The organism is Saccharothrix obliqua (assembly GCF_019375475.1).
Taxonomy (GTDB): Bacteria; Actinomycetota; Actinomycetes; order Mycobacteriales; family Pseudonocardiaceae; genus Actinosynnema; species Actinosynnema obliqua.
In genome coordinates this window covers 622,644-677,451 of the sequence record NZ_JAHXGQ010000001.1, presented here as the reverse complement: position 1 = coordinate 677,451, position 54,808 = coordinate 622,644, and the positions used below count along the sequence as shown (strand labels likewise).

Genomic DNA, 54,808 nt, shown 5'->3' with positions numbered 1-54,808 from the left:
GCAGCACGGGGTCGATCACCCGGTAGGTCCGCTCGGCCGCCTTCGCCGCCGCCTCACCCGCCGTCCGCACGATCAGCGCGGCGAGCTGCGCGGGCCGCAACCGGTAGGCGTCGTCGGCGAGTTCGAGGTCGGTCAACCCGCCCTGCGCGCCGACCTCGACGGTGACCGCGCCGTCCGGGCTGGTGGCGTGCGCGCGGACGCGCGCCAGCTCCCGCTGCACGGCCGCCAACTGCTCGCGGCTGCGGCGGTAGTCGGCCAGCAGCTCCTCGACCTGGGCGCGGTGATCGGTCGTCACGGCCACCTCCGGGCTACACCGCCGCCGGACGTGGTCGGCGGTGCGCGTTGGACGTCGCGACCGCCCGCCCGGTTCCGCGTGATCCGGTGGGATTCGCCGACCCGCGGGCTCAGCCGCGCAACGCCCGCACGACCCGCGACGGGCTGGGCCGACCGAGCCGACCCGCCAGCCACGCGCTGGTGTCGCACAGCTTGTCCAGGTCGACGCCGTGCGCCACGCCGAGGCCGTCCAGCATCCACACCAGGTCCTCGGTGGCGAGGTTGCCGGTGGCCGATTCGGCGTACGGGCAACCGCCGAGGCCGCCCGCCGACGAGTCGACCGTGCGGACACCCGCCAGCAGCGCCGCGTACGTGTTGGCCAACGCCTGCCCGTACGTGTCGTGGAAGTGCACGGCGAGCTGGTCCACCCGGTCGAACCCGTTGATCAACGCCGTCACCTGGCCCGGTGTCGCGACGCCGATCGTGTCGCCGAGGGAGAGCTGGTCGCAGCCCATGTCCAGCAGCTTCTTGCCCACGCCGAGAACCTGCTCACGCGCGACGGCACCCTCCCACGGGTCGCCGAAGCACATCGAAACGTAGCCGCGCACCTTCAGGCCCTCCGCCTTGGCACGCGTCACGACCGGGTCGAACATGGTGAACTGCTCGTCCAACGACGAGTTGAGGTTCTTGCGCGCGAACGTCTCCGTCGCGCTGGCGAAGATCGCGATGTGCCCGACGCCCGCCCGCAACGCGCGGTCCAGGCCCTTCTCGTTGGGCACCAGCACCGGGTAGTCCACACCGGACCGCCGGTCCAGCCGGGCCAGCAGCTCCTCCGCGTCGGCGAGCTGCGGAACCCACTTCGGGTGCACGAAGCTCGTCGCCTCCAGCACCACCCCACCCGCGTCGGCGAGCCGGTCCAGGAACTCCAGCTTCACGTCCACGGGGACGACCACGTCCTCGTTCTGGAGGCCGTCGCGGGGACCGACCTCCCAGATCGTCACGCTCTCCGGCAGCCCCGGACCGGTCACCCGGTCCGGCAGCCCGACTTCACGCGCGCCCATCGCTGACCCTGTCCTCCGGTCGGAAATCGTCGTCCGGGTTGTCGTTGATCTCGCGGTAGAGCAGGGAGTGGACCCGCTCCACGCCGGGGATGTCGTCGAACTCCAGGGGTTCGTCCGACGCCGACTCCACGACCAGCGTGCCGCAGCCCAGGACGCGGTCGAGCAGGCTGTGCTCGAAGCGCACGCTGTTGATGCGGGTCAGCGGGATGTCCAGGCCGGTGCGCTTGAGCACGCCCTCCCGGTACATCACCCGATCACTCGTGACGATGAAGTGGGTGGTGCGCCACCGGAGCACCGGCGTCAACGTCAGCCACCACACCAGGACCAGCGCCGCGGCGGCGATGGCGATCCGGGCGGCGGACGCCCAGGACAGGTCCGACACCACCGCGGCCAGCCAGGACCCGGCGCCGACCACGACGAGGAACGCGAGCACCGGCAGCAGCAACGCCTTCCAGTGCGGGTGCTTGTGGAGCACGACGTGCTCGCCGGGGCTGAGCAGGTCGTCCGGGTAGGCCACGACGGTCCTTTCGCCAGGCACTGGTGCCGGCTCTCACCGTACCCGCAGGTGCACCACGTCCCCGGCGGAAATCACGTGGTCCGCGCCGGACTCGTCGCGCACCTCCAGCGTGCCGTCCGCCGCCACCGCGCGGGCCGTGCCGGACAGCTCGCCACCGGCCAGCCTCACCAGCACCGGGCGGCCGAGCGTGCCGCAGTGCCGGCGGTACTCGTCCAGCACGCCGGCGCGCTCCGGGTCGCCGCCCGCCTCCCGCCACCGGCGCTCCAGCCCGGCCAGCTCCGCCAGCAGGGTCAACGCCACGTCGGCGCGGTCGACCGGCCGGTCCGCGTGGTCCGCCAGGCTGGTCGGCGCCAAGCCGCCCGCGCCCGGTTCGACGTCCGGCGGCAGCGGCGCGACGTTCACGCCGATGCCCACCACCACCGCGTGGTCGCCGGTGATCTCCGCCAGCACGCCGGCCGCCTTCGCGCCGCCCACCAGCAGGTCGTTGGGCCACTTCAGCTCCGCGGTCACGCCGAACGACGCGGCCGTGCGCACCAGCGCCACCCCGGCCAGCAGGGTCAGCCACGGCAGCCGCCACGCGGGCACGTCGGCCGGTTTGAACAACACGCTCACGTAGAGGCCACCGCCGGGCGAGACCCACCCCCGGCCGCGCCTGCCCTGACCGGCGGTCTGCTCCTCGGCGATCAGCACCGAGCGGTCGACCGTCTCGGTGCGCAGGTCGGCGTTCGTCGACCCGGTCGAGGCGACCACGTCGAGCTTGGCGTAGGGACCGACGAGCCGGGCGCGCAGCGCTCCGGCGTCCAGTGGCGTGCTCACGGGACCGAGCCTAGGAGCGGCCCGCCCCACGCGCTGTCGGAGCGGTGTGGATCGTGGGGCGGGCCACCCCGCACAGCCTGCGACCTCGACCCCGGTGGAGGTCAAGCCCCGTGCGCACGCGGACCCCCGGTCCGTCCCCGAAGTGACGCCGGCGGTCAACTAGGGTGCCTGGTCATGAGCAGTGCGACCGCCCCCTCCGGCGAGGAGCCGGACGTCCACACCACGGCCGGGAAGCTGGCCGACCTGCGCCGCCGCAACGACGAGGCCGTGCACGCCGGTTCGGCGCGGATGGTGGAGAAGCAGCACGCCAAGGGCAAGAAGACCGCCCGCGAGCGGATCGAGCTGCTGCTCGACCCGGGTTCGTTCGTCGAGCTGGACGAGCTGGCCCGGCACCGGTCCACGAACTTCGGGCAGGAGCGCAACCGGCCCTACGGCGACGGCGTCGTGACCGGCTACGGCACCGTCGACGGCCGTCCGGTGTGCGTGTTCAGCCAGGACGTCACGGTGTTCGGCGGCTCGCTCGGCGAGGTGTACGGCGAGAAGATCGTCAAGGTGATGGACCTGGCGGTCAAGACCGGTCGGCCGATCGTCGGCATCAACGAGGGCGGTGGCGCGCGCATCCAGGAGGGTGTCGTGTCGCTGGGCCTGTACGGCGAGATCTTCCGCCGGAACGTGGCCGCGTCGGGTGTCGTGCCGCAGATCTCGCTGATCATGGGCGCGAACGCGGGCGGGCACGTGTACTCGCCGGCGTTGACCGATTTCGTGGTCATGGTCGACCAGACGTCGCACATGTTCATCACCGGCCCGGACGTCATCAAGACCGTCACCGGCGAGGACGTCGGCTTCGAGGACCTGGGTGGCGGTCGCACGCACAACACCAAGTCGGGCAACGCGCACTACCTCGCGGGTGACGAGGAGGACGCGATCTCCTACGTGAAGGACCTGCTCTCCTACCTGCCCGCGAACAACATGTCCGAGCCACCGGTGTTCGACGCCCCGGACGACGTGGTCACCGGTTCGGTCGAGGAATCCGTCACGGACGAGGACCGCGAGCTGGACGTGCTGATCCCGGACTCGGCGAACCAGCCGTACGACATGCACGAGGTGATCACCCGCGTGCTGGACGACGGCGAGTTCCTGGAGGTGCAGCCGCTGTTCGCGCCGAACATCCTGGTTGGGTTCGGCCGGGTGGACGGGCGTTCGGTGGGTGTCGTGGCCAACCAGCCGACGCAGTTCGCGGGCTGCCTGGACATCGACGCGTCGGAGAAGGCCGCGCGGTTCGTGCGGACGTGCGACGCGTTCAACATCCCGGTGCTGACGTTCGTGGACGTGCCGGGATTCCTGCCGGGGACGGACCAGGAGTGGAACGGCATCATCCGCCGCGGCGCGAAGCTGATCTACGCGTATGCCGAAGCGACGGTGCCGTTGGTGACCGTGATCACGCGCAAGGCGTACGGCGGCGCGTACGACGTGATGGGGTCCAAGCACCTGGGTGCGGACATCAACCTGGCGTGGCCGACGGCGCAGATCGCGGTCATGGGCGCGCAGGGTGCGGCGAACATCGTGCACCGCAAGACGCTGGCGAACGCCTCGGCCGAGGGGCAGGACGTCGACGCGCTGCGTGCCGAGTTGCAGCAGCAGTACGAGGACGCCCTCTGCAACCCTTACGTGGCGGCGGAACGCGGCTATGTTGATGCTGTGATCCCACCCTCGTACACGCGGGCGCACGTCGCGCGGGCGCTCTCGATGCTCCGCGACAAGCGCGAGGTGCTGCCGCCCAAGAAGCACGGGAACATCCCACTATGAGCGAACACCCGTACCTGCGCGTCGTCCGCGGCAACCCCGACGACGTCGAACTGGCCGCACTCACCGCGGTCGTGGCGGGCTTGTCGGGCCCGGCCGCGGCGAACGGCGCGGGCACCCGACCACGCCCGTCGGCGTGGTCGGACCGGTCCCGCCTCGTCCGCCACCCGCTGCCGCACGGACCCGGCGCGTGGCGCGCCTCCGGCCTGCCGCGCTAGGGGCTGTCTGCGGCAGCCGGAGCGCGGCCCGGACCACCCCGCCGGCGCGAGGAGGACGGCGGCGGGGCAGGGCGCTAACTATCAGGCAGGCTCCCTGAAAGTTTCACGGGCCGACAGCTTGCAGGACCACCCCGCCGACGCGGGGAGGGCGGCGGGCGGGCAGGGCCGCCCTAATTATCAGGCAGGCTCCCTGAAAGTTTCGCGGCGGCGACAGCTCGGTTCGAACGGTCCCGCCTCGCCACCCGCTGCCCCCGGACCAGGCGCACAGCGCCTCCGGCCTGCCGCGCTAGCAGTCCACCCGGCGGCTGCTCACCTGGACGCCGTCGCCGAGCACCATCACCTCGCGGCACCGGGCGCCGTCGGGCAGGTCCAGCCGCAGCCGCAACCAGACGTCGCCGCCGGGCGGGTGCAGGCGGGTGTCCAGCACCTCCACCCCGTCCGCGGCGACGGCGCCCGGCACGCGGGCGGGATCGCCCTGCGACCGCGCGGCGGCCGTGACGGCGTCCATCACCCGGTGCTCGGCGAGATCGGCCACGTTGGCGAACGGCCAGAACGGCACGCCGTAACCGACCGGGTCGGTGGACACCACCAGCGCCGCGACCGCCGCCAGGAGGACGACGGGCACGGCGAACCACCACCGGAGCCGGCCACGTGCCCGTTCGGCCCGGCGGACCACCAGAGCCCAGCGCTGCACGCGTTCGAGGTTGCCGAACCCCGCGTCGGCGCGCATCGGTAGTTCTACGCACCGCCACGGTTAGGGTGCCGACGTGCGATTCGTTCTTGCTTCCGCCTCACCCGCCCGCCTCACCGTGCTGCGCAACGCCGGCGTCGAGCCGGTGGTCCGCGTGTCCGGCGTCGACGAGGACGCCGTGGCCGCCGCCCTCACCGACCCGAAGCCCACCGAACTGGTCACGGCCCTCGCCGTGGCGAAGGCGGAGGCGATCGCGGCCGACGAGCGGGACGCCGTGGTCGTCGGCTGCGACTCGATGCTGCTCACCCCGGACGGCGCGGTGGAGGGCAAGCCCGGCACGGCGGACGTGGCGCGTGAGCGGTGGCGGCGGATGGCCGGGCGGGCGGGCACGCTGCTGACCGGGCACGCCGTGCTGCGCGTGGTGGACGGCCGGGTCGTGGACCGCGCCGCCGACCACGAGGCCACGGTGGTGCGGTTCGGCACGCCGACGGACGCCGAGCTGGAGGCGTACCTGGCGTCCGGCGAGCCGCTGGGCGTGGCGGGCGCGTTCACGCTCGACGGGCGTGGCGGGTGGTTCGTGGAGGGCATCGAGGGCGACCCGTCCAGCGTCATCGGCATCAGCCTGCCGCTGACCCGCCGGCTGCTGGCCGGCATCGGGGTCGGGGTGTCCGACATCTGGTAGCCGTTGTCACATTTCCGCAGATCCGGGAAGCTCCCCTGAGCAGGAGGCGTTGGGGGAGCCGATGAACGAATTGCTGACGCGCCGCCGTCACATCGACTTCGGGCGCCGGACGAGCACGGGTTGTCGCGGCTGACGCCGCCCCCCGTCGTCCCCGCGCACCCACCCGGAGCCCGCTATGTCGTTCATCCGCACCTACACGAAGCCGAAGGTCTTCGGCGTGACCGTGCTCGCCGCGCTCGTCCTGGGCGCGCTCGCGGGCTGGCTGGCGAAGACCGCCGAGCTGTCCTGGCTGGCCACGACGTTGAGCAAGATCGGCGACGTGTTCACCAGCCTGCTCCAGTTCACAGTGATACCCCTGGTGTTCACGGCCATCGTCGTGGGCATCACCAGCCTGCGCCGGCTCGGCGGCGCGCGGGCGGCCCGCCTCGGCGGCAAGACGGTCGGCTGGTTCGCCCTCACGTCGTTGATCGCCGTGCTGATCGGGCTGGTCATCGCGATCGTCTTCAAGCCGGGCTCCGGCGTCCAGGTGACGCCGTCGGAGGCGGCGGTGAAGAAGCTGGCGAGCCGCGAGGGCGGTTCGTGGGACGCGCTGCTCGACAACCTCGTGCCGTCGAACCTGTTCAGCGCGTTCACCGACGGCCAGGTGCTCCAGGTGGTGTTCATCGCGATCCTGGTGGGCTTCGCCGCGTACGCGCTGGGTGACAAGGCCGCGCCGTTCGTGACGTTCACGCGCTCGGCGTTCGACCTCGTGCAGAAGATCGTCGGCTGGATCGTGCTGTTCGCGCCGATCGGCGTGTTCGGCCTCCTCGGCACGGCGTTCGCGACCTACGGCAACTCGTTCGTGCAGCCGCTGTTCAGCCTGATCGCGTCGGTGTACGGCGGGACGCTGCTGGTGCTGTTCGTGGTGTACCCGGTGCTGCTGCGGTTCGTCGGCAGGGTCAGCCCGGTGACGTTCTTCTCGAAGGCGTGGACGGCGATCCAGTTCGCGTTCGTGTCCCGGTCGTCGGGCGCGACGCTGCCGCTGAGCAGGCAGACCGCCGCGAACCTGGGCGTGGACGCCGACTACGCGTCGTTCGCGGTCCCGCTGGGCACGACCACCAAGATGGACGGTTGCGCCGCGGTGTACCCGGCGATCGCCACGGTGTTCATCGCGAACCTCTTCGGCATCCAGCTCGGGCTGTGGCAGTACGTCGCCATCGTCGCGGTCGCCGTGTTCGGCGCGCTGGCCACGGCCGGCACCACCGGCTGGTTCACCATGCTGACGCTGACCCTGGGCGCGGTGAACCTGCCGCCGGAGGTCATCGCGACCGGTGTGGCCGTGGTGTACGCCATCGACCCGATCCTGGACATGGTCCGCACCGCGACCAACGTCGCGGGCCAGATCACGGTGCCCGTCCTGGTCGCCCGCTCCGAGGGCCTGCTGGACGACGAGGTGCTGAACGCGCCGAGCGAGCCGCCGCTGCTCTCCGGCCCCGGCGCTACGCCCGTACCCGCCTGATCGACCGCGAAGGCCCGGCACACCGCCGCCGGGCCTTCGCCGCGTCACGTCCCGCAGGGTCGGAGCTGAGCACGGGCAGGCGCGACGTCCGGCCAGCCGGGCAACTGCTCGGCGGCCGGCACGACGGCGGTGCAGCCCACCGCGGGCTGGGCCGCCACCAGCGAGAACACCTGCGCGAACCGCCGCGCGCAGGACGCCTCCGGCCCGCACGCCCGCTGCACCGCGACCACGTCGGCGACACCGTCCGCGTCCACGTCGTGCAGCCCGAGGTACGCGCCGTCCGCCACGTACGGCAACTGCGCCCGCGTCCACGCGGTGCCCCGGCGGACCAGCAGCTCGCCCCACACCTCTTCGCCGACCGGGCCGCGCACCAGGCACACGGCGACCTCCGCCGCCACGCACTCCAGCGACCGGTCGGTGACCGCCGCGCCCGACTCGGCGATGGTCACCTCGAACACGTTGCGCCCGGACGCGCCGCTGGTGCGGATGCGGCCGACGCCCTCACCCACCAGCACCTCCACCACGTCCTGGCCCACCTCCGCGCGGTCCACGACCCGGCACGCGACCGAGCCGCAGCGCAGCTCGTCGGAGGACGCGGCGGTGACGGGCGCGACCGGCGCGGGAGGGCGCAGTGACCAGGCGAAGACCATGCCCGCGATAGTGATGGACACGGCCGCGAGGGCGGTGAACAGCGCGGCGGCGGGCGGACGTGTCACGATGCCGATTGTCCCACCCGCACGTGAGCTGTCTCTCCGCCGCGCGCTACTGGTGGGTCACTAAACTCCCCGTCCATCGCCACTCCACACCAGCGTTGCAGGAGGTAGGACGTCGTGTCGCTGCGCAAGGTCCTCGTCGCCAACCGCGGTGAGATCGCCGTCCGGGTCATCCGCGCCTGCCGGGACGCCGGCCTCGCCAGTGTCGCCGTCTACGCCGACCCGGACCGCGACGCACCCTTCGTCCGCCTCGCCGACGAGGCGTTCGCCCTCGGCGGCAGCACGCCCGGCGACAGCTACCTCTCCGTCGACAAGCTGCTGGACGTCGCCAAGCGCGCCGGCGCGGACTCGGTGCACCCCGGCTACGGCTTCCTGTCCGAGAACGCCGATTTCGCCCAGGCCGTCGCCGACGCGGGACTGACCTGGATCGGGCCGACCCCGCAGGCCATCCGCGCGCTGGGCGACAAGGTCACCGCCCGCCACATCGCGATGCGCGCGGGCGCGCCGCTGGTGCCCGGTACGAAGGACCCGGTGTCCGGTCCGGACGAGGTGGTCGCGTTCGCGCGGGAGCACGGCCTGCCGGTCGCGATCAAGGCGGCGTTCGGCGGCGGCGGGCGCGGCCTGAAGGTCGCCCGCACGTTGGAGGAGATCCCCGAACTGTTCGACAGCGCGGTGCGCGAGGCCGTCGCGGCGTTCGGCCGCGGCGAGTGCTTCGTGGAGCGCTACCTGGACAAGCCGCGCCACGTGGAGGCGCAGGTGCTGGCCGACCAGCACGGCAACGTGGTCGTCGTCGGCACGCGTGACTGCTCGCTCCAGCGCCGCCACCAGAAGCTGGTGGAGGAGGCGCCCGCGCCGTTCCTGACCGACGCGCAGCGCGCGGAGATCCACCGGTCCGCGCGCGCCATCTGCCGGGAGGCCGGCTACCACGGCGCGGGCACGGTGGAGTACCTGGTCGCGTTGGACGGCACGATCTCGTTCCTGGAGGTCAACACCCGGCTCCAGGTCGAGCACCCGGTGAGCGAGGAGACCGCGGGCATCGACCTGGTGCGCGAGCAGTTCCGCATCGCGGCGGGCGAGCGGCTCCGGTTCACCGAGGACCCCGCGCCGCGCGGCCACTCCATCGAGTTCCGCATCAACGGCGAGGACGCGGGCCGCAACTTCCTGCCCGCGCCCGGCGTGGTCGCCGAGTTCGTCGCACCGAGCGGGCCCGGCGTCCGCGTGGACGCGGGCGTGGAGAGCGGCACCGTGATCGGCGGCCAGTTCGACTCGCTGCTGGCCAAGCTGGTCGTGACCGGCGAGGACCGGGCGCAGGCCCTGGAGCGGGCGCGGCGGGCGCTGGACGAGATGGTCGTGACGGGCATGGCGACGGTCCTGCCGTTCCACCGCCTGGTGGTGCGCGACCCGGCCTTCGTCGGCTCCGAGGACGGCTTCACCGTGCACACCCGGTGGATCGAGACCGAGTTCGACAACACGGTGCCGCCGTTCACCGGCGACGCGGAGACCACCGACGACGAACCGCGGCAGACCGTGGTGGTCGAGGTCGGCGGTCGGCGGCTGGAGGTGTCGCTGCCCGGCGACCTCGCGGCCGGTGTCGCGCCGAAGTCCGCCGCGAAGGCCAAGCCGCGCAAGCGCGGTGGCGGCAAGGGCGGCGCGGCGGTGTCCGGCGACGCGGTGGCCGCGCCCATGCAGGGCACCATCGTGAAGGTGGCCGTGGCGGACGGGCAGCGGGTCGAGGCGGGTGAGCTGGTCGTCGTGCTGGAGGCCATGAAGATGGAGAACCCGGTGACCGCGCACAAGGCGGGCGTGGTCACCGGCCTGGCCGCCGAGCCCGGCGCGGCCGTCGCCCAGGGCGCGGTCATCTGCGAGATCACGGACGACACCGACATCGCGGGCGGCACCGCATAAGCTCGGACACGTGGGTGACCAGGACATCCGGATCGGCGACGCGGAGCGCGAGGACGCGCTCCGCCTGCTCGGCGAGCACCTCGCCGAGGGCAGGCTGGCGGTCGACGAGTACGGCGACCGGTCGGCGCGCGTGACCACCGCCCGCACGCGGGGTGAGCTGCTCGCCCTGTTCGCCGACCTGCCCGCGCCGCGGCCGGTGTTCGGGGCGGTGCCACCGCTGCGGCAACCCGCCGTGCGACCCGGCCGCTTCCAGCTCGAACCACGCGTGGCCGCAGCGATCGTCCCGGTGGTGGGGCTGCTCTGCGTGATCGCGTTCTTCGCCTTCCGCACGCCCCTGGTGTTCCTGCTGGTGCCCGCCGCGGCGCTGCTGATCGGCCGGTGGGGCAACCGCCGATGACCCTGGTGCTGCTCGACCTCGACGGTGTGCTGCGCGCGTTCGGGCCGGACGACCCGATCGAGGACGCGCACGGGCTGCCGCGCGGCGTGCTCGCCCGCACCGCGTTCGCGCTCGCCGGACCGGCGATCCTGGGCGAGGTGGCGGACGCGCGGTGGCGGCGGGAGGTGGTCGACGCGCTGGCCGTCGACTTCGGTGAGGCGAAGGCGCGTTCGGCGGTCGCCGCGTGGTCCCGCGTCGGCGAGGTCGTCCCCGAAGCGCTGGCACTGGTCCGGCGGGTGCGTGCGCGGCACCGGGTGGCGTTGTTCAGCAACGCGACCGACCGGCTGGCCGCCGACCTGCGCGTGCTCGGCCTGGACCGCGAGCTGGACGACGTGGTCACGTCGGCGGAGCTGGGCGCGGCGAAGCCCGGACCCGAGGCGTTCCGGAAGGCGTTGGCCCGGCTGGGCGTCCCGGCGGCGGAGACCGTGTTCTGCGACGACCGCGCGGACAACGCGGCCGGCGCGGTCGCGGTCGGGATCGACGGCGTGCACACGCCGGACGCCGTCGCGCTGCACGCCGCCCTGCACGCGCGCGGGCTGCTCGATGGGTGAGTTCCTGCTGCTCGTCCTGCACGACCGGGACGCGGCCGAGCACGTCGCGCACCGGTTGCGCACGGCGGGCTGGGCGCCGGGCGCGGTGCACCGGGACCTGCTGGCCGGCGAGGACGACGCCGAGGACGCGGACTGGGTGGTGGAGCTGGCCACCGCGCCCGGCGGCGGGCCCGCGCACGGGCGTCGCGCCGAACTCGAAGCGCTGGCCGAGGACCACGACGGCTTCGTGACGGACTGACCTCGCCGCGTGGGCGGTGTGCGACCGGTTGGCGAACCCCGCGTCCGGCGAGGCCCGCTGCCGGGTGACGCCCGGTGCACCGCGTGACCGCACGGCGCGGCGGCCGAACGGGTCGCGGCCGGGTGCGGCTTCCGGTCCGGGGGTCCACAAGCCGTGTGGACACGGCTACGGTAGGTGCTCATGAGGGCCGCACGTTCGATCGTCGCGCTCACCGCGTCGGCGCTCGTCGCGTGCACCCCCACGCCTGAGGAGAAGGCCGACGGGCATGTCGAGGAAGCACTCTCCGTGACGACCACGACGACGTTATCCCTCCCGCCACGCCCCAAAGCGGTGCCCTTGGACGGCCTGGACCCGTGCGACGTGCTGTCCACCGAGCAGCGGCTGCGGCTCAGCCTGGACAACCCGCCCAGCTCGTACGTCGAGTCGAGCTTCGGCAACGCGAAGGCGTGCACCATGCGCAGCAACATCAGCGGCAACGTGGTGCGGCTCGCGCTGGTCACGGTGGAGGGCGTCGGCGTGTGGCTGAGCGAGAACGCGCAGGTCGACGCGAGGGTGACGGCGGTGGCGGGTTTCCCGGCGCTGACCGTGCGGACACCGGGGATGGACGACGTGTGCAACGTCGAGGTGGACGTGGCCGACGGGCAGTTCCTGGACGTGATGTTCCGCGACGGCGGCAACAGGACCAGGGTGAAGCAGGACGTCCTGTGCCAGGGCGCGCAACGGGCGGCAGAGGCGGCGGTGGCCGGTTTGCTGCAACGCGGCTGACCCGCGTGGGGGAAGTGGGTCGCACCCACTCCCCGCTGTCGGACCGGGTGGCTAGAGTGACCGTGCTGACGGAACCCGCCGGCCCGACCGGCGGTCGAACCCGGTGCAGACGACAGAGGAAGACGGGGAGGTCGTCCATGCCGTCGGAAGACCGCGGTCGTGGTGCGGACACGGGCGGCACGCCGCCGTCGGTGTCGCACACCCTGAACGTGGAACCCAGCGCCATACCCAGTCTCCGCAGCGCGTTCGCGGGCGCGTTGTCGAAGCTGGACCAGCAGATCGAACTGGCCCTCACCGAGGTCCGCGTGCGCCCCTGGGCGGGCGACCCGGTGAGCCAGGACGCCGCGCAGCGGTTCAACCAGCGCTCGCTGGAGTCGGGCGACTCGGCGCTGACCGCCCTGCGCGACTACCAGCAGCAGCTCAAGGGCGCGATGGACGCGCTCGCGCTGGTCGAGCAGCAGTACCGGTCCATCGAGGACGACAACACCGGGTTGATGGGGCAGCAGGGCGGCCGCTGAGCGCCCGTCGCAGGCAAGGGGAATCTTCAATGCCCGATGGACACCGCTGGAACGGCTACAGCCACCAGGAGCTGTACGAGAAGATCCACGCCGGGCCCGGTCCGCAGGCGTCGCACGCCTCGGTGGAGCGCTGGGCGGGTGTCTCGGCCGCGCTGTCCGAGATCAACGCCGAGCTGCTGACCGGCGTGCTGAAGTCGGGCGCGTCCTGGGAGGGCGCGGCGGCCGACCAGGCGCGGCAGGGCATCAACCCGCTGGCCGCGTGGGCGGACGACGCCCGCGGCGGCGCGGAGGTGATGCGCCTGTCCGCCGAACTCCAGGCCGACTACATCGCGAAGGCCCGCGCGGACATGCCGCCGCCGGTCAAGGTCACGGCGGAGGACCCGGGCCTGCTGCTGACCGGGCTGACGCACCTCGTGGGCGGGCAGACGGACTACGAGAAGCAGGAGCGGGCGCAGAACGCGGCCGAGCAGCGGGCACGCGAGGTGATGACCACCTACGCGTCGTCCACGACGTCGAACGTCAGCACGCTGGGCCAGTTCCACCAGCCGCCGCAGCTCTTGATCTCCGCACCGGACCTGGTCCGCAACGGCGACGTCGGCGTGGGCGGCCACCACGGCTACCTCGGCGGGCGCGGCGGCCACGGCTGGAACCGAGGCGGGTGGCAGCGCGGCGGCGGGCGCGGTGAGCGCGGCCGGTACCCGGGGCAGTCGCGGCCCGTGGCCCAGCCGGGCGGCACGACCGGCACGTCCGGCACCTCCGGTTCGACCGCCGGCACCACGCCGGGCAGCACGCCCGGTGCGACGACGCGCACCGCGAACGGCGGCCCGGCCACGTCCTCCGCGCACCCCGTGCTCGGCGTGGGCGGTGTGCTCGGCGGTGCGGCGCACGGCCGCGACGACCGCCGGAAGTCCTCCTCCGACACCACGACCGAGCAGCACCAGTTGGCGAACCCCGCCGACCAGCCGCTGGGCAGGCCGAGCGGCACCACCGCGGCCAGCTCGGCGGATTTCGGCGCGATCGCGGCGGCCAACGCGCAGCACGCGGCGGCCGGTTCGAGCGCGGCGCCGGGCAGCGTGCTCGGCGCGGGCCAGCAGAACAGCGGCGACACCGTCCACAAGCGCACCGTCGGCGTGCCCGCCGCGCCGCAGCAGCAGGCGTTCGACCCGTTCGGCGGGCTGGGTCGCGGACGGGCGGACGAGGAGGAGGACGGCACGCACAACGGCGCCGACTACCTCCGCGAGACCGATGACATCTACGGCGTCGGCGGGATCATCTCGCCGCCGGTGATCGGGGAGAGCACCACCAGTTGATGACGACGTTCGGTGTGGACCTCGGCGTGCACGACGTCCGCGAGCCCGTGACCATCTCCGCGCTGGAGTTCGACGTGCTCTGGGAGCACCTGCGGCTGGAGACCATGCCGCTGGTGCTGAAGGTGCCGTCGCCGGGTCGGACGCACGAGGAGCGGGCGGAGCTGGAGCGGCGGGTCTGGGCGGGCCTGGACCGCCGCGGCCTCGGCCGCCCCGTGTCGCTGGACCCGTTGCTGGAGGACCTGCTGCACCTGCTGGACCGGCCGCAGCAGGAGGTCGACGGCAGGCTGTGGCTGGGTCGCAGCGTGCGGGTGCTGGCGGCGGCGAAGGGGCAGTCGGCGGTGCTGGCCGTGCTGGACGGCGACCGGCTCACGCTGCGCCCGGCGTCCAGCGAGGGCCTGCCCCGGGAGGCGTTGAGCGTGCTGCCGCCCGCGCCGGCCGGTCCGGGCCACTCGGTGACGCTGCCGAGCGCGGACCTGGACGCGGCGGCTGCCGCGGCGGGCACGCCGGACAAGCTGGAGGCGGCGCTGCGGGCACGCGGCACGCGGGCGGAGGACGCGCGGACGCTCGCCGAGATGTTCCAGGACGCGGGTCACCGCGGCCAGTTCGGCGCGGCCGTCCGCGACAAGTGGGGCAAGCGGGTGCGCCCGGAGCACGTCGTGGCGTTCTTCGACAACCCGCACGGCCGGTACGTGCAACTGCGCCGCGCCGCGCCCGGGCAGGAGCCGTGGAGCACGGTGTCACCCGCCGACCCGCGTCGGCTGGCCCAACACCTCACCGACCTGCTGCCGCCAACCCGGTAGGCCGGGTCCGGGTTCGCCCGACCTCCCCCCGCCGGCAGGGCGGTCCGGCGTCGAGGACCGGCCCTGGTGCCGACCCCCGGTGGGATCACCCCCCGGTCCGGGTGGGACCGGCTCGCGGCCCCACCCGGCGTGGATCACGGTCCGATGCCCCGGCACGGCCGGGTGCGCAGGTCGGCCACGTAGTCGTCGGGCGCGCCCGCCGCCTCCGCGGCGTCGGCCACCACCCCGATGTACCGGGCCGACGGCAGGCCGCCCTCGTAGGCGTCCAGCACGTACAGCCAGGCCGTGACCGAGCCCTCCAGGGTCTGCACCCGGAGGCGGATCTTCTTGTAGAGGCCGAGCGCGCCCTCCCACCGGTCGAGGCGGGACTCGTCCCTCGGGCTGACGTCGTAGAGGACGCAGAACACCTGCGCGTCCGGGTCCTCCACGATCGTGGCGAGCGCGCCCTCCCAGCCGAGGTCCTCGCCACCGAACGACAGACGCCAGCCGACGAGCCAACCGGTCCCCGCCATGGGGGAGTACGGGGCTCGCTCCATCATCTGGTTCGGGTCCATGTTGGACCCGTACGCGGCATAGAGCGGCACGCCCACAGCCTAGCGACCCCGCGATCACCGCGAGGCACCAGAAGACCGGACGACACGCGTCGGAACCCGACCGCGTACGGTTGTCCCGGCCGCAGCTGAACTGAGGAGGACGTGTCGTGACCCGCATCGTCATCATGGGCGGCGGTCCCGCTGGTTACGAGGCGGCGCTGGTCGCGGCCCAGCACGGCGCCGACGTGACCGTCGTCGAGAACCAGGGCGTCGGGGGCGCGTGCGTGCTCTACGACTGCGTGCCGTCCAAGACGTTCATCGCCTCGGCGGGTGGCCGCAGCGCCTTCCGCAACGCCGGTGAGCTGGGCATCCGCACCTCCGACACGGAGGCCGCGGTCGACCTCCCGGTGGTCCACGGCCGGGTCAAGGGCCTCGCGCTGGCGCAGTCCGCCGACATCCGGGCCCGCCTCCAGCGCGAGGGCGTCCGGATCGTCAACGGCCGGGCCCGGTTCTGCGACGACGAACGCGGCCTCGCCCAGCACCGCGTGGTGGTGAGCGGCGACGACGGCGACGAGGTGCTGCCCGCCGACGTGGTGCTGATCGCGACCGGCGCGACGCCACGCGTGCTGCCCGGCGCGGAGCCGGACGGCGAGCGGGTGCTGACCTGGCGGCAGATCTACGACCTGCCGGAACTGCCGGAGCACCTGGCCGTGATCGGCTCGGGCGTCACGGGCGTCGAGTTCGCCTCCGCCTACACCGAGCTGGGCGTGAAGGTGACCATGGTGTCCAGCCGGGACCGCGTGCTGCCGCACGAGGACGCCGACGCGGCGGCCGTGCTGGAGGACGTGTTCGCCGAACGCGGCACGGCCGTGGTGAAACACGCCCGCGCGAGCCGCGTGGAGAACGTCGGCGACGGCGTCCTGATTCACCTGGAAGACGGTCGCACGATCGAGGCCAGCCACGCCCTGATGACGGTCGGCTCGGTGCCCAACACCGCGGACATCGGCCTGGAGCGGATCGGTATCGAGCCGGGGCGCGGCGGCTACATCACCGTGGACCGCGTGTCCCGGACGACGGTGCCCGGCGTGTACGCGGCGGGCGACTGCACGGGCGTCCTGCTGCTCGCCAGCGTCGCCGCCATGCAGGGCCGCATCGCCATGTGGCACGCGCTGGGCGAGGGCGTCAGCCCGATCAAGCTCAAGACGGTCGCCGCGAACGTGTTCACCAACCCGGAGATCGCGACGGTCGGCATCAGTCAGCACGCGATCGACTCCGGCGAGGTGCCCGCGCGCACCGTGGTGCTGCCGCTGGCCACGAACCCGCGCGCCAAGATGGAGGGCCTGCGGCGTGGCTTCGTGAAGCTGTTCTGCCGCCCGGCGACGGGCGTGGTGATCGGCGGCGTCGTGGTCGCGCCGAACGCGAGCGAGCTGATCCTGCCGATCGCGCTGGCCGTGCAGAACCAGCTCACGGTGGAGGACCTGGCCACCACGTTCTCCGTGTACCCGTCGCTGACCGGCTCGATCACCGAGGCGGGCCGCCAGCTCATGCGGCACGACGACCTGGACTGAGCCGGTCGGGGCGTCGCCCGCGGGCGACGCCCCGACCGGTGTCACTCCACCCAGTCGAAGGTCCTGGTCACGGCCTTCTTCCAGTAGTGGTACCGCTGTTCGCGGGACTCCGCGTCGAGCTGCGGCTCCCACTGCTTGTCCCGCGCCCAGTTCTGCCGGACGTCGTCCTCGGACGCCCAGAACCCGACGGCCAGGCCCGCCGCGTACGCCGCGCCCAGCGCGGTCGTCTCGTTCACCACCGGCCGGATCACCGGCACGCCCAGGATGTCCGCCTGGAACTGCATCAGCAGCTCGTTGACCACCATGCCGCCGTCGACCTTCAACGACGTCAGCGCCACGCCCGAGTCGGCGTTCATCGCGTCGATCACCTCGCGGCTCTGGAAGGCCGTCGCCTCCAGCACCGCCCGGCACAGGTGGCCCTTGTTGACGTACCGGGTGAGGCCGACGATCGCGCCACGCGCGTCGGACCGCCAGTGCGGTGCGAACAGGCCGGAGAACGCGGGCACGAAGTACGCGCCGCCGTTGTCCTCCACCGCGCGCGCGTGCTGCTCGACCTCGGCGGCGGTGCCGATGATGCCCAGGTTGTCGCGCAGCCACTGGACCAGCGAGCCGGTGACGGCGATGGACCCCTCCAGCGCGTACACCGGCGCGGCGTCGCCGAGCTGGTAGCACACCGTCGTGAGCAGGCCGTTCTCGCTCATCACCTTCTCCGTGCCGGTGTTGAGCAGCACGAAGTTGCCGGTGCCGTAGGTGTTCTTCGCCTCGCCCGGCGACAAGCACGCCTGCCCGAAGGTCGCGGCCTGCTGGTCGCCGAGGATGCCGGCGATGGGGATGCCCGCGAGGGCGCTGCGCACCCGCACGTGCCCGTACACCTCGGACGACGACTTGATCTCCGGCAGCATGGACAGCGGGATGCCCATGTCGGCCGCGATCCCGGCGTCCCACTGGAGCGTGTCCAGGTCCATCAGCAGGGTGCGGGACGCGTTCGTCGGGTCGGTGACGTGCACGCCGCCCTCCACGCCGCCGCTGAGGTTCCACAGCACCCAGGTGTCCATGTTGCCGAACAGCAGGTCGCCCGCCTCGGCGCGCTCCCGCGCGCCCTCGACGTTGTCCAGCACCCACTTGACCTTCGGCCCGGAGAAGTACGTCGCCAGCGGCAGGCCGGTCTTCGCCCGGTACCGCTCCTGGCCGCCGCCGAGCGCGCCCAGCTCACGGCAGATCCGGTCGGTGCGGGTGTCCTGCCACACGATCGCGTTGTAGACCGGCTCGCCGGTGGTGCGGTCCCACACCACGGCCGTCTCGCGCTGGTTGGTGATGCCGACCGCGGCGATCTCCGCGATGGTCAGGTCGCCGCGGGCGAGCGCGCCGGCCGCGACCTGCCGGGTGTTCGTCCACACCTCGACCGGGTCGTGCTCCACCCACCCGGCCCGCGGGAAGATCTGCTTGTGCTCGACCTGGTCCACCGAGACCACCCGGCCGGAGTGGTCGAAGACCATGCACCGGGTCGAGGTCGTGCCCTGGTCGATCGCGGCCACGTACTTGGTCATGCGTCGTCCTTTCGTGTGGTCAGACCGGGAGGGCCAGGTAGAGCAGGGCCGCGAGCAGGCCGCCGACCAGCGGGCCGACCACCGGGACCCATGCGTACCCCCACTCCGCGCCGCCCTTGCCGCGGATGGGCAGCACGGCGTACGCGATGCGCGGCGCGAGGTCGCGCGCCGGGTTGATGGCGTACCCCGTGGGTCCGCCGAGCGAGTTGCCGATGCCGATCACGACGAACGCGACGCCCGCGTAACCCAGCGCGGAGTTGCCGAACTGCGGTACGCCGTCCTGCGCGGCCTTCGCGCCGGGGCTCAGCAGCACCCAGATGACCAGGACGAACGTGCCGATCACCTCGGTCAGCACGTTCCACGCCGGCGCGGGCACGGTGGGCGCGGTGCAGAAGATGCCACGGGTGCCGCGCGGGTCGTCGTGCGTGTCGAACTGCTTCTTGTAGGCCAGCCACGCGAGCACGGCGCCGATGAACGCGCCGAGCATCTGCCCGGCGACGTAGTACGGCACGGTGCCCCAGCCGACCTTGTCGGCCACGGCCAGGCCGAGGGTGACGGCGGGGTTGAGGTGCGCGCCGCTCGGCGCGGCCACGCTCGCGCCCGCGAACACCGCGAAACCCCAGCCGAAGTTGATCAGCAGGTAGCCGCCGCTGTTGCCGGCGGTGTTCTTCAGGACGACGTTCGCGACGACGCCCGCGCCCATCAGGATCAGGATCGCCGTGCCGACCGTCTCGTAGGCGAAGACCTCGCCGTTGCCCATTCGCCGACCTCCTCGCGTTGGCAAGGGGCGGCGCACCGTGCCCGGAGCCGGCCGCGCTGCCCGCCCAACGATGTGCTCTGACGCTAGTTCCGGTGGTGATCGGTTGTCCACGGTGGCGTACCCGTGGGTAACGTGGTCAAGTCAGTCCTGGTCGGACCAGTCGTCAGTATCAGGGAGGCGTTGCCCAGTGGCCACGCGCAAGCCGCCGGCGGAAGCCGCCACCACAGCCCGCCTCGGACCCGGCGAGCGCGAGGACTCCTGGCAGCGCCTGGGATCGGGGACCTTCGACCTGGTGATCGTCGGCGGGGGCGTGGTCGGCGTCGGCGCGGCCCTCGACGCCGCGACGCGTGGCCTGCGGGTGGCGTTGGTGGAGGCGCGCGACCTGGCGTCCGGCACGTCCAGCCGCTCCTCGAAGCTGTTCCACGGCGGCCTGCGGTACCTGGAGCAGCTGGAGTTCGGCCTCGTCCGCGAGGCGCTGCGGGAGCGGGAGCTGATGCTCACCCGGATCGCGCCGCACCTGGTGAAACCGGTGAGCTTCCTGTACCCGCTGACGCACCGGATCTGGGAGCGCCCGTACACGGCGGCCGGGCTGCTCATGTACGACACGATGGGCGGCGCGCGCTCCGTGCCCGGCCAGAAGCACCTCACCCGGGCGGGCGCGCTGCGGCTGGTGCCGGCCCTGCGGCGGGACGCGTTGATCGGCGGCATCCGGTACTACGACGCGCAGGCCGACGACGCGCGGCACACCATGATGGTCGGCCGCACGGCCGCCCACTACGGCGCGGTCGTGCGAACGTCCACACAGGTCATCGCGTTCCTGCGGGAGGCGGACCGGGTGTCCGGCGTGCGCGTGCGGGACGTGGAGGACGGTCGCGAGGTCGACGTGCACGCGCACGCCGTGATCAACGCGACCGGCGTGTGGACCGACGAGTTGCAGCGCCTGTCGGGCAGCCGCGGCCGGTTCCGGGTGCGGGCCAGCAAGGGCGTGCACATCGTGGTGCCGCGCGACCGGATCGTGTCGGAGTCCGGGTTGATCCTGCGCACCGAGAAGTCCGTGTTGTTCGTGATCCCGTGGCGGAATCACTGGATCGTGGGAACCACGGACACCGACTGGAACCTGGACCTGGCGCACCCGGCGGCCACCAAGCACGACATCGACTACCTGCTGGAGCACGTGAACTCGGTCCTCGCGACACCGCTGACGCACGACGACATCGAGGGCGTCTACGCCGGGCTCCGGCCGCTGCTCGCGGGCGAGAGCGAGTCGACGTCCAAGCTGTCCCGCGAGCACGCCGTGGCCCGCGTCGCGCCGGGACTGGTGGCGATCGCGGGCGGCAAGTACACGACGTACCGGGTGATGGGCGCGGACGCCGTGGACGCGGCGTCGGTCGACCTGCCGGGCCGCACCCAACCGTCCATCACGGACCGCGTGCCGCTGGTCGGCGCGGACGGCTACCACGCGCTGGTGAACCAGGTGGACCAGCTCGCCACCCGCTACGGCCTGCACCCGTACCGGGTGCGCCACCTGCTCGACCGCTACGGGTCGCTGGTGCACGAGGTGCTGGGTTCCGCCGACCCGGAACTGCTCAAGCCGCTGCCCCACGCGCCGGACTACCTCCAGGTGGAGGTGGTGTACGCGGCGTCGCACGAGGGCGCGCTGCACCTGGAGGACGTCCTCACCCGGCGCACCCGGATCTCCATCGAGTACCCGCACCGGGGCGTGGACTGCGCCCGGCAGGTGGCGGAGCTGGTGGCGCGGGTGCACGGCTGGGACGAGGCACGCGTGACGCACGAGGTCGAGGTGTACACGGCCCGCGTGGAGGCCGAGCGGGCGTCGCAGACCGAACCCGACGACCAGGCGGCGGACGCGGTGCGGTCGGCCGCGCCCGAGGCGCGCCCGGAGCTGGTGGAGCCGGTGGGCTGACCGGTCGCGCCGGAGCACCGGGCGGTGCTCCGGCGTGGTCGGTCAGGCCAGCGACGCCAGCGCCGCGTGCACCAGCACGCGGATGCCCACCAGGAGGGCGCGCTCGTCCAGGTCGAAACCGGGCTGGTGCAGGTCGCGCTGCTTGCCCACGCCGTCCCACACGCCCAGGCGCGCGAACGAGCCCGGCACGTGCTCCAGGTACCAGCCGAAGTCCTCGCCGCCCGAGGACTGCTCGGTGCCCGCCAGGGCGTCCTCACCCAGCGCCGCCTCGATGCCCGCCCGCAGCAGCACCGTGCTCTCGCGGTCGTTCACCACGGGCGGCACGCCGCGGCGGTGGTGCAGGTCGAAGCCGACGCCGGTGGGCGCGAGCAGCGCGCCGACCAGCTCCTTGATCAACGGCTCCAGCTCGGCCCAGATGTCGCGGTCGCCGGTGCGCAGGGTGCCGCGCAGCACGCCGTCCTGCGGCACGGCGTTCGCCGCCTCGCCCGCGTGCACCGCGCCCCACACCAGGACGGTGCCCGACCTGGGGTCGACCCGGCGGGACAGCAACGTCGGCAGGCCGGTGATGACGGTGCCCAGCGCGTGCACCAGGTCGGCCGTGAGGTGCGGGCGCGAGGTGTGGCCGCCGGGCGAGGTCAGGCGCAGCTCCAGCAGGTCGCTGGCCGACGTGATGGGTCCGATGCGCGTGCCGATCCGGCCGACCGGCAGGCGCGGGTCGCAGTGCAGGCCGAAGATCCGCTCCACGCCGTCCAGGCCGCCCGCCGCGAGCACGTCCAGCGCGCCGCCCGGCATGACCTCCTCGGCGGGCTGGAACACCAGCCGCACGCGGCCGGGCAGCTCGGTCGCCGAGGCCAGCGCGAGCGCCGCGCCCAGCAGGACGGTGGTGTGCGCGTCGTGGCCGCACGCGTGCGCGACCCCGTCCACAGTGGACGAGTAGGGCGCGCCGGTGTTCTCGGTGAGCGGCAGCGCGTCGATGTCCGCGCGCAGCGCCACGCACCTCGGTCCACTGCCGACGTCGCACACCAGACCCGTGCCGCCGGGCAGCACCCGCGGCTTGAGGCCGGCGGAGCGCAGCAGGCGCGCGATCAGCTCCGTGGTCGCGTGCTCGTTGCGGGACAGTTCGGGATGCGCGTGGATGTGCCGCCGCCAGGCCACCACTTCGGCGGCGTTGGCGGCCAGCCACTCGTCCAGCCAGGAGGGTCCTCGGCCCTCGCCGGGATCAGCCACAGGGGCAATGCTGACCCCGCGTTCGGTCAACAGCACCTCGGGATCCTCCTCCCCCGGCAGCTCGGGGCGCGAGTCGAGGACCGTCATGCCGCACCGCCCACGAGCCGGTCCCGCTGCGCGTCGTCACAGGCGGCGGCGATGGTTGTCCAGGCAAGGGCGAGTGCTCCGTCGAGCACAGCTCGGTCGGCGGACGCCGACGCACAGGCGGTCGCGAACTCGATTTGGTGGTTCACCGCGTCTCCGCAGTCGATGGCGATGGTCGGGTGGATTGCGGGCAGTGCACGGGTGACGTTCCCCATGTCGGTGCTGCCTATTCGCCTGCCCCGCTCCTCGGCGGGGTCAAGCGGGGTGCGCCCCAGTTCCGTGATCGCACGCCGGTAGGCGTCGGCGAGCCACGGGTCCGGGGTCAGCTCGGCGTAGACGGGCGAGACCTTGACGACCTCGTGCGTGCAGCCGGTGGCGAGCGCGCCCGCGGCGAAGCAGCGGTTGATCCGCTCCTCCAGCCGCCGGAGCGACTCCAGGTCTTCGGCACGCAGGTCGAACATCGCCGACGTGCGGGCGGGCACCACGTTGGGCACCGCGCCGCCGCGCGTGACGATGCCGCTGACCATCTGGCCGGGCTCCAGGTGCTGCCGCGCCAGGCCGATGGCGACCTGGGCGACGGTGATCGCGTCCGCCGCGTTCACGCCGAGGTGCGGCGCGGCGGCGGCGTGCGAGGGCTTGCCGGTGTAGTGCACCTCGACGTCGGTGATCGCGAGCGAGCGGGCGCCGATCGCCTCGTACGGCGCGGGGTGCACCATCATGGACAACGACACGTCGTCGAAGACGCCGCGCTCCAGCATGAGGACCTTGCCGCCGCCGACCTCCTCGGCGGGCGTGCCGACGAGGCGGACCGTCAACCCCAGTTCGTCCGCCACGTCGCGCAACGCGAGCGCCGCGCCCGTCGAGGCGGCGGCGATCACGTTGTGCCCGCACGCGTGGCCCACCTCGGGCAGCGCGTCGTACTCCGCGCACAGCGCGAGCACGAGGTCACCGGAGCCGTAGGAGGCGACGAAAGCCGTCTCCAGGTCGGCGACACCGCGGTCCACCGCGAAGCCCTCGGCGGCCACGAGGTCCGCCACCTTGGCCGCGCTGCGGTGCTCCGCGAACGCGACCTCGGGCTCCGCGTGGATGCTGTGCGAGAGTTCTACCAGCGCATTCGAGTACCGCTCGACGGCCGAGCGCGTCCTCGTCTTGAAGTCGGTGCCCATTTGCGTCCATCCTGCATCAGCCCTGGCGGTGCCGTCGCTCGCCCCGTTGATCAACCGCCGGCCGGTCGCACGGCTGCGCCGAGCGGCGCGCGAGTTTCGGTCAGACCGATCAAGCCGCGCGAGGGGTCCCGCAGGAGGACCGCGCTACGAGCCCGGACTCCCACGTGCTGAGAACCAGGCCGCCCCCAACGACCGCTCAGCCGGCTTTCCTGGCCTTCCGCCACTTGTCCCAGCGCTTCTTGTTACGCCAGTAAACGAGGGCGAACAGGACCAGCGCGATACCACCGATCCACAACTTCTTCCGCGTGTCGGTGGCGATGCCCCGGTCTTCCTGCTGTGGGGCGTTGACCTCCGGCCCAGGAGGAACCGATTCAGTCGGCTGGGCGACCACGACCGGGGCGCTCCGCTGCTGAGGTGTGGCCTGCGCCACACCACTCACGGTCAGCGCGCTCATCAGCACGAAGAGGCACGCCGCGAGGACAGATCGCCACTTGGTCACGGTCACCAAGACTAGCCACCGCTCACCGTGGTTACCACTCTCAGTGGTCACCCAAACCAGCTTGGCCCTCACGACCCGTGAACGCCCGCCGCCCCCGCCCTCACGTCCCGTGCGCACCTCGGACTCGGCCCTCACGACCCGTGAACGCCTCCAGGATGCGTTCCGCGGCCAGCGTCGCGGTCAGCTCCCCGTCCCGCACCAGCCGCTCCACCTCCGGCGCGACCGCGCGCACCGCCGGGTCGGCGTGCAGCTCGCCCAGCAGCCGGTCCCGCACCATCGCCCAGGTCCACTCCACCTGCTGACGCCGCCGCCGCTCGGCCACCCCGCCACCGGGCAGCAACGCCTCCCGGTGCCGGCGCACCTGCCGCCACACGTCGTCCAGCCCGGCGCCGGTGAGGCCGCTGCACGTGAGCACCGGCGGGTGCCACACCGCGTCCGGCACGCGCAGCAGCCGCAGCGCGCCCGCGAGTTCCCGCGCGGCCTGCCGGGCGTCCGGCTCGTGCGTGCCGTCGGCCTTGTTCACCGCGATCACGTCGGCGAGTTCCAGGACGCCCTTCTTGATCCCCTGGAGCTGGTCGCCCGTCCGGGCGAGGGTCAGCAGCAGCGAGCAGTCGGTCATGTTCGCCACCGCCACCTCGGACTGGCCGACGCCGACGGTCTCCACCAGCACCACGTCGTACCCGGCCGCCTCGACCAGCACGATGGTCTCCCGGGTGGCCTTCGCGACGCCGCCCAACGTGCCGGACGTGGGCGAGGGCCGGATGAACGCCGCCGGGTCGACGGCGAGCCGCGCCATCCGGGTCTTGTCGCCGAGGATCGAGCCGCCGGTCCGGGTGGACGACGGGTCGACCGCCAGCACCGCGACCCGGTGGCCGAGCCCGGTCAGCATCGAGCCGAACGCGTCGATGAACGTCGACTTGCCGACGCCCGGCACGCCGGTGATGCCGACCCGGTGCGCACCGCCCGCGTGCGGCAGCAGCTCGACCAGGAGCCGCTGCGCGAGCCGGCGGTGGTCCGCGCGGGTCGACTCGACCAGCGTGATCGCGCGTGCCAGCGTGCTCCGGTCACCGGCGAGCACGCCACGCGCGTACTCGCCCACGTCGACGGGCCTAGCCATGCCCGAGTCGTGCCGCCAGCTCGCGCAGCAGGTCGCCCGCCGCGTCCGCGATGACCGTGCCCGGCGGGAAGATCGCCGCCGCGCCCGCCGCGCGCAACGCGTCGAAGTCCTGCGGCGGGATCACGCCGCCGACCACGACCACGATGTCCGGCCGACCCAGCTCGGCGAGCGCCGCGCGCAACGCGGGCACCAGCGTGAGGTGACCGGCGGCGAGCGAGGACACGCCCACGATGTGCACGTCCGCCTCCACGGCCTGCCGCGCCACCTCGTCGGGCGTCTGGAACAGCGGGCCGACGTCGACGTCGAAACCGAGGTCGGCGAACGCCGTGGCGATCACCTTCTGCCCCCGGTCGTGCCCGTCCTGGCCCATCTTGGCGACCAGGATGCGTGGCCGGCGGCCCTCCTCCTCGGCGAACCCGGCCACCGCCGCCCGCGTCCGCTCCACGTTGGACACCGAGCCGGCCTCCTCCCGGTAGACACCCGTGATGGTACGGATCTGCGCGGAGTGACGACCCCACACCCGGCTCAGCGCCTCGGAGATCTCGCCGACGGTCGCCTTGGCGCGTGCGGCGTCGACGGCCAGCTCCAGCAGGTTGCCGGCACCGTTCGCGGCGCCGGTCAACGCCCGCAACGCGTCGTCCACGGCGGACTGGTCCCGTTCCGCGCGCAACCGGGCCAGCTTCGCGAGCTGCTGCGCGCGCACGCCCGCGTTGTCCACCTTGAGCACGTCGATCTGCTCGTCGACGTCCACCCGGTACTTGTTCACGCCGATCACCGGCTGGCGGCCGGAGTCGATGCGTGCCTGGGTCCGGGCGGCGGCCTCCTCGATGCGCAGCTTCGGGATGCCCGCGTCGATCGCCCGCGCCATCCCGCCGGCCGCCTCGACCTCCGTGATGTGCGCCCACGCGCGGTGCGCCAGGTCGTGCGTCAGGCGTTCCACGAACGCGCTGCCGCCCCACGGGTCGATGACGCGCGTCGTGCCGGATTCCTGTTGCAGCAGCAGTTGCGTGTTGCGGGCGATGCGCGCGGAGAAGTCCGTCGGGAGCGCGAGCGCTTCGTCCAGCGCGTTGGTGTGCAACGACTGCGTGTGCCCCTGCGTGGCGGCCATCGCCTCCACGCACGTGCGGGCGACGTTGTTGAACACGTCCTGCGCGGTGAGCGACCAGCCCGACGTCTGGCAGTGCGTGCGCAGCGACAGCGATTTCGGCGACTTCGGGTCGAAGCCCTTCACCAGCTTCGCCCACAGCAGCCGCGCGGCACGCATCTTGGCGACCTCGGTGAAGAAGTTCATGCCGATCGCCCAGAAGAACGACAGCCGGGGCGCGAAGGCGTCGACGTCCAGGCCCGCGTCCCGCCCGGCCCGCAGGTACTCGACGCCGTCGGCCAGCGTGTACGCCAGCTCCAGGTCGGCCGTCGCACCCGCCTCCTGCATGTGGTAGCCGGAGATCGAGATGGAGTTGAACTTCGGCATCCGCCGCGACGTGTACGCGAAGATGTCCGAGATGATCCGCATCGACGGGCCCGGCGGGTAGATGTAGGTGTTGCGGACCATGAACTCCTTGAGGATGTCGTTCTGGATGGTCCCCGCCAGCTGCTCGGGCGCGACGCCCTGCTCCTCCGCCGCCACCACGTACAGCGCGAGCACGGGCAGCACCGCGCCGTTCATGGTCATCGACACCGACATCCGGTCCAGCGGGATGCCGTCGAAGAGCTGCCGCATGTCGTAGATGGAGTCGATCGCCACGCCCGCCATGCCCACGTCACCCGCCACGCGCGGGTGGTCGGAGTCGTAGCCCCGGTGCGTGGCCAGGTCGAACGCCACGGACAGGCCCTTCTGCCCGGCCGCGAGGTTGCGGCGGTAGAAGGCGTTGGACTCCTCGGCCGTGGAGAAGCCCGCGTACTGCCGGACGGTCCACGGCTGGTTGACGTACATCGTCGGGTACGGGCCGCGCAGGAACGGCGCGATGCCCGGGTAGGTGGCCAGGAAGTCCAGGCCCTCGGTGTCGGCCGCCGAGTACACCGGCCGCACGGCGATGCCCTCCGGCGTCTCCCGCACCAGGGCGTCCACGTCCTCGCCGGTGGCGGCGCGCAACGCGGCACGCCACCCGTCGGCGTCGGCGGTGGTCGGCTCACCGAGGTCGATCTCGGCGAAGTTCGGGATCATCGCTCCACTCCGAGGAAGTCGAAGGTGTCCTCCAGCACCCGCAGCGCCGGGCACCCGGCGTGCACGTGCCCGTCGACCGCCGCGGCGGAACCCCGGCCCGCCAGCAGCACCCGTTCGGCGCCCGCGGCGCGCAACGCGTCGGCGACCGGCGCGGCCAGCTCCGCGTAACCCTCGTCGCTGCCGCACAGGCACGCGATCCGCGTGCCGCTCGCCCGGAACGCCGCCACCACGTCGGCCACGTCCCGCGTCGCACCCGCCCGCGGCGTCGCGATACCGCCCGCCTGGAACAGGTTCGCGGCGAACGACGCCCGCGCGGTGTGCGTGGCGACCGGGCCGAGCGTGGCGAGGAAGACCGCGGGGCGCACCGGCGCGGCGTCGGCCGCGTCCCGCAACGCCTCGAACGCCTGCGCGTACCGCACGCGGGGCAACCCGCCGCCCGGCGGCGCGGGCCACGGCTCGCGCACCACCGGCCGCTCGTCGAGGTCGGGGAACTCGCTGACGCCCGTGATGGCGTCCACCCGGTCGGCCAGGTTCGCCGACCGCCGCGCCCAGGTCGCCGCCAGCCGCTCCGCCACCAGCGGGAACGCCGCGGGCAGCCCGCCCGCCGCCTCGATCTCCTGGAACCACGCCCACGCGGTGCGTGCCAGGTCGTCGGTCAGCCGCTCCACGTACCAGGAGCCGCCCGCCGGGTCGATCACGCTCGCCAGCCGGGATTCCTCCAGCAGCAGGGACTGCGTGTTGCGCGCGATCCGGCGGGCGAAGTCGTCGGGTTTGCCGATCGCGTGGTCGAACGGCAGCACGGTCACCGCGTCCGCGCCGCCGAGGCCCGCGCCGAAGCACGCCACGGTGGTGCGCAGCATGTTCACCCACGGGTCGCGACGGGTCATCATCGCGGGCGAGGTGACGGCGTGCTGGAGCTGCGGCGTCGGCGTGCCCACGACCTCCGTCACGCGTGCCCACAACCGCCGCGCGGCGCGGAACTTCGCGGTGGTGAGGAACTGGTCGGTGGTCGCCGCGTAGCGGAACTCCAGCAGCCGCGCGGCATCCGCCGCGGACAGGCCGAGCGCGGTCAGCTCGCGCAGGTAGGTCACGCCCGCCGCGAGCGACGCGCCCAGCTCCTCCGCGTCCGAGCCGCCCGCCTCGTGGAACGGCAGGCCGTCCACTACGACCACCCGCAGGCCGGGGAAGGCACGTGCCGCGTCGACCAGGTCGCCGAGCGCCGCGAAGTCCGGCTCGGCGCCGGTGCGCGCCCGCACGCCCAGGGGGTCCGCGCCCACGTTGCCCCGGACCTCGCCGGTCGCCTCCCCCCACAGCCGCAGCGCGGCGCGGCCGGCGGCGTGGAAGTCCGCGCCCGCGTCCACCACCACCGGCGCGAGGTCGAGGTGGACGCCGGTCAGCACGTCGGCCAGCCGGTCGGCGGGCACGTCCTTGAGCCACAGCGACGTGACGCCGTTCTCCAGGTCGGTCAGCACCGCGGCGCGGTCGGGCACGGCGTGCTGCTGGCGGACGTCCCAGCCGCCCACCCGGCCCTGCGGCCGACCGCCACGCGTGTACGGCGGCAGGCCGGGGAAGCCCGCGGGCGGCGCGGTGTCGTCGGCGGTGTAGAGGGGTTGGACGCGGATGCCGTCGTAGGTGGTCGTCACCAGCGACTCGAAGTCCGCGCCGGACTTGCGGAGCACGCCCCGGACCAGGTCCAGCCACTGCTCCCGGTCGGGCGCGGGGAATTCGGCGGCGAGCGCCGGTTCACCAGTCGGCTCCATCATGCTCCGCAGTGTTACCCACTGGTATCACGGCGGCTATGTGAGTTTCACCGCCGCGACCGTGCGGTCGGGGTGTCACGCGGCCCGGGGTCGACCGCGTCGCCAGTCTTCCACGCTCGTGGACAATCGCTCGGGTGGATACCGAGCGCCTGATCGCGGGCCGCTACCGCCTGCGCCACGTGCTGGGACGCGGGTCGATGGGCACGGTGTGGGCCGCGCACGACGAGACGCTGCGCCGCGACGTGGCGGTGAAGGAGGTCCTGGTCCCGCCGGGGATGCCCGAGGCGGAGGCCGACCTGCTGCGTGAGCGCACCCTCCGCGAGGCCCGCTCGGTCGCGCAGCTGGCCCACCCGAACGTCGTGACGCTGTACGACGTGGCGCGGGTCGACGGCGACCCGTACGTGGTGATGGAGCTGGTGCCGTCGGAGTCGCTGGCCGACCTGGTGCGCAGGCTCGGGCCGCTGGACGCGCGGCAGGGCGCGGTGGTCGCCGACGCCGTGGCCGCCGCGCTGGAGGCCGCGCACCGCGCGGGCATCACGCACCGGGACGTGAAGCCGGGCAACGTGCTGGTCGCCGAGGACGGCCGGGTGAAGCTGACCGACTTCGGGATCGCGCGCAACGTCGCCGAGGCCACGCTCACCGCGCGCGGCATCGCGCTCGGCACGCCCGCGTTCATCGCGCCCGAGGTCGCGGCGGGCGGCGACGTCACCGAGGCCGCCGACCAGTGGTCGCTCGGCGCGACGTTGTTCGCCGTCATGACCGGTCAGGAGCCCTACGAGGGCGCGAACATCATGCAGACCATCAACCAGGTGATCCACGGCGACGTGCCGCCCGCGTCGGCGTGCGGTGCGCTGGAACCGGTCGTCGCGGGCCTGATGGCCAAGGCCGCCGGGGAACGCATGTCGCTGGCCGAGGTGCGCCGCCGCGTCCGGCCGCTGCTGCCCGAGCCCGGCGTGGACGTGTTCCCGGCGGACGCGCGGGCCCGCCCGGTCGTGCCGGTGACCCGCCCGGCCGCGCTGGTCAAGGCCCCGATCCCGCCGGAAACCCCGCTGGCGCCCGACCCCGGCCCGCTGCCGTTCACCCCGTCGCCGGCCGCGTCGCCGCGCAGGCGGCTGACCGCGCTGGTCGTGGTCGCCGCCGCCGTGCTGTTCGCGATCGGCGGCAGCGCGGGCTTCGCCATCACCAGGGCGTTGGCGGGCGCGCCCCTGCTGCCGCCGCGGGCCACCACCGCACCACCGCTGCCCGCCCTGTCCGACGAGGTGCGCCTGAGCCCCACCACGGCGTCCGCCGCCACCGCCAACGGCGAGCAGGGCGCGGGTTTCACCATCGAGGTGGGCGAGGACTGGACGAGCTTCCTGGAGCAGCGCGCCAACAAGGGCCTGGTGCCGAGCACCGTCGTGCACCTGGTGGCCCCGTCCGGCGCGTACGAGGTGACGGTGCAGCGCTTCGCCGGCTACTTCCCCAAGCACGAGGTGGGCGACTACCTGGCCCTGGTGCGCTCCCGGTGGCCGGAGGGCCGGATCTTCGGCGAGGCCACGGACGTCACCGACCCCATCGACCCGACCGCGATGGCGAGCCCGGTGCAGTTCAGCTACCGAACCGTCGAGAAGGCAACCGAACTGGGCCCGGCGTCCAACCCGCCGGGCCCCGACCTCCGCCGCTCCCGCTACTCCCGCGTCCTGCCGCGCGGGGCGGACCTGTGGGTGGTGGAGGTGGTGTTCCCGACCGAGCAGGAGGAGGCCGGGCGGGACAAGCTGTTCAACACCATCGCCCGCACGTTCGCGGTAACCGGCTGACCACGCGCCCACCCGCACCCCTGCCGAACCGCCCCCGCGCCCCGCACGCAGCCCCACTCCTCTCCCCCTCCCGCCGCGCCCCTCGACCGCGCCCGCCGCCACGCCCCGCTCTCGCCCCTCTCTTCGCCGCTCCCCCTCCACCGCCGCGGCCCTCCCTCCCCACCGCCGCGCCCCCAAAACCCCGCCCACCTCCACACCCGCCGCACCCGCCCTCGCCCCCCTCCTCGCCCCCTCCCCTCCTCGCCCGGCCTTCGCCCTCCCCGCCCCAAAACCGCCCGCCGCACCCCGCCCTCCCCCTCCTCCGCCTCGCTTCTCCCTCGTCCCCTCGTCCTCCCCGCCGCCCCCTTCGTCCCTCCCCCTCCTCACGCACCTGCCCTCCCCGGGCGAGCGCGACGGCACCCCGACGAGCCGCCCATTAGGCTCGCGGCCGTGACCGCCATCAGTGAAGACAGCCTCGAAGCACAGGCCGCCGCCGCGCTCGCCGAACGGACCGGCGTGCCGCGCCACGACATCGCCGTGGTGCTCGGGTCGGGCTGGCGGCCCGCCGCCGACCTCATCGGCGCACCGGCCGCCGAGGTGCCCATGGGCGACCTGCCCGGCTTCGCGCCCCCCACCGCGTTCGGCCACGGGGGCACGATCCGATCCGTGCCCGTGGGCGACAAGAACGTGCTCGTCCTCCTCGGCCGCACCCACGGCTACGAGGGCAAGGGCATCGACAAGGTCGTGCACGGCGTGCGCACGGCCGCCGCCAGCGGCGTCAAGTCGGTGGTCCTGACCAACGCCGCCGGCGGCCTCCGGCAGGGCATGTCGGTCGGCCAGCCGGTGCTGATCAGCGACCACCTGAACCTCACGGCGTCGTCGCCCCTGGTCGGCGCGCGGTTCGTGGACCTGACCGACCTCTACTCGGCGCGGTTGCGCGACCTGGCGCGGGAGATCGACCCGTCGCTGGAGGAGGGCGTGTACGCGGGCCTGCCCGGACCGCACTTCGAGACGCCCGCCGAGATCCGGATGCTGCGCACCCTGGGCGCGGACCTGGTCGGCATGTCCACCGTGCTGGAGGCCATCGCCGCCCGCGCCGAGGGCGTCGAGGTGTTCGGCCTGTCGCTGGTGACGAACCTCGCCGCGGGCATCACCGGCGAACCGCTCAACCACCAGGAGGTGCTGGACGCGGGCGCCGCCGCGGCGGGCCGCATGGGTGAGCTGCTGCGGGAGCTGGTGACGCGGGCATGACCCTGCTCCCGGCGCTGCGCGACGCGACGTTCCGGTGGATCGCCGACGACCCGTCGCCCGACACGCGGGCCGAGTTGCAGGCCGTGCTCGCCCGCGCGATGGGTGGCGACGCCGCCGCCGCGGACGACCTGGCGGACCGCATGGCCGGACCGCTCACCTTCGGCACGGCCGGGCTGCGCGGACCGGTGCGCGCCGGGTCCAACGGCATGAACCGGGCCGTGGTGATCCGCACCACGGCCGGGCTCGCGGCGTGGCTGCGTGCCAAGGGGCACGACGGGACGGTGTTCGTCGGCCGCGACGCCAGGCACGGCTCGGAGGAGTTCGCCACCGCCGCCGCGGGTGTGCTGGCGGGCGCGGGCTTCACCGTGCGGGTGCTGCCCGGCCCGCTGCCGACGCCCGTGCTGGCGTTCCTGGTGCGGCGGCACGGCGCGGTCGCGGGCGTGCAGATCACCGCGTCGCACAACCCGCCCGCCGACAACGGCTACAAGCTGTACCTGGCGGGCGGCGGCCAGATCGTGCCGCCCGCCGACCGCGAGATCGAGGCCGCCATCGCCGCCGTGCCCGCCGCCGTCTCCGTGCCGCTGTCCGACGACCACCTGCCGGTGAGCGACGCCGAGGTGGACGAGTACCTGGAACGGGTCGCCTCGCTGCCCCGGGGCAGGTCGCGCGACCTGCGCGTGGTGCTCACCCCGATGCACGGCGTGGGCGGTCAGATGGCCGTGGAAGCGTTGCGGCGCGCGGGTTTCACCGACGTGCGGGTGGTCCGCGAGCAGGCGGCGCCCGACCCGGACTTCCCGACCGTGGCGTTCCCCAACCCGGAGGAACCGGGCGCGGCGGACCGCCTGCTCGCGCTGGCCGCCGAGGAGGACGCCGACCTGGCGATCGCGCTCGACCCGGACGCCGACCGGTGCGCCCTGGGCGTCCGGGACCGCGACGGCGCGTGGCGGATGCTGCGTGGCGACGAGACCGGCGTCCTGCTCGGCTCCCTGGTGCTGTCCACTGTGGACACACCCGATCCGCTGGTGGCGACGACGATCGTGTCGTCGTCCCTGCTCAAGTCGATCGCCGCCGCGCACGGCGCGCGGTACGCGGAGACGCTGACCGGGTTCAAGTGGCTGGTCCGCGCGGGCGAGGGGCTGGTGTTCGCCTACGAGGAGGCGCTGGGCAACTGCGTCGACCCGCAGCACGTCAACGACAAGGACGGCATCTCGGCGGCCGTCGTGGCGTGCGACCTGGCGGCGGGGCTCAAGGCCGCCGGCCGCGACCTGCTGGACGCGTTGGACCAGCTCGCGCTGGACCACGGCCTGCACCTGACCGACCAGGTCTCGCTGCGGTTCACCGACCTGAGCCGGATCGGCGCGTTGATGGCGGAGCTGCGGCGCGACCCGCCGGCCGGGTTCGCGTTCGAGGACCTGCTGCCGGAGGCGGACGTGGTGCGGCTGACCGCCGACGGCGTGCGGGTGGTCGTGCGGCCGTCGGGCACCGAACCGAAGCTGAAGGCGTACCTGGAGGTCGTCGAACCCGTCGACGACCTCGCCGAGACCCGCACCAGGGCCACCGCGAAGCTGGCGGCCCTCCGCGACCGGGTGACCGAACTCCTGACCGCCCGCTGACGGGCCGTCAGGAACCGCTCACGACACGAAGGCGATCAGCAGGCAGAGCACCGAGATCGCCAGGGCGCCGCCCGCCACCAGCCAAGGACGCCTGGTCGGCGGGCCGACCCGGTCGTCGGTCGCCGCGGCGACCGCGATCCGCACCGCGATGTAGCTCAGCGTGGACACCGCCACGCCGAATGCGAGGATCATCGTGTTGACGTCCCACGGGCTGTGGTCCACGCCCGGCCACACCGCGATGAACACGAGCGGCAGTCCGATCAGCGCCAGGCCGATCCCGCCGCCGCCGCCCCACGTGATCCGCCGGTTCCTCGCCATGGTCGCGATGCTGCGAGTGTCCATTTCTCCCTCCCGGTCACCTACCTGGACGCACGACCCCGCACCGGGTTCCCGTGCGCACCCAAAGTACCGACCGCGCCGACCCTCCCCTGACCTGGGCCTGGGTTTTTGATCACGTTCTGACCAGGCGTTATGGCCGGTGGGTCGACCGCGGGGACGCAGCCGGTCACACCGGATGTCACCCACTCGGCCGTGTCCTGGTTGCGGGGACGGGTGAGACCCGGCAGCCTCACGCGCATGTCCCGGTTGCTGATCGTGCACCACACGCCGTCGCCGAACCTCCAGGCCATGTTCGAGGCAACGCTGGCCGGGGCGACCGATCCCGAGATCGAGGACGTCGAGGTGGTTCGGCGACCCGCCCTCGCGGCGACCCCCGCGGACGTGCTGGCGGCCGACGGGTACCTGCTGGGCACGCCCGCCAACCTGGGGTACATGAGCGGCGCGTTGAAGGTGTTCTTCGACGTCGTCTATTACCCCTGTCTGGACGCCACGAAGGGCCGTCCGTTCGGCTTGTACGTGCACGGCGACAACGACACCACGGGCGCCGTGCGCGGTGTCGAAGCCATCGTGAAGGGCTTGGGGTGGCGGAAGGTCGCGGAACACGTGCTGGTCGCGGGGCCGCCCGGCAAGGAGGCGTTGGAGGCGTGCCGGGAACTCGGTGCGACGGTCGCGGCGAACCTGGCGTGACCCGTAACACGGGGCTGTCCGGAGGCGATTGGTAGCCGTAACGGCGTAGCGGAGCAGACGGAGGCGCCACATGACCAACACGGCCGGGCCGCCCCCGATGTGCGGCTCCTGCGGTGCGTACTTACAGCCGCCGAACACCACGTGCCCCGTGTGCGGCACCAACCAGTGGCCGCAGCAGCCGCCCGTCTACATCCCCCACGCCCCGCCCGCGCCGGAAGCGGCCCAGCCCTACGGCGTGCAGCCGCCCGTGGCCCAGCCTCCCGGTGCCTATCCTCCCGGCGCCTATCCTCCCGGTGTCGCGCAGCCCTACGGCGTTCCGGTGCGCGGCATCGTGACGGCCAAGTCGTCCGGGGTCGCGGTGCTGCTGTCGCTGCTGTGGCTGGGTGCGGGCAACCTCTACGCCGGGCAGACCGCGCTGGGCGTCGTGCTGATCATCGTGAACTTCCCGCTGTGGCTGCTCGCGCTGACCATCCTGGGCTGGTTCATCGCCTTCCCGATCTGGGTGATCCTGGTGGTGGTCGCCACCATCTTCGCCGCACAGGGCACAAGAGAATTCAACCTCCGCAACGGAATCATGGTCCAGTAGCACCCCACCTCCGGCCGGGCAGGCCCCCGGCCCGGCAAGCCCCGCCCGGCAAGCCCCCGGCCTGGGAGGTCCCCCGCCCGGGAGGCCCCCGGCCGCCGGCATCCCTGGGCCAGGCCCGGCCCCTCGCCCCGGCAGATTCCAGCCCGAGCGGACCTCGGCCGCCAGCAGGCCCCGGCCACTTCCGGAGCCCCGGTTCCAGCAGGCCCTGCCCGGCCGCCCGGCCCGGCGAGTCCCAGCCGCCGGCCACTCCCCTGCCGTCGGCAGACTTCCGGCCGCCATCAGAGCCCCTGCCCGACCGCCCGTCCCGGCAATCCCGGCCGCTGGTGAGCGGTGCGGGGCTGCCGGGTTCGGCGGTGGGCTCTAGCGGCCGAGTTGGCGCATCGACTCGGCCTGGTAGCGCTCGCCCAGCACCGACGCCGGGGGCACGGCGTCCGCGATCCGCGCCAGTTGCCCGTCGGTCAACGCGAGTTCGACGGCCCGGACGTTCTCCTCCAGGTACTTCACCCGCTTGGTGCCCGGGATAGGCACCGCGCCCTGGTGCTGCACCCAGGCGAGGGCGATCTGGCCGGGCGTCACACCGTGCTCGGCCGCGACCGACCGGAGCGATTCGACGATCGCCAGGTTCCGGTCGAAGTTCCCGTCCTCGAACCGGGGCATGTGCGAGGTGAGCCGCACGTCGCCCGCCGCGAAATCGTCCCGCGACCGGTACCGCCCGGTGAGGAAACCCCGGCCGAGCGGTGAGTACGCGACGATCCCGATGCCCAGCTCCCGGCACGTCGGGGCGACGGCGTCCTCGATGTCCCGGCTCCACAGCGACCACTCGGTCTGCACGGCGGCGATCGGGTGCACGGCGTGCGCCCGCCGAATCGTCCCCGCACCCGCCTCGGACAACCCGATGTGCCGGACCTTCCCCGCTGCCACCAGTTCCGCCATCGCGCCCACGGTGTCCTCGATGGGCACGGTCGGGTCGACGCGGTGCTGGTAGTAGAGGTCGATGTGGTCGACGCCGAGGCGGCGCAACGACGCCTCGCACGCCTGCCGCACGTACTCCGGGTCGCCGCGCAAACCCCACGCGGCACGTGGTTCGGCCGAGTCGCGCACGACGGCGAACTTGGTGGCGAGCACGACCTCGTCCCGCCGGCCGGCGATGGCGCGGCCGACCAGTTCCTCGTTGGTGAACGGCCCGTACATGTCGGCCGTGTCGAGCAGCGACACGCCGAGGTCCAGGGCGCGGTGGATGGTCGCGGTGGACTCGACCTCGTCGCCCGGACCGTAGAACTCGCTCATGCCCATGCAGCCCAAGCCCTGCGCGCTGACCTCCAGCGCGCCCAACCGGCGGATCTCCACGGTTTCCCTCTCCCTACTTGTTGGACAGGCGAAGCATTTCCGGCGGGTACCGGTCGCCCGCGGCGGCGGGTGCGGCTTGCTCGATCGCCCGGAGGTCGTCGGCCGACAGGTCGAGGCTCGCGGCGGCGAGGTTCTCCTCCAGGTACTTGACGCGCTTGGTGCCCGGGATCGGCACCACGTGCTCGCCCCGGTGGTGCACCCAGGCGAGGGCGAGCTGACCGGCCGTGACGCCGCGTTCGGCGGCGAGCGCGGTCAGGGCCTCGACGATGGCCAGGTTGCGGGCGAAGTTCTCGTCGGCGAAGCGCGGCATGGCGCGGCGGGTGTCGTCCGCGGCGAGGTCGGCGGTCGACGTGACGCGACCGGTGAGGAAACCGCGGCCGAGCGGTGAGAAGGGCACGATGCCGATGCCCAGTTCGGCGCAGGTGGGGACGATGACGTCTTCGATCTCCCGCGTCCACAGCGACCACTCGCTCTGGAGGGCGGTGATCGGGTGCACCGCGTGCGCGCGTCGGATGGACTCGGCGCTCGCCTCGGACAGGCCGAGGTGCCGGACCTTGCCCTCTGTCACCAGTTCCGCCATCGCGCCCACCGTTTCCTCGATCGGGACGGTCGGGTCGACGCGGTGCTGGTAGTAGAGGTCGATGTGGTCGACGCCGAGGCGGCGCAGCGACGCCTCGCAGGCGCGGCGCACGTAGGCGGCGTCACCGCGCGGGCGGCGCTCCGGGTCGGCGAGGCCGAACTTCGTGGCCAGCACCACCCGGTCCCGCCGGTCGGCGATGGCGCGGCCGACCAGTTCTTCGTTCGCGCCGCGGCCGTAGGCGTCGGCGGTGTCGAGGAGGGTGACCCCGAGGTCCAGGGCGCGGTGGATGGTCGCGACGGATTCGCCCTCGTCGCCGGGGCCGTAGGACTGGCTCATGCCCATGCAGCCCAGACCCTGGGGCCCGACTTCGAGGGTGCCGAGGAGTGTCACGCGGTGATCCCTTCGCTGTGCTCGAACTGCTCGTAGTGCGTGATCTTGTAGTCCAGCACCTCCAGGCACGACTGGAGTTCGGCGATCCGTGCGCGGACCGCGGCGCGGTGCTCGAGGAGCATCTGCTTGCGCTGCACCGCGGTGGTCGTGCCGCGGTGCCTGAGCTGGGCGTACTCACGCATCATGCGGATCGGCATACCCGTCGTGCGCAACCGGGTGAGGAAGAACAACCACCCGAGGTCGTCCTCGCTGTAACTACGCCGCCCACCGGAGTCCCGGGCAGGCGGGTCGATCAGCCCGATCCGTTCGTAGTAGCGCAGGGTGTCGACCGACAACCCACTACGCCCGGCTGCTTGAGCGATCGAGTAAGTCACGCCCAGACGGTAGGAGTTGGAGCGCGCTCCAGGTCAACCCGTTCTGTCTACTCGGGACTGTTTCCGTTACCTGACGTGCTGGGTTGGGTTCCTGGGTGCCAGCGCTGGGCTCTGATGCCTGCGGGCTGGGGGTGGGGATGGGAGGCGAGGGCTGAGGGGCCGGGTCGCGGTGCAGGGCAAGCCTGCGGGGTGGAAGCGGCGGGCCGGAGCGGGAGCAGGAGCCGGCGCGGGCGGAGCGCAGGAGGGGGCCGAAGGTCGGTGACAGGGGTGCGGAGCGGGTGCAGGACGCGGGAAGACGGAAGGGGGAAGGGGAAGCGGGCAGGCGCAGGGGGATGGGGCGGCAGACGAGGAGATGAGGTGATGGGGCTTGGAGGGCGACGGGCGAGGAGTGAGAGCGCCGGAGCGTGGACCGCGGCAGAGCCGGATCGCAGCAGCGACAGCGCGCCGCGGAGCAGGGTGCGGCAGAGCAGGGCACGGCAGGGCCTGGGGGTGGGCTGGTTGGAGGCGGCAGGGATGGGTGATGACGGGGTGAGGGGCCGGCCCGGGAGGACGAGGGTGGGTGGGCCGGCGCAGGGGTTAGGGCACAGGGGTTAGTAGCAGGGTTGAAGGCGCGGGTTGAAGGCGCGGGTTAGGGCGCAGGGTTGAGGGGCGCGGGTGAGGCGCTGGGGTTAGGGGCGCCTGGGCGGTGGGATGGGTTGGTCTGGCGGGTCCGTTTCGGTCGGCTCTGGTGGGGTCATTGGGCTTTTGGGCTGGCCCACGCCTCCAAATGGGTCGCGATGCCGGGGACGTCCAGTTGGTCCCGCCCCAAAGCACGTACCAGGTCCAAAGCCTCGTCCTCGTCGGCGTCGACCCACCAGCCGTTGATGTCGCACAGGGTCACGGCGGCCACCCAGCCCAGGCGCCAGTTGCCCTCGACGAGGGGGCGGGTGCGGACTATGGAGTCGAGCAGGGCCGCGGCTTTTTGCCAGAGCGTGTCGTACGCCTCGACGCCGAGCACGGTAGCTCGGGGACGGTGCGCGGCGGAGTCGAGTAGACCTAAGTCGCGCACGACCAGGTCTCCACCGGTGACGGCGGTCGCCAGCACGAGCAAGTCGCCGGCGTCGAGGTAGTTGACCACTGCTTGACGCGCTCCCTGTCCTGGGCGATGGGTACGGCGGCGCGGCCACGCCGCGTCCGGGATGCCACCGGCATCACCGCTCATCACCTCAGGTCTGTATCGCCTGACCGCCCGTCCGGCGGCGAGGATGTTGTCGACCTCGCGGGGCACCGAGGGGGTGCGCACCGGACGTGGCCCGATCTTCAACGGCGCACCATACCGGGGCGCCGGCGCCGTTCGGGCGCGTTCGCACCGGGCCACGCGGGACAGGATCTGCTTACGGCGATTGAGCTGCATGAACTCAGACTATCGAACATCAGTTCGAACGTCAGCGGTGATCACTCGAACGTGTGGACTAGTCACATGCGCCGCGTGCAGCAAGGAAAAAACGCGAACAGCCCTCAGGAAGAGCCGAGGCGCTCCAGCAGCCCGCGGTACTTCGGCAGCACCCGCCCGAGCACCTCGGACAGCTGCTCCTCCTTCTGCAACCGCGCCCACCGCTCGGCCAGCGCCAGCCGCACGACCTCCTGCTTCGACCGGCCTTCCGCGGCGGCCAGCTCGCCGAGCCGCCGGTTCTCCTCGTCGTTCAGACGCAGGGTCATCGCCATGCCCAGGACGGTACCAACTTGATACCACGCTGACCAGACCGAGTTTTATAACGCTGTTGCCGATAGAATCAGCCGATGCCGAGACCCAAAACGCACGACGACGCCCTCCGGGCGCGCCTGCTGCACAGAGCGGGCGAGTTGCTGTCCACGGAAGGACCGGGCGCACTGAGCTTGCGCAGGCTGGCAGCGGATGTCAACACCTCGACCACCGCCGTGTACTCGCTGTTCGGCGGCAAACCCGCGCTCCTCGACGCCCTCTACGAGGAGGCGTTCCGCCGCTTCGGGGAACGCCTCGCCACCCTGCCGCCGACCGACGACCCCGTCGAGGACATCGTCCGGCTGGGCCTCGTCTACCGCGACAGCGCCCTGGCCGACCCGCAGTTCTACCTCGTCATGTTCAGCAAGGTGGTCCCGAACTTCGAACCGTCCGAGGACACCTACACCGCGGCGGCCCAGACGTTCGTGCCGCTGCTGGAGAGCGTCGCCCGCGCCATCGAGGCGGGCGCGTTCGTGGCCGAACCGCAGGAGCGGATCGCCCTCTCCCTCTGGGGCATGGTGCACGGCCTGGTCAGCCTGGAGCTGAACGGCAACCTGCCGCCGGGCGTGGAGATCGCCCCCGGCTACGAGCAGGCCATCCGCGCACAGGTGGAGGGCTGGCGCCGCAGGTGACCGGTCGCACGCCCGCGTGCCGGCCGGGCGTCACCAGCCACCAGCGCCGAAACGCCACCGGTGGACCCGGAGGTCCGCCGGTGGCGTCAGGGTGGGGTCCGGGGAGGCGGCCGCCGCGAAACCTCCCCGGACCCCGGTGAACTGCCCCGATCAGGACAGTCCGTCTTTGAGGGCGCGGATCAGCTCGCCGTCGGCGGTGTCGCCGTCGAGCGACCAGGCCATCGCGCCACCGAGCCGCCGCTCCGCCACGTACCGACCCTTGCGCTTCATCTCCGTCGGGTCGTCCCACGTCCAGAACGTCGTGCCGTCGAACAACCAGGCGTGGCCCGCCTTGGCGTCGCGGTGCACCTTGAACTTGCCCAACTGCGCCTTGAGGATGCGGTAGTCCTCGTACCCGGCCTCGTAGGTGGCGGGCGCGGGTCCGGTCGCGGGCTGGAAGAGGCCGTTGTCCTGGTTGCGCACACCGGTCCAGCCGCGGCTGTAGAACGGCACCCCGAGCACGATCTTGTCGCGTGGCGCGCCCTTGCGCAGGTAGTGGTCCACGGTGACCTGCGTGCTGAACTTCGGCGACGTCGGGTCCGCGGCGGGTGTGCGCACGGCCGACTGCTGGTTCGTCACGGACTCCCACGCGCCGTGGTAGTCGTAGCCCTGCACGGTCGCGAAAGTGAGCAGGTTGAACACCTTCGGGACCTCGAAGCCGCGGTCCACCATGGCCGGGTTCGCCGGCAGGAACGCCGTCAGGTCGTACGTCTTGCCGGTGCGCCAGGTGAGCCGGCCGAGCTGCGAGCGGTACTCACGCAGCAGGGCGGTGAAGTTCTCGCGGTCCTCGGCCCGGATCACGTTGCCCGGCGCGCCTTCGCTCGCGGGCCACTCCCAGTCGAGGTCGATGCCGTCGAACAGACCGGCCGCCGCACCGGGCGCCGCGCCGACGAGGTTCCCCTTGAGCCACAGGTCGATGCACGACCGCACGTGCGCCGCACGCGACTCCGGCGTCAGGGCCGCGTTGGAGAAGAACTTGGAGCCGGTCCACCCGCCGAGCGAGATGTTCACCCGCAGCTTCGGGTACTTGGCCTTGAGCTGCTTGAGCTGGTTGAGGTTGCCGAGCAGCGGCTGGCCGGCGTCGTCGGTCCGGCCGTTGACGCTCTGCTCCGCGCTGAACGGGCGCTGGTAGTCGGCCCACGGGTCGGAGCTGACGCACTTGCCGCTCTCGTCCAGGAACCCGAACGCGTAGTTCAGGTGCGTGAGCCGCGGTGCGGTGCCGTTGGTGACCAGGTCCTTCACCAGGAAGTTGCGGTCGTAGCCGCTCCAGTTGGTGTAGTAACCGACGGTGCGAGGCGCTTTCCCGTGCCCCCCGCCGTGGCCGCCGGACCCGTGGGCCTGCGCGGTCGGGGCGAGCGACAGGGTGAGAGCGGAAACCAGGAGGGCGGGGAACACCCATCTCCTGCTCTTCATGCTTCTCCTCGCGGTGACGGCGGCAGCGGAAGTGTGGTCCAGACCACGGTAGGGCTGAGGTCTAGACCACCTCTACGGCCGAACGGCCGAATCAGGGCATACCGGTGAGTTGCCTTCGGACTCACATTTCACAGTTGTTGCAAAAGTTTGCATGTGCGCGGTGGCGGGGCAGCGCGCTAACGTCGCCGTCCTCAAGTTTGAACAGCTATCGACTAGGGGGAACGGTGACGATCCTGGTGACCGGAGCGACCGGCAACGTGGGTGGGCACGTGGTCCGGCAACTGGTGACGGCGGGTGTCGACTTCCGGGCGCTGACCCGCAACCCGGACAAAGCGGACCTGCCCGCGGGCGTGGTGACTGTGAAAGGCGACCTGACCCGGCCCGCCGAACTGCCGCTGGCGGGCGTGACGGCGGTCTTCCTCAACCCGGTGGTGGTCGCGCCCGACGTGGCCGCCCTCGCCGAGGACTTCCTCCGGCACGCCACAGACCTCCGCCGGGTCGTGCTGCTCTCCAGCGACGCGGTGGCCGTGCGACGCCCCGGCAGCTACGAGGCGTTGGAGACGGTGGAGAAGGTCGTCGAGGCGTCCGGTCTGGAGTGGACGCACGTGCGGCCCGGCGAGTTCATGTCCAACAAGCTCATCTGGGCCGACACGATCCGGAAGGAGAACGTCGTGCGCTTCGCGTACCCGGACGCCGTCGGCGCGCCCGTGCACGAGGCGGACATCGCGGAGGTCGCCGTGCGCGCGTTGCTGGAGGACGGGCACCACGGTCGCGCGTACCGGCTCAGCGGACCCGAAGCGCTGACCCACCGGCAGCAGGCCGCGGCGATCGGGGCGGGCCTCGGCCGGGCGATCGGGTTCGAGCAGGTCACCTACGGGCAGGCGCGGGCGGCGCTGATCCGCGACGTGGGCGTGCCGTGGGACGCCGCCGAGTACCTGATGGGTTACGCCGCCCAGCACAACGAGGAACCGCCGAGCGTGCAGCCGACGTTCCAGGAGGTCGTGGGCAGGCGCGGCCGGACCCTCGCGGAGTGGGCGGCCGACCACGCCGCCGAACTGGGCTGACGGGTCAGACCGCGCCGTACTGGCGGTCGCCGGCGTCGCCGAGCCCCGGGACGATGAAACCCGAGTCGTTCAGGCGCTCGTCGACGCTGGCGGTCACCATGCGCATCGGCAGCCCCGACTCCTCCAGCTTGCGGATGCCTTCCGGCGCGGCGAGCGCGCACACGGCCGTCACGTCCGTCGCGCCGCGGTCGATCAACAACCGGATCGTGTAGAGCATCGAGCCGCCCGTGGCGAGCATCGGGTCCAGGACGAACACCGGACGCCCGGCGAGCGATTCGGGCAGCGATTCCATGTAGGGCGTCGGCTGGAGGGTTTCCTCGTCGCGGGCGAGGCCCACGAAACCCATCTGCGCGTCCGGGATCAGCTTGTGCGCCTGGTCGGCCATGCCGAGCCCGGCGCGCAGCACGGGCACCAGCAACGGCGGGTTCGCCAGCCGGTAGCCGGTGGTGCGCGCCACGGGCGTGTGCACTTTCTCCTCGGCCACGGGCATGTCGCGGGTGGCTTCGTACACGAGCATCACGGTCAACTCGTGCAACGCGGCGCGGAACGCCGCGTTGTCCGTGCGGGCGTCGCGCATGGTGGTCAAGCGCGCCCTGGCCAGGGGATGTTCGACAACGAAGACGTCCATGGCCGAACAGTATGTGGTACCAGTTAGCGATGCCCGCCGGCTCCTTATCGACCTCCGTCGTGCGGTTCACGGACAGCGCGGGGCACACGGTGGGCGTGGGTGTCGTGATGAGCCCTACGCGCGTCATCACCCCCTCACACGTCGTCAACGTCGCACTGGGTCGAGACGCCCGTGCGGTGGAACGCCCGGACGGGCCGGTGCGCGTGCGTTTCGCGAGGGAAGTCGTCACGGCGACCGTCCACACCTGGACGCCGCCGGGGCTCCCCGGCGACGACGTGTGCGTCCTGGCGCTGGACCTGCCACCTGCCGCGACGCCCGTGAAGCTGGTCGCCACGCCACCGCGGCCGGGACACCCGGTGGAGGTGTTCGGCTTCCTCTACGACCGGCCGGACGGCGCACGGGTGCGTGCGGTCGTGCACGGCGAGGAGGACGAACGCCTGGTGCGGCTCGACGTCGGCCCGACGGGCACCGGACCCGGCTACCTCGGCGGACCGGTGTGGGACCCGGCCACCGACCGGGTCGTGGGCGTCGTCACGGCGGCCGGGCAGGCGATCCCGGCCGAGCGGTTGCGCGCGGTGTGGCCGCGCCCGACGCGCCGGGCCGACGCGATCACCGCGCTGCACGTGGCATCGGTGCGGTTCGGCCCGGACGAGCGCTGGTTCGGGCCGCTGCACGACTCGCTCGCCGACGAGCGCCCGGACCTCGTGGTGTTCACCGGCGACCTGACCGAGGACGGCCGGCCGAGCGGGTTCGAACGCGGGTTCCGGTTCCTCGCGCACCTGGCGGAGGCGGTGGAGCTGCCGCGCGACCGGGTCGTGGTGGTGCCGGGCACGCGGGACGTGAACCGGTTGGCGTGCCAGGCGTACTTCGCGCAGGAGGAGGCGCTGGAACGGGCGCCGGTGCCGCCGTACTGGCCGAAGTGGGGCCCGTACGCGGCGGCGTTCGACGAGTTCTACCAGGGCCGGGCGACGTTCACGCCGGACGAGCCGTGGTCGTTGTTCGAGGTGCCGGACCTGGCGGTGGTGGTGGCCGGGTTCAACTCCACGTTCCACGACAGCCACCGGGACTCGGGCGCGCACCTCGGCGAGCGGCAGACCACCCGGTTCCTGGCGCTGCTGCGGGACTACCGGCTGCGCGGGTGGCTGCGGCTGGGCGCGGTGCACCGCTGGGTGGCCGACCACCGGTTCGGCGAGCGCGACCGCCTGAGCCTGTGCCTGACGGGTCCGGGCGACGCGGGCCGGCTGCCCGGCGGCGTGCCGCTGCTGCCCGTCACCGAGGGCACGTACCAGTTGCTCTCGTTGCGCCCCATGGAGATCGGCCGCACCGTGCGCCGGTTCCGCGACGGGTGGGTGACGGCCGGGACGGAGGACATCGCGGTCGAGTGGGAGTCGGCGCAGGTCGCGTTCGGCTCGGTCAACCGGATGCTGGTGGACCGGTCGCCGTCGTTGCGCGGCACGTTCTTCGAGCGCGTGCACGAGGCGACAACCGTGTCCCACCCGACGGCGACCATCACGCCACGGCCCGACGAGTGGTACCTGCGCGTGTCGAAACCCCGCGTGGGCGGTGGTTTCGAGCAGTGGCCCGTGGGTGTGGCTTCGGGGCCCGTGACCACCGATGACGTCCGTCAGTTCGTCACGCGGGTGCACGAGGCGTTCGCGGCGGCCGATCCCTCGGTGCCGTCCGAACTCGTCTACAGCGGACCGCCCGCCGAACCGGAAGTGACGCTCTTCGCGCAACGCCGAGGTGTCCGACTGCGGAGCTTCGTGGAGTACCAGGGCTTGGTGGACCTGCGACCGCTGGTCGAGCGTCAGGCGCGTGCGCTCGCATCGGACCGCGTGTACCCGGCGGAACTCTACGTCCCGCAACGGTTCACGGTGCTCGGAGCGGCGGAGGTGGCGGACGACGTCCTGGCGCACGTCATCGACGCGCTCGGCCGCGAGCAGGCCCGGTTCGTCGTGGTGCTGGGCGACTTCGGGCGCGGCAAGTCGTTCCTGCTGCGGCAGTTGACGCGCGTGCTGCCCGAGCACCTGCCCGGCCTGCTGCCGGTGCTGGTGGAGCTGCGCCGGTTGGAGAAGGCGCCGTCGCTGGACGAGCTGCTGGCGCAGCACCTGGTGCGCGAGGGCGTCGACGCGGTGGACGTGACCAAGCTCCGGTACATGATCAGCAGCGGGCGGCTGGCGTTGTTGTTCGACGGCTTCGACGAGCTGGAGCTGCGCGTCGGCTACGACAACGCCGCCGACTACCTCGGCACGCTGCTCCAGGCCGTCACCGACCGGGCGAAGGTCGTGCTGACCAGCCGCACCCAGCACTTCCGGTCCACCAACCAGGTGCTGACCGCGCTGGGGCAGCGGGTGTCGGCGTTGTCCGCGAGCCGGGGCGTGGTGCTGGAGGACTTCGGCGACGACCAGATCGTGGACTTCCTGACCCGCCACTACGGCGACCCGGGCCGGGCGACGCGGCGCTTCGCGTTGCTCGGCGTGATCAGCGACCTGCTGGGGCTGTCCCGCAACCCGCGGATGCTGTCGTTCATCGCCGACCTGGACGAGGACCGGCTGCTGGAGATCCGCCGCGAGCACGGCCGGATCAGCGCGGCCGAGCTGTACCGGGAGCTGGTGGACTTCTGGCTGGTGCACGAGGCCGACCGGCAGCAGCACCGGCTCGGCACGCCGTCGTTCGACGGCGCGGAACGGCTGGCGGCGTGCACCGCGCTGGCGTTGCGCCTGTGGCAGACGACCGCGACCACCGTGCAGACCGGCGACCTCACCGACGCCGTGGTGTCGCGGCTGACCAGGCTCGCCGACCGCGGCTACACCATCGACCAGGCCGCGCACGCCGTCGGGTCGGGGACGCTGCTGGTGCGCACCGACGAGGGTTTCGCGTTCGTGCACCAGTCGGTGGTGGAGTGGCTGGTCGCGAAGGTCGCGGCGGACGACCTGCGTGCCGGGCGGGACGAGGTCGTCGTCGCGGACCGCCGGATGTCCAGGCTGATGGTCGACTTCTTCTGCGACCTGGCGGGTCACGACGCCGCGCTGGCGTGGGCGCGGGCGGTGCTGGCGGCCGACGACGCGGGCGACGCGGCGAAGCAGAACGCCACCGCGGTCGCGACCCGGTTGCGGAGGCAGGTGCTCGGCCTGGAAGGCGTCGACCTGCGTGGTGCGGACCTCGGTGCGTTGAACCTGCGTGGCGCGAACCTGGCGGGCGCGGACCTCAGCGGGCAGCGCCTGGTGGGGATGGACCTCGGCGACGCGGACCTGACCGGCGCGGATTGCCGCGGGGTGCGGGTGTTCGGCGGCAGCCTCACCGACGCGGTCCTCACCGGCAGCCGGTGGGAGGGCGCCGCGCTGCTCGGTGTGACGGGTGCGGACCGGCCGGAGCTGGCCGCCGCGGCGTCCAGCACGCGGGACCGGGCGCGGGTCGTCATCCGGCAGGACGAGCGCACGGACAGCGAGCGCTTCCTGGCAGTGCTGACGACGCCGTTGACCTACTCGGCGGTGGTCGCCGTGCGGTTCACGGCGGACGGTCGGCGGTTGATGGTGGCGTCGGAGACCGGGGTGCGGTTGTGGGACATCGGTGACGGGGTGGTCGACGAGCACCACATCTTCCCCGGCCGGATCGAGGCGGCCGACCTGGCCGAGGACGGCGCGTTGGCGGTGAGCAGCAACGCCGGCGCGTACCTGGAGGCGCCCGGGGAGGAGGACATCACCTTCGACACCGGTGTCCGGGTGCGGTCGGTGGCGTTCGCGCCGCGTGGCCGCCGAGTCGTTGGGGTGACGGACACCGGTGGGTTGTTGTTCTGGAACACGAACAGTCCGGACCAACAATCGGGACTCCAGCCGAGCAGCACCCGGGCTGCCACGTGCGTCGCCTACTCCCCCGACGGCTCACGCATCGTTGTCGGCCATGAGGGCGGCGTGGCGCGGATATGGCGCCGTGGGGTTGATCGGGAACTCGTCAACCACCTGTCCGACATCGTGTCCGTGGCGTTCTCGCGGGACGGGCGGATCGTCGCCACCGGCTCCTTGGACGGCCACGTGTTGTTGTGGTCGGTGGATGGCGTGCAGCTCGGGGAGATTTCCGTCGGGCGCGCCGTGTGGGACGTGGCCATCGCGTCGGATGGACGGATCGCCACGGCGTCGTCGGACGGCGTGGCGCGCGTGTGGGATGCGAGCGGGAACCTGTTGCACAGCCTTGTGCGGCACACGGGTGCGGTGCGCGCGGTGGCGTTTTCGCTGGATGGCCGGTACCTCGCGACCGGAGGTGAGGACCGGACGGCTCGGCTGTGGCATTCGCGTGACGGGGTGGAGCTGGTGACTTTCGTGGCCGACGAGGACGGCCATGTGGCGTTGCTGCCGGATGGTTCTTACAAGTGTCCGAGCGGGCGGAGCAAGGACGTGTTCTGGATGGTGCGGGACTGCCGGTTCGAGATGGGTGAGCTGGACCCGTACTACCCGGAGATCCGCCGGCTCGCGATCCGGGAGCCGTTGCCGATCCGCCGGTGAGGTCAGCGGCTGTCGCGCGTGGCGAGTCGGTCCAGTTCGTGGTGCGCCTCCACCATTTCGGCGAGCACCCGGAAGTGCTCGGCGAGCGGTTCCAGGTCGGGTTCCGGGTGCACCGGCGCGCCGTCCGGCGGGACGATCGCGACGGTCAACCGCCAATCCGCGAATGCACCACTGATCTGCCAGGTCTGCCGCATGTGGAATACGCTCCTCTCTTGCGCCCGGGTCCGGCAATGCGCACCTTCGGGTGACAGCCCTTTCTTGCCCGTCGGGCAAGGAGGAACGCTTTCGCCATGACACGCAGGGGAGCTTCCGTGCGCCAGCGCCGGGTGTCCACGGAATTGCGCGCGTTGCGCTTGGCGAGGGGTTTGAGCTGCGCGGAGGTGGCCGCGGCGATCGGGTGTTCAGAGAGCAAGATCAGCCGCATGGAAACCGCGAACCGGGGTTTGTACGCGGACGAGGTGGCGGCGATACTCGGCTTCCTCCAGGCGCCTGCCGGGTTGCGGCAAGAACTGGTCGCCCTGGTGCGGGCGGGAGAGACCCGGAACTGGCACACGATCCACGGCAAGCTGCCTGGCAACTGGAAGAACCTGATCGACTTCGAGGCGGAGGCGATCGGCATCCACAACTACGAGCCGCTGGTGATCCCGGGCCTGGCGCAGACGGCGGAGTACGCCGCGACGGTGATGCGCGGGGTCAACGACACCCTCGACGCCGCAGAGGTCGAAGCGCTGGTGGCGACTCGGATGGGCAGGCAGGTCGCCCTCACCCGGGCCGGTGTGCACCTGGTCATCGACGAACCGGTCCTCCGGCGGCACCTGGGCAACCCCGAAATGATGCGGTCCCAGCTGCAACACCTCGCCGCCATGGCGCAACGACCGAGGATCATCGTGCAGGTGGTCCCATTCGACGGCCCGGCGCACCCGGGACTGAGTGGCCCGTTCATGATGCTGGAATTCAGCGACCAACCATCACTGGTTTACGTCGAAAGTCGCAACAGCAGCACCTTCTTGGAGGAAGACGACTTCCTGGAAAGCGCTACGCTTGCCTGGCACAGGCTGTGTGCCTTGGCGCTCTCGCCCGATGAGTCCGCGGCGCTGATCGCCAAGCTGATCGGCAAGGTGACCTGATGCGAGGAGCGGAACCCATGTCCTGGCGCAAGAGCAGCTACAGCACCGACCAGGCCAACTGCGTGGAAGTCCGACACCTGGCCGGCGCGGTCGCCGTTCGGGACTCCAAGAACCCCCACGGTCCCGTCCTGATCGTGCCCAAGGTCAACTGGCGGGGGTTCACGCGGTGAACGCTTGGCGCAAGAGCAGCCACAGTAGCGACCAGGCCAACTGCGTGGAGGTCCGACGCACGACGGGCTCCATCGCGGTACGGGACTCCAAGAACCCCCACGGCCCCGTGCTGAACGTGACTGCGGTGAGCTGGCGGAGGTTCCTCCGATGAGCGCATGGCACAAGAGCAGCCACAGCACCAGTCAGGCGAACTGCGTGGAAGTCCGACACGTCGCCGACTCCGTCGCGGTACGCGACTCCAAGAACCCCCACGGTCCCGTCCTGACCGTGCCCAAGGTCAACTGGCGAAGGTTCGCGCGATGAACACATGGCGCAAGAGCAGCTACAGCAGCAGCCAGGCCAACTGCGTGGAAGTCCGACACGTAGCCGACTCCATCGCGGTTCGGGACTCCAAGAACCCCCACGGCCCCGTGCTGAGCGTGGCTGAGGTGAGCTGGCGGGGGTTCGTGCGGCGGATCGGGGCCTAGACTCACCCGGGTGAGCGACGAGTTGGTGCCGGACCCCCGTCAGATGCGCGCCTCGGACGCCGATCGCGAGAAGGTCGCCAAGGTGCTCCAGCAGGCCCACGGCGAGGGGCGGCTGGACCTGCACGAGTTGGACGAGCGGCTGGCGTCGGTGTACGCCGCCAAGACCTACGGCGAACTGGTGCCGCTGACCGCTGACCTGGGGATTCCCGGCACGTCGCTGGTACCGCCCGTCGCGCACCCGCTCCAGGCCCACCTGCCCGCCAACCGCGTCGGGGGCGAGCCCGGACCTTCCACGTCGATCGCCTTCTGGTCCGGCGTGGACCGCCGGGGTGAGTGGGTGGTGCCCGCCACCCACACCGTGGTCGCGATCATGGGCGGGGTGGTGCTCGACCTGTCCAGGGCGCGCTTCGCGGCGGCCGAGACGACCATCAGCGTGTTCGCCATGTGGGGTGGCGTGGAGATCTTCGTGCCGGAGGACGTGACCGTGCGCGTCGACGGCGCCGGGATCATGGGCGCGTTCGACGACACCACCTACAAGACGCCCACCATCCCGGGCGGTCCGGTCGTGCGGATCACCGGGGTCGCGATGATGGCGGGCGTCGAGGTGCGGCGGCCCAAGAAGAAGTGGCTCAAGGGGTCCGACAACCCCGAACTGAACGCCTGACCTGCGCGAACCCGCTCGCTTAGGACCCCGCACCGGGTCCGCTTAGACTCGGTGCATGGCTGCCACATCGACCGCGCCGCCGTTGCCGCCGGCGCTCGCGGACGCGGTGCGCGACGACGCGTCGCTGCGCCGCTTCCTGCACGGACTGCCCGGTGTCGACCAGGTCGGGGTGGAGCAGCGCGCGGCCGGGCTGGGCACGCGCAGCATCAAGAAGGCCGCCAAGCTGTGGGCGATCGACACGGCCATCTCGATGGTGGACCTGACCACGCTGGAAGGCGCGGACACGCCCGGCAAGGTGCGGTCGCTCGCCGCGAAGGCCCGCCGCCCCGACCCGGAGCGACCGGACGTGCCGCGGGTCGCGGCGGTCTGCGTGTACCCGGACATGGTGGCCGCGGCCGTCGGTGAACTCGGTGGCACGGGCATCGGCGTCGCCTCGGTGGCGACGGCGTTCCCGTCCGGCCGGTCCAGCCTGAAGGTGAAGCTGGAGGACACGGCGTTCGCGGTGGACGCGGGCGCGACCGAGATCGACATGGTGATCGACCGCGGCGCGTTCCTGTCCGGCCGCTACGGGCAGGTCTTCGACGAGATCGTGCAGGTCAAGCACGCCTGCGGCGACGCGCACCTGAAGGTCATCCTGGAGACCGGCGAACTCGCCACCTACGACAACGTGCGCCGCGCCTCGTGGCTGGCGCTGCTGGCGGGCGGGGACTTCATCAAGACGTCCACGGGCAAGGTGTCGCCCGCCGCGACGCTGCCCGTCACGCACGTGATGCTCCAGGCGGTCCGCGACTGGCACGCCCAGACCGGGCAGCGGCGGGGCGTGAAGCCCGCGGGCGGCATCCGCACCACCAAGGACGCGGTCAAGTACCTGGTGGCGGTCAACGAGGTCGCCGGTCCCGGGTGGCTGACGCCCGACCTGTTCCGGTTCGGCGCCTCGACGCTGCTCAACGACCTGCTGATGCAGCGGCGCACCCAGTTGGACGGCCACTACAGCGGCCCCGATTACGTGACGGTGGACTGACATGTGGGACTACGCCCCCGCGCCGGAGTCGCGGGACATCGCGAACCTCAAGCCGACCTACCGGATGTTCGTCGACGGTCAGTTCGTGGAGGGCGGCGGCGAACCCCTGAAGACCGTCAACCCCGGCACGGAGGAAGTCCTCGCCGAGGTGTCCACGGCGACCACCGCCGACGTCGACAAGGCCGTCAAAGCGGCACGTCGCGCCTACGAGCGCGCCTGGGGCCGGATGCCCGGCTCGGAACGCGCCAAGTACATCTTCCGCATCGCGCGCCTGGTGCAGGAACGCGCCCGTGAGCTGGCCGTGCTGGAATCCCTGGACAACGGCAAGCCCATCAGGGAATCGCGGGACGTCGACATCCCCACGGCCGCCGCGCACTTCTTCTACCACGCGGGCTGGGCGGACAAGCTCGGCTACGCGGGTTACGGCCCCGACCCGAAGCCGCTGGGCGTGGCGGGCCAGGTGATCCCGTGGAACTTCCCGCTGCTGATGGCGGCGTGGAAGATCGCGCCCGCGCTGGCGTGCGGCAACACCGTGGTGCTCAAGCCCGCCGAGACGACGCCGCTGACCGCGCTGGTGCTGGCCGAGATCATCCAGCAGGCGGACCTGCCGCCGGGCGTGGTGAACATCCTCCCGGGCGCGGGTGACGTCGGCGCGGCCCTCGTGTCGCACGACGACGTGGACAAGGTGGCGTTCACCGGTTCCACCGAGGTCGGCAAGGTCATCCAGCGGCAGCTCGCGGGCACCGGTCGGAGGCTCACCCTGGAGCTGGGCGGCAAGGCGGCGAACATCGTGTTCGACGACGCGCCGCTGGACCAGGCCGTCGAGGGCATCGTGAACGGCATCTTCTTCAACCAGGGCCACGTGTGCTGTGCCGGTTCCCGGTTGCTGGTGCAGGAATCGGTGGCCGAGGAGCTGCTGGAGAAGCTGCGGGCGCGGGTGTCGACGCTGCGCGTCGGCGACCCGTTGGACAAGAACACCGACGTCGGCGCGATCAACTCGCGTGAGCAGCTGGCGAAGATCGAGGAGCTGACCGCGTCCGGCGAGGCGGAGGGCGCGGAGCGCTGGACGTCGTCGTGCGCGTTGCCGGACAAGGGTTTCTACTTCGCGCCGACGGTGTTCTCCAACGTGTCGCAGGCGATGCGGATCGCACGCGAGGAGATCTTCGGGCCGGTGCTGTCGGTGCTGACGTTCCGCACGCCCGACGAGGCCGTGGCGAAGGCGAACAACACGCCCTACGGCCTGTCCGCGGGCATCTGGACCGAGAAGGGCTCACGCATCCTGTGGGCGGCGCAGAAGATGCGTGCCGGCGTGGTGTGGGCCAACACGTTCAACCGCTTCGACCCCACGGCCCCGTTCGGGGGCTACCAGGAGTCGGGCTTCGGCCGCGAGGGCGGTCGCACGGGGCTGGAGGCGTACCTCGATGTCTGAGCGCATTTCCCTGGGGCGGACCGACAACCGCGTCACCGTGGCCAAGACGTACAAGCTCTACATCGGCGGCGCGTTCCCGCGTTCCGAGTCCGGTCGCTCCTACCCGGTGACGGACGCCAAGGGCGGCTTCCTGGCGAACGCGGCGCAGGGTTCCCGCAAGGACGCGCGGGACGCGGTCGTCGCGGCGCGCAAGGCGTTCGGCGGCTGGTCCGGTGCGACGGCCTACAACCGCGGCCAGGTGCTGTACCGGGTGGCCGAGGTGCTGGAGGGCAGGCGCGAGCAGTTCACCGCCGAGGTCGGCGCGGCGGAGGGCGTCGCCGCCAAGAAGGCGCAGGCGCTGGTGGACGCGGCCGTCGACCGGCTCGTCTGGTACGCCGGGTGGACGGACAAGGTCGCGGCCGTGCTCGGGGCGGCGAACCCGGTGGCGGGGCCGTACTTCTCGTTCTCCGTGCCGGAGCCGACCGGTGTGGTGGCGGTGCTCGCGCCGCGGCAGTCGTCGTTGCTCGGGCTGGTGAGCGTGATCGCGCCGGTGATCGCGGTGGGCAACACGGCGGTCGTGGTGGCGTCCCAGGACCGCCCGCTGCCCGCCGTGACGCTGTCCGAGGTGCTGGCCACCTCCGACGTGCCGGGCGGCGTGGTGAACGTGCTGACCGGGCGCACCGCGGAGATCGCGCCGTGGCTCGCCTCGCACGCCGACGTGAACGCGCTGGACCTGACCGGTGCGCCGGAGGCGTTGCGGGCCGACCTGGAGCGGTCGGCGGCGGGCACGGTGAAGCGGGTGCTGCGGGCACGGGCGGCGGAGGACTTCACGCGGGAACCGGACCTGTCCCGGATGCGGGCTTTCCTGGAGTCGAAGACCGTCTGGCATCCAGTAGGGGTGTGACAGTGGGGGTGTGAGGGCGTCACACCAGGTCGGGCGAGCAGAGGCACCGGGCGGCCTGGGCCGCGCCCGCGGTGAGCGCCGCGGGCACGTCCGCGCCGTTCAGGTGGGCGACCAGGAAGCCCGCGAAGAACGCGTCGCCCGCGCCGTTGACGTCCACGATGTCGTCCACGGGCACGGCGGCGACACGGTGCGTCCCGCCCGACACGGCGGCCACGGCGCCCTGTGCGCCGAGGGTCGCCACGGCGGTGCGGGTGCCGTTCGCCGTGACGTCCGCCAGGAACGCGGTCAGGCGGTCGGCGGACATGCCGTCGTCGTTGAGAAACAAGTAGTCGGCGGCGGACACGAAGTCGCGGTGGTAGTCGGCCGTGCCGTCGTAGTCGTGCACGTCGCACCACACCGGGACGCCCATGCGGCGTGCGGCGGCCAGCAGCGGGCGGGACGGCTCGGACAGGTCGACCACCGCCGCGTCCGCCTCCGCCAACGCGGCCAGGGCGCGGTCGTCGTGCCTGGGCTCGGGCAGCTCCGGCAGCTCCAGGTAGATCGACACGCGCTCGCCCGCGTCGGACATCAGGTTCAGGTGCTGCTCGGTGACGGCGGCCCGTTCGGCGATCAGGTGCACGCCGCCGGCGGCGAGGACGTCCGCGACCGCGCGGCCCGGCGCGTCGTCGCCGAGCACGGTGCGCAGCGTGACGTCCGCGCCGAGCCGGGCCAGGTTCAGCGCCTTGCCCGCGGACGTGCCGCCGACCGCCGCGCGGTGGCCGCGCGCGAACGTGGTGTGCGGTCGGGGCCGGGGCAGCTCGGCCAGCCGCACGAGGCGGTTCCACGACACCGGTCCCGCGACGAACACCTTCGCCATGGCCCCATTGTCACGATCCCGGGCGGGTGCGCTCGGCGGAGCACCACCCGGCACGTCAGTCGGTCCGCCACCCGAGGCGGCCGTCGGT

Annotated in this window: 57 protein-coding genes (2 of these 57 only partly in view); 31 read left to right on the top strand and 26 right to left on the bottom strand. The window is 72.5% G+C overall.

Translation table 11 applies throughout. The features are described 5' to 3' along the window. The 4 genes from KZQ38_RS03405 to KZQ38_RS03390 form a co-directional block, all read right to left on the bottom strand. Positions 1-295, bottom strand: the 5' portion of a protein-coding gene (locus tag KZQ38_RS03405) for a YbaB/EbfC family nucleoid-associated protein (RefSeq protein ID WP_219438242.1). 152 nt of this gene lie to the left of the window's left edge; 295 of the gene's 447 nt are visible here — the first part of the coding sequence; it begins with the start codon at positions 293-295; its stop codon lies beyond the left edge, outside the window. Positions 296-404: 109 nt separating this feature from the next. Next, entirely contained in the window at positions 405-1,334 is a 930-nt protein-coding gene (locus KZQ38_RS03400) for a hydroxymethylglutaryl-CoA lyase (RefSeq protein ID WP_219438240.1), read from the bottom strand. Next, complete coding sequence (locus KZQ38_RS03395; RefSeq protein WP_219438237.1) at positions 1,321-1,851, bottom strand: PH domain-containing protein; 531 nt, start codon at positions 1,849-1,851, stop codon at positions 1,321-1,323. The genes KZQ38_RS03400 and KZQ38_RS03395 overlap by 14 nt, the downstream gene beginning before the upstream one ends. A 33-nt stretch (positions 1,852-1,884) precedes the next feature. Beyond that, on the bottom strand, positions 1,885-2,667 hold the full coding sequence (locus KZQ38_RS03390) for a biotin--[acetyl-CoA-carboxylase] ligase (protein ID WP_308258217.1): 783 nt from the start codon (positions 2,665-2,667) through the stop codon (positions 1,885-1,887). 174 nt (positions 2,668-2,841) lie between these two features. Between KZQ38_RS03390 and KZQ38_RS03385 the strand changes: the two genes are divergently transcribed. Both KZQ38_RS03385 and KZQ38_RS03380 read left to right on the top strand, forming a co-directional pair. Then, positions 2,842-4,473, top strand: a complete 1,632-nt coding sequence (locus KZQ38_RS03385; protein WP_219438236.1) for an acyl-CoA carboxylase subunit beta — start codon at positions 2,842-2,844, stop codon at positions 4,471-4,473. Beyond that, the gene (locus tag KZQ38_RS03380; RefSeq protein ID WP_219438234.1) at positions 4,470-4,688 is read left to right on the top strand and encodes an acyl-CoA carboxylase subunit epsilon; all 219 of its coding nucleotides are present in this window, start codon (positions 4,470-4,472) and stop codon (positions 4,686-4,688) included. Before KZQ38_RS03385 ends, KZQ38_RS03380 begins: the two co-directional genes overlap by 4 nt. A 286-nt stretch (positions 4,689-4,974) precedes the next feature. Here the strand turns inward: KZQ38_RS03380 and KZQ38_RS03375 are convergent, their stop codons facing one another. Next, positions 4,975-5,418, bottom strand: coding sequence for a hypothetical protein (locus tag KZQ38_RS03375; protein ID WP_219438232.1), 444 nt, complete (start codon positions 5,416-5,418; stop codon positions 4,975-4,977). A 37-nt stretch (positions 5,419-5,455) separates the two neighbouring features. Here KZQ38_RS03375 and KZQ38_RS03370 point away from each other — a divergent pair, with 37 nt between their 5' ends. Both KZQ38_RS03370 and KZQ38_RS03365 read left to right on the top strand, forming a co-directional pair. Beyond that, positions 5,456-6,061, top strand: a complete 606-nt coding sequence (locus tag KZQ38_RS03370; protein ID WP_219438229.1) for a Maf family protein — start codon at positions 5,456-5,458, stop codon at positions 6,059-6,061. A 175-nt stretch (positions 6,062-6,236) separates the two neighbouring features. After that, positions 6,237-7,559, top strand: a complete 1,323-nt coding sequence (locus tag KZQ38_RS03365) for a dicarboxylate/amino acid:cation symporter (RefSeq protein WP_219438228.1) — start codon at positions 6,237-6,239, stop codon at positions 7,557-7,559. A 44-nt stretch (positions 7,560-7,603) separates the two neighbouring features. Here KZQ38_RS03365 and KZQ38_RS03360 read toward each other — a convergent pair whose 3' ends face one another. After that, positions 7,604-8,275 carry a hypothetical protein gene (locus KZQ38_RS03360; RefSeq protein WP_219438226.1) on the bottom strand — a complete coding sequence of 224 codons (672 nt, stop codon included), beginning with the start codon at positions 8,273-8,275 and terminating at the stop codon, positions 7,604-7,606. A 114-nt stretch (positions 8,276-8,389) separates the two neighbouring features. On the opposite strand from KZQ38_RS03360, the gene KZQ38_RS03355 reads away from it, so the two are divergent. From KZQ38_RS03355 to KZQ38_RS03320, 8 genes are all read left to right on the top strand, one after another. After that, a complete protein-coding gene (locus KZQ38_RS03355) occupies positions 8,390-10,177 on the top strand; it encodes an acetyl/propionyl/methylcrotonyl-CoA carboxylase subunit alpha (protein ID WP_219438224.1) in 1,788 nt (595 codons plus the stop codon). A 10-nt stretch (positions 10,178-10,187) separates the two neighbouring features. After that, on the top strand, positions 10,188-10,574 hold the full coding sequence (locus tag KZQ38_RS03350) for a DUF1707 SHOCT-like domain-containing protein (RefSeq protein ID WP_219438222.1): 387 nt from the start codon (positions 10,188-10,190) through the stop codon (positions 10,572-10,574). Next, a complete protein-coding gene (locus tag KZQ38_RS03345) occupies positions 10,571-11,164 on the top strand; it encodes an HAD family hydrolase (protein WP_219438220.1) in 594 nt (197 codons plus the stop codon). Before KZQ38_RS03350 ends, KZQ38_RS03345 begins: the two co-directional genes overlap by 4 nt. Continuing rightward, positions 11,157-11,402: a hypothetical protein gene (locus tag KZQ38_RS03340; RefSeq protein WP_219438218.1), complete on the top strand. Its 246-nt coding sequence runs from the start codon at positions 11,157-11,159 to the stop codon at positions 11,400-11,402. The genes KZQ38_RS03345 and KZQ38_RS03340 overlap by 8 nt, the downstream gene beginning before the upstream one ends. Before the next feature lie 180 nt (positions 11,403-11,582). After that, positions 11,583-12,167, top strand: a complete 585-nt coding sequence (locus KZQ38_RS03335; protein ID WP_219438216.1) for a DUF3558 domain-containing protein — start codon at positions 11,583-11,585, stop codon at positions 12,165-12,167. Positions 12,168-12,304: 137 nt separating this feature from the next. Continuing rightward, complete coding sequence (locus KZQ38_RS03330; protein ID WP_219438214.1) at positions 12,305-12,685, top strand: transcriptional regulator; 381 nt, start codon at positions 12,305-12,307, stop codon at positions 12,683-12,685. Positions 12,686-12,714: 29 nt separating this feature from the next. Further along, positions 12,715-13,995 carry a PPE domain-containing protein gene (locus tag KZQ38_RS03325; protein WP_219438212.1) on the top strand — a complete coding sequence of 427 codons (1,281 nt, stop codon included), beginning with the start codon at positions 12,715-12,717 and terminating at the stop codon, positions 13,993-13,995. Then, positions 13,995-14,795 (top strand): ESX secretion-associated protein EspG, encoded by an 801-nt coding sequence (locus KZQ38_RS03320; RefSeq protein ID WP_219438210.1) that lies wholly within the window; start codon positions 13,995-13,997, stop codon positions 14,793-14,795. Before KZQ38_RS03325 ends, KZQ38_RS03320 begins: the two co-directional genes overlap by 1 nt. Before the next feature lie 134 nt (positions 14,796-14,929). Here the strand turns inward: KZQ38_RS03320 and KZQ38_RS03315 are convergent, their stop codons facing one another. After that, a complete protein-coding gene (locus tag KZQ38_RS03315; RefSeq protein ID WP_219438208.1) occupies positions 14,930-15,379 on the bottom strand; it encodes a gamma-glutamylcyclotransferase family protein in 450 nt (149 codons plus the stop codon). Positions 15,380-15,495: 116 nt separating this feature from the next. Here KZQ38_RS03315 and KZQ38_RS03310 point away from each other — a divergent pair, with 116 nt between their 5' ends. After that, positions 15,496-16,896: an NAD(P)H-quinone dehydrogenase gene (locus tag KZQ38_RS03310; protein WP_219438206.1), complete on the top strand. Its 1,401-nt coding sequence runs from the start codon at positions 15,496-15,498 to the stop codon at positions 16,894-16,896. A 41-nt stretch (positions 16,897-16,937) separates the two neighbouring features. On the opposite strand, the gene glpK is transcribed toward KZQ38_RS03310, so the two are convergent. Continuing rightward, complete coding sequence (glpK, locus tag KZQ38_RS03305) at positions 16,938-18,443, bottom strand: glycerol kinase GlpK (protein WP_219438204.1); 1,506 nt, start codon at positions 18,441-18,443, stop codon at positions 16,938-16,940. Between the two features lie 19 nt (positions 18,444-18,462). Further along, positions 18,463-19,203, bottom strand: coding sequence for an MIP/aquaporin family protein (locus tag KZQ38_RS03300; protein ID WP_219438202.1), 741 nt, complete (start codon positions 19,201-19,203; stop codon positions 18,463-18,465). 187 nt (positions 19,204-19,390) lie between these two features. Between KZQ38_RS03300 and KZQ38_RS03295 the strand changes: the two genes are divergently transcribed. After that, the gene (locus KZQ38_RS03295) at positions 19,391-21,127 is read left to right on the top strand and encodes a glycerol-3-phosphate dehydrogenase/oxidase (RefSeq protein ID WP_219438200.1); all 1,737 of its coding nucleotides are present in this window, start codon (positions 19,391-19,393) and stop codon (positions 21,125-21,127) included. A gap of 42 nt (positions 21,128-21,169) precedes the next feature. Here the strand turns inward: KZQ38_RS03295 and KZQ38_RS03290 are convergent, their stop codons facing one another. The 6 genes from KZQ38_RS03290 to KZQ38_RS03265 all read right to left on the bottom strand — a co-directional run bounded on the left by KZQ38_RS03290 (position 21,170) and on the right by KZQ38_RS03265 (position 29,144). Further along, on the bottom strand, positions 21,170-22,441 hold the full coding sequence (locus KZQ38_RS03290) for an amidohydrolase (protein WP_219438198.1): 1,272 nt from the start codon (positions 22,439-22,441) through the stop codon (positions 21,170-21,172). Then, positions 22,438-23,604: a M20 family metallopeptidase gene (locus KZQ38_RS03285; RefSeq protein WP_219438197.1), complete on the bottom strand. Its 1,167-nt coding sequence runs from the start codon at positions 23,602-23,604 to the stop codon at positions 22,438-22,440. The genes KZQ38_RS03290 and KZQ38_RS03285 overlap by 4 nt, the downstream gene beginning before the upstream one ends. Positions 23,605-23,800: 196 nt before the next feature. Further along, positions 23,801-24,109 (bottom strand): hypothetical protein, encoded by a 309-nt coding sequence (locus KZQ38_RS03280; RefSeq protein ID WP_219438195.1) that lies wholly within the window; start codon positions 24,107-24,109, stop codon positions 23,801-23,803. 94 nt (positions 24,110-24,203) lie between these two features. Then, complete coding sequence (meaB, locus tag KZQ38_RS03275; protein WP_219438193.1) at positions 24,204-25,220, bottom strand: methylmalonyl Co-A mutase-associated GTPase MeaB; 1,017 nt, start codon at positions 25,218-25,220, stop codon at positions 24,204-24,206. Next, the gene (gene scpA / locus KZQ38_RS03270; protein ID WP_219438191.1) at positions 25,213-27,384 is read right to left on the bottom strand and encodes a methylmalonyl-CoA mutase; all 2,172 of its coding nucleotides are present in this window, start codon (positions 27,382-27,384) and stop codon (positions 25,213-25,215) included. Before scpA ends, meaB begins: the two co-directional genes overlap by 8 nt. Next, positions 27,381-29,144, bottom strand: a complete 1,764-nt coding sequence (locus tag KZQ38_RS03265) for a methylmalonyl-CoA mutase subunit beta (protein ID WP_219439325.1) — start codon at positions 29,142-29,144, stop codon at positions 27,381-27,383. Before KZQ38_RS03265 ends, scpA begins: the two co-directional genes overlap by 4 nt. 134 nt (positions 29,145-29,278) lie before the next feature. Between KZQ38_RS03265 and KZQ38_RS03260 the strand changes: the two genes are divergently transcribed. The 3 genes from KZQ38_RS03260 to KZQ38_RS03250 all read left to right on the top strand — a co-directional run bounded on the left by KZQ38_RS03260 (position 29,279) and on the right by KZQ38_RS03250 (position 33,783). Next, on the top strand, positions 29,279-30,940 hold the full coding sequence (locus tag KZQ38_RS03260; RefSeq protein WP_308258216.1) for a serine/threonine-protein kinase: 1,662 nt from the start codon (positions 29,279-29,281) through the stop codon (positions 30,938-30,940). Between the two features lie 429 nt (positions 30,941-31,369). After that, a complete protein-coding gene (locus KZQ38_RS03255) occupies positions 31,370-32,170 on the top strand; it encodes a purine-nucleoside phosphorylase (protein WP_372452201.1) in 801 nt (266 codons plus the stop codon). Next, a complete protein-coding gene (locus tag KZQ38_RS03250; protein ID WP_219438189.1) occupies positions 32,167-33,783 on the top strand; it encodes a phospho-sugar mutase in 1,617 nt (538 codons plus the stop codon). Before KZQ38_RS03255 ends, KZQ38_RS03250 begins: the two co-directional genes overlap by 4 nt. A gap of 18 nt (positions 33,784-33,801) precedes the next feature. On the opposite strand, the gene KZQ38_RS03245 is transcribed toward KZQ38_RS03250, so the two are convergent. Then, positions 33,802-34,101: a hypothetical protein gene (locus tag KZQ38_RS03245; RefSeq protein ID WP_257900584.1), complete on the bottom strand. Its 300-nt coding sequence runs from the start codon at positions 34,099-34,101 to the stop codon at positions 33,802-33,804. A 258-nt stretch (positions 34,102-34,359) separates the two neighbouring features. Between KZQ38_RS03245 and KZQ38_RS03240 the strand changes: the two genes are divergently transcribed. Both KZQ38_RS03240 and KZQ38_RS03235 read left to right on the top strand, forming a co-directional pair. Beyond that, complete coding sequence (locus KZQ38_RS03240) at positions 34,360-34,809, top strand: flavodoxin family protein (protein ID WP_219438185.1); 450 nt, start codon at positions 34,360-34,362, stop codon at positions 34,807-34,809. A gap of 70 nt (positions 34,810-34,879) precedes the next feature. Continuing rightward, positions 34,880-35,395 carry a TM2 domain-containing protein gene (locus KZQ38_RS03235; protein ID WP_219438183.1) on the top strand — a complete coding sequence of 172 codons (516 nt, stop codon included), beginning with the start codon at positions 34,880-34,882 and terminating at the stop codon, positions 35,393-35,395. A 360-nt stretch (positions 35,396-35,755) separates the two neighbouring features. Here the strand turns inward: KZQ38_RS03235 and KZQ38_RS03230 are convergent, their stop codons facing one another. The 5 genes from KZQ38_RS03230 to KZQ38_RS03210 form a co-directional block, all read right to left on the bottom strand. Next, entirely contained in the window at positions 35,756-36,688 is a 933-nt protein-coding gene (locus tag KZQ38_RS03230; RefSeq protein WP_219439319.1) for an aldo/keto reductase, read from the bottom strand. Between the two features lie 67 nt (positions 36,689-36,755). Further along, positions 36,756-37,664 (bottom strand): aldo/keto reductase, encoded by a 909-nt coding sequence (locus tag KZQ38_RS03225; protein ID WP_219439317.1) that lies wholly within the window; start codon positions 37,662-37,664, stop codon positions 36,756-36,758. A gap of 44 nt (positions 37,665-37,708) precedes the next feature. Continuing rightward, positions 37,709-38,086, bottom strand: a complete 378-nt coding sequence (locus KZQ38_RS03220) for a MerR family transcriptional regulator (protein WP_219438181.1) — start codon at positions 38,084-38,086, stop codon at positions 37,709-37,711. Positions 38,087-38,819: 733 nt separating this feature from the next. After that, entirely contained in the window at positions 38,820-39,479 is a 660-nt protein-coding gene (locus KZQ38_RS36895) for a type II toxin-antitoxin system death-on-curing family toxin (protein ID WP_308258215.1), read from the bottom strand. 104 nt (positions 39,480-39,583) lie between these two features. Next, the gene (locus KZQ38_RS03210) at positions 39,584-39,790 is read right to left on the bottom strand and encodes a type II toxin-antitoxin system VapB family antitoxin (protein ID WP_219438179.1); all 207 of its coding nucleotides are present in this window, start codon (positions 39,788-39,790) and stop codon (positions 39,584-39,586) included. Positions 39,791-39,865: 75 nt separating this feature from the next. Between KZQ38_RS03210 and KZQ38_RS03205 the strand changes: the two genes are divergently transcribed. Beyond that, on the top strand, positions 39,866-40,459 hold the full coding sequence (locus KZQ38_RS03205) for a TetR/AcrR family transcriptional regulator (protein ID WP_219438177.1): 594 nt from the start codon (positions 39,866-39,868) through the stop codon (positions 40,457-40,459). Between the two features lie 150 nt (positions 40,460-40,609). On the opposite strand, the gene KZQ38_RS03200 is transcribed toward KZQ38_RS03205, so the two are convergent. Next, positions 40,610-41,911 carry a glycoside hydrolase family 18 protein gene (locus KZQ38_RS03200; protein WP_219438175.1) on the bottom strand — a complete coding sequence of 434 codons (1,302 nt, stop codon included), beginning with the start codon at positions 41,909-41,911 and terminating at the stop codon, positions 40,610-40,612. Between the two features lie 224 nt (positions 41,912-42,135). Between KZQ38_RS03200 and KZQ38_RS03195 the strand changes: the two genes are divergently transcribed. Beyond that, complete coding sequence (locus KZQ38_RS03195; RefSeq protein WP_219438173.1) at positions 42,136-42,975, top strand: SDR family oxidoreductase; 840 nt, start codon at positions 42,136-42,138, stop codon at positions 42,973-42,975. 4 nt (positions 42,976-42,979) lie between these two features. On the opposite strand, the gene upp is transcribed toward KZQ38_RS03195, so the two are convergent. Then, on the bottom strand, positions 42,980-43,603 hold the full coding sequence (gene upp / locus KZQ38_RS03190; RefSeq protein WP_219438171.1) for a uracil phosphoribosyltransferase: 624 nt from the start codon (positions 43,601-43,603) through the stop codon (positions 42,980-42,982). A gap of 107 nt (positions 43,604-43,710) precedes the next feature. Here upp and KZQ38_RS03185 point away from each other — a divergent pair, with 107 nt between their 5' ends. After that, on the top strand, positions 43,711-48,102 hold the full coding sequence (locus tag KZQ38_RS03185; protein ID WP_219438170.1) for an NACHT domain-containing protein: 4,392 nt from the start codon (positions 43,711-43,713) through the stop codon (positions 48,100-48,102). 2 nt (positions 48,103-48,104) lie between these two features. Here the strand turns inward: KZQ38_RS03185 and KZQ38_RS03180 are convergent, their stop codons facing one another. Next, a complete protein-coding gene (locus tag KZQ38_RS03180; protein WP_219438168.1) occupies positions 48,105-48,296 on the bottom strand; it encodes a hypothetical protein in 192 nt (63 codons plus the stop codon). Between the two features lie 117 nt (positions 48,297-48,413). Between KZQ38_RS03180 and KZQ38_RS03175 the strand changes: the two genes are divergently transcribed. From KZQ38_RS03175 to KZQ38_RS03135, 9 genes are read left to right on the top strand one after another with little or no spacing between them, the layout of a single operon-like run. After that, positions 48,414-49,229: a helix-turn-helix domain-containing protein gene (locus KZQ38_RS03175; protein WP_308258214.1), complete on the top strand. Its 816-nt coding sequence runs from the start codon at positions 48,414-48,416 to the stop codon at positions 49,227-49,229. Further along, the gene (locus KZQ38_RS03170; protein ID WP_372452200.1) at positions 49,229-49,399 is read left to right on the top strand and encodes a DUF397 domain-containing protein; all 171 of its coding nucleotides are present in this window, start codon (positions 49,229-49,231) and stop codon (positions 49,397-49,399) included. The genes KZQ38_RS03175 and KZQ38_RS03170 overlap by 1 nt, the downstream gene beginning before the upstream one ends. Further along, positions 49,396-49,551, top strand: coding sequence for a DUF397 domain-containing protein (locus tag KZQ38_RS03165; RefSeq protein WP_219438164.1), 156 nt, complete (start codon positions 49,396-49,398; stop codon positions 49,549-49,551). Before KZQ38_RS03170 ends, KZQ38_RS03165 begins: the two co-directional genes overlap by 4 nt. After that, positions 49,548-49,703: a DUF397 domain-containing protein gene (locus KZQ38_RS03160; RefSeq protein ID WP_219438162.1), complete on the top strand. Its 156-nt coding sequence runs from the start codon at positions 49,548-49,550 to the stop codon at positions 49,701-49,703. The genes KZQ38_RS03165 and KZQ38_RS03160 overlap by 4 nt, the downstream gene beginning before the upstream one ends. Continuing rightward, on the top strand, positions 49,700-49,867 hold the full coding sequence (locus KZQ38_RS03155; RefSeq protein ID WP_219438160.1) for a DUF397 domain-containing protein: 168 nt from the start codon (positions 49,700-49,702) through the stop codon (positions 49,865-49,867). The genes KZQ38_RS03160 and KZQ38_RS03155 overlap by 4 nt, the downstream gene beginning before the upstream one ends. 10 nt (positions 49,868-49,877) lie before the next feature. After that, complete coding sequence (locus KZQ38_RS03150) at positions 49,878-50,531, top strand: DUF1707 SHOCT-like domain-containing protein (protein ID WP_308258213.1); 654 nt, start codon at positions 49,878-49,880, stop codon at positions 50,529-50,531. A 55-nt stretch (positions 50,532-50,586) separates the two neighbouring features. Beyond that, positions 50,587-51,552, top strand: a complete 966-nt coding sequence (gene deoC, locus KZQ38_RS03145; RefSeq protein WP_219438158.1) for a deoxyribose-phosphate aldolase — start codon at positions 50,587-50,589, stop codon at positions 51,550-51,552. A 1-nt stretch (position 51,553) separates the two neighbouring features. Beyond that, entirely contained in the window at positions 51,554-52,981 is a 1,428-nt protein-coding gene (locus KZQ38_RS03140) for an aldehyde dehydrogenase family protein (protein ID WP_219438156.1), read from the top strand. Further along, the gene (locus KZQ38_RS03135; RefSeq protein ID WP_219438154.1) at positions 52,974-53,864 is read left to right on the top strand and encodes an aldehyde dehydrogenase family protein; all 891 of its coding nucleotides are present in this window, start codon (positions 52,974-52,976) and stop codon (positions 53,862-53,864) included. The genes KZQ38_RS03140 and KZQ38_RS03135 overlap by 8 nt, the downstream gene beginning before the upstream one ends. Positions 53,865-53,883: 19 nt before the next feature. Here KZQ38_RS03135 and KZQ38_RS03130 read toward each other — a convergent pair whose 3' ends face one another. Together KZQ38_RS03130 and KZQ38_RS03125 are read right to left on the bottom strand one after the other, a co-directional pair. After that, positions 53,884-54,720, bottom strand: a complete 837-nt coding sequence (locus tag KZQ38_RS03130) for a carbohydrate kinase family protein (protein ID WP_219438152.1) — start codon at positions 54,718-54,720, stop codon at positions 53,884-53,886. A 55-nt stretch (positions 54,721-54,775) separates the two neighbouring features. Further along, positions 54,776-54,808 carry the 3' end of an SMI1/KNR4 family protein gene (locus KZQ38_RS03125; protein ID WP_219438149.1) on the bottom strand. Its footprint extends 534 nt past the window's final position, so the window shows 33 of its 567 coding nt (coding positions 535-567); the start codon falls outside the window, past its right edge; its stop codon occupies positions 54,776-54,778.

Excerpts from the sequence above, each read along its gene's own strand:
- KZQ38_RS03400 (WP_219438240.1), bottom strand. The coding sequence starts at position 1,334 with ATGGGCGCGCGTGAAGTCGGGCTGCCGGACCGGGTGACCGGTCCGGGG.
- KZQ38_RS03385 (WP_219438236.1), top strand. The coding sequence starts at position 2,842 with ATGAGCAGTGCGACCGCCCCCTCCGGCGAGGAGCCGGACGTCCACACC.
- KZQ38_RS03380 (WP_219438234.1), top strand. The coding sequence starts at position 4,470 with ATGAGCGAACACCCGTACCTGCGCGTCGTCCGCGGCAACCCCGACGAC.
- KZQ38_RS03375 (WP_219438232.1), bottom strand. The coding sequence starts at position 5,418 with ATGCGCGCCGACGCGGGGTTCGGCAACCTCGAACGCGTGCAGCGCTGG.
- KZQ38_RS03365 (WP_219438228.1), top strand. The coding sequence starts at position 6,237 with ATGTCGTTCATCCGCACCTACACGAAGCCGAAGGTCTTCGGCGTGACC.
- KZQ38_RS03345 (WP_219438220.1), top strand. The coding sequence starts at position 10,571 with ATGACCCTGGTGCTGCTCGACCTCGACGGTGTGCTGCGCGCGTTCGGG.
- KZQ38_RS03340 (WP_219438218.1), top strand. The coding sequence starts at position 11,157 with ATGGGTGAGTTCCTGCTGCTCGTCCTGCACGACCGGGACGCGGCCGAG.
- KZQ38_RS03335 (WP_219438216.1), top strand. The coding sequence starts at position 11,583 with ATGAGGGCCGCACGTTCGATCGTCGCGCTCACCGCGTCGGCGCTCGTC.
- KZQ38_RS03330 (WP_219438214.1), top strand. The coding sequence starts at position 12,305 with ATGCCGTCGGAAGACCGCGGTCGTGGTGCGGACACGGGCGGCACGCCG.
- KZQ38_RS03325 (WP_219438212.1), top strand. The coding sequence starts at position 12,715 with ATGCCCGATGGACACCGCTGGAACGGCTACAGCCACCAGGAGCTGTAC.
- KZQ38_RS03320 (WP_219438210.1), top strand. The coding sequence starts at position 13,995 with ATGACGACGTTCGGTGTGGACCTCGGCGTGCACGACGTCCGCGAGCCC.
- glpK (WP_219438204.1), bottom strand. The coding sequence starts at position 18,443 with ATGACCAAGTACGTGGCCGCGATCGACCAGGGCACGACCTCGACCCGG.
- KZQ38_RS03300 (WP_219438202.1), bottom strand. The coding sequence starts at position 19,203 with ATGGGCAACGGCGAGGTCTTCGCCTACGAGACGGTCGGCACGGCGATC.
- KZQ38_RS03290 (WP_219438198.1), bottom strand. The coding sequence starts at position 22,441 with ATGACGGTCCTCGACTCGCGCCCCGAGCTGCCGGGGGAGGAGGATCCC.
- KZQ38_RS03285 (WP_219438197.1), bottom strand. The coding sequence starts at position 23,604 with ATGGGCACCGACTTCAAGACGAGGACGCGCTCGGCCGTCGAGCGGTAC.
- meaB (WP_219438193.1), bottom strand. The coding sequence starts at position 25,220 with ATGGCTAGGCCCGTCGACGTGGGCGAGTACGCGCGTGGCGTGCTCGCC.
- scpA (WP_219438191.1), bottom strand. The coding sequence starts at position 27,384 with ATGATCCCGAACTTCGCCGAGATCGACCTCGGTGAGCCGACCACCGCC.
- KZQ38_RS03265 (WP_219439325.1), bottom strand. The coding sequence starts at position 29,144 with ATGGAGCCGACTGGTGAACCGGCGCTCGCCGCCGAATTCCCCGCGCCC.
- KZQ38_RS03250 (WP_219438189.1), top strand. The coding sequence starts at position 32,167 with ATGACCCTGCTCCCGGCGCTGCGCGACGCGACGTTCCGGTGGATCGCC.
- KZQ38_RS03245 (WP_257900584.1), bottom strand. The coding sequence starts at position 34,101 with ATGGCGAGGAACCGGCGGATCACGTGGGGCGGCGGCGGCGGGATCGGC.
- KZQ38_RS03240 (WP_219438185.1), top strand. The coding sequence starts at position 34,360 with ATGTCCCGGTTGCTGATCGTGCACCACACGCCGTCGCCGAACCTCCAG.
- KZQ38_RS03235 (WP_219438183.1), top strand. The coding sequence starts at position 34,880 with ATGACCAACACGGCCGGGCCGCCCCCGATGTGCGGCTCCTGCGGTGCG.
- KZQ38_RS03230 (WP_219439319.1), bottom strand. The coding sequence starts at position 36,688 with ATGGGCATGAGCGAGTTCTACGGTCCGGGCGACGAGGTCGAGTCCACC.
- KZQ38_RS03225 (WP_219439317.1), bottom strand. The coding sequence starts at position 37,664 with ATGGGCATGAGCCAGTCCTACGGCCCCGGCGACGAGGGCGAATCCGTC.
- KZQ38_RS36895 (WP_308258215.1), bottom strand. The coding sequence starts at position 39,479 with ATGCAGCTCAATCGCCGTAAGCAGATCCTGTCCCGCGTGGCCCGGTGC.
- KZQ38_RS03210 (WP_219438179.1), bottom strand. The coding sequence starts at position 39,790 with ATGGCGATGACCCTGCGTCTGAACGACGAGGAGAACCGGCGGCTCGGC.
- KZQ38_RS03205 (WP_219438177.1), top strand. The coding sequence starts at position 39,866 with ATGCCGAGACCCAAAACGCACGACGACGCCCTCCGGGCGCGCCTGCTG.
- KZQ38_RS03200 (WP_219438175.1), bottom strand. The coding sequence starts at position 41,911 with ATGAAGAGCAGGAGATGGGTGTTCCCCGCCCTCCTGGTTTCCGCTCTC.
- upp (WP_219438171.1), bottom strand. The coding sequence starts at position 43,603 with ATGGACGTCTTCGTTGTCGAACATCCCCTGGCCAGGGCGCGCTTGACC.
- KZQ38_RS03185 (WP_219438170.1), top strand. The coding sequence starts at position 43,711 with ATGAGCCCTACGCGCGTCATCACCCCCTCACACGTCGTCAACGTCGCA.
- KZQ38_RS03180 (WP_219438168.1), bottom strand. The coding sequence starts at position 48,296 with ATGCGGCAGACCTGGCAGATCAGTGGTGCATTCGCGGATTGGCGGTTG.
- KZQ38_RS03170 (WP_372452200.1), top strand. The coding sequence starts at position 49,229 with ATGCGAGGAGCGGAACCCATGTCCTGGCGCAAGAGCAGCTACAGCACC.
- KZQ38_RS03160 (WP_219438162.1), top strand. The coding sequence starts at position 49,548 with ATGAGCGCATGGCACAAGAGCAGCCACAGCACCAGTCAGGCGAACTGC.
- KZQ38_RS03155 (WP_219438160.1), top strand. The coding sequence starts at position 49,700 with ATGAACACATGGCGCAAGAGCAGCTACAGCAGCAGCCAGGCCAACTGC.
- deoC (WP_219438158.1), top strand. The coding sequence starts at position 50,587 with ATGGCTGCCACATCGACCGCGCCGCCGTTGCCGCCGGCGCTCGCGGAC.
- KZQ38_RS03140 (WP_219438156.1), top strand. The coding sequence starts at position 51,554 with ATGTGGGACTACGCCCCCGCGCCGGAGTCGCGGGACATCGCGAACCTC.
- KZQ38_RS03135 (WP_219438154.1), top strand. The coding sequence starts at position 52,974 with ATGTCTGAGCGCATTTCCCTGGGGCGGACCGACAACCGCGTCACCGTG.
- KZQ38_RS03130 (WP_219438152.1), bottom strand. The coding sequence starts at position 54,720 with ATGGCGAAGGTGTTCGTCGCGGGACCGGTGTCGTGGAACCGCCTCGTG.